Genomic DNA, 57671 nt, shown 5'->3' on the forward strand with positions numbered 1-57671 from the left:
TTACCATATTTTGGGTTATTTTTATCGGATTTTTCTTAACATTCAACACTTTTGGCGATTTACATAAATATAAGGTGTTGCTTTGTAAGCTTAGTTGCAATAGCTTTGTATTAGAATTTACCTATGGGCAGATTTTCGGGGATTAAGAATTCAGAGACATCACCAAATTGGAGAAGAAAGGAATAGATAAATTTGGCGTTGGCTTTGCCCATTGTAGAAATCGCACTTTGATGATTTGTTAGAAGTCCTTTAACAATCCGATGTAGCACAGGAATATTCCTAAGACATACCTATACGCTTTATACGCTTTTACGAATGGTTTGTAAGCTAAACGACATCTAATCCAAAATTTATATAACTCTTGTGGCATAGACCGAAAAGCCTATGCTAATTATGCAAGTTAAATGAGGAACAGCTTAATCGTGTCCGGTTAAAGACTTATGATTACAGCTATTTTCAGGTAAATAGCTGTAAGACCGGAGAGGGGAGGGATTTTTGGGCTTTCTGCATAGATTCGGGAATATAGCTAATTAGCCGGACATGATATATTTCCTACTTTCTGACTCAGATATCGCCCAGCTTAGTACAAATATACTATAATGGGTATAGCGTCCACAAAGCCTAGCCAAATGCATAATGGCTCTGTGGAAACCTTCTGGAAGATGGATTCAAGGGTTAGTTCGATGATGAAGCATTATATTCTCAACCTCAATCCGACTGCCAAGCATGAATGGGATCGTTGTATTTTACGCGATCCGCTGACTGCCAAACGCCCAGACATTGCTAAACTAATCGCTGAAGCAGTTGGTGCTGATACAGGTAGTTATTTGGTCAGCGTGAATATTGAAGTTCAAGTTTTGCAGCAAGCGGCAGTACCTCAAGCCGAACAACTCTCGCTTTCATTTCCAGAGGTGAGTATGCCCTCACAACCACAACTGCGGGAAGCAGCTTAATGCGATCGCCTGGAATATCTGCGTCATAAGTTTATTGTGGCTAAGTTGGAAGCCAGATTAGCGTAGCTTGCCGGCTGTAGGCATTGCTCAATAACTCTCTGATTTTGAATCTCGTGAATTAGTTGGTTTGTAATCACACGCATAAACCCCAGATTCACATCTGGGGTTATCTAAACAAAATCGGTGATTGTAGATTAGTCAATTAATGATAATCTGTGGGACAGTAATTGGGAAATTTGCTGATTAATAGTTGCAACATCAAAACGCTGACTAGCAGTAGCCCTGGCATTATTAGCTATAGTCGCAATTATTTCCGTCTCCTGTAAACAAGTGATAATTACTTGTGCAAGTTCCTGGGGTTTTCCTGGTGTCACTAAAAAACCATTAAGTCCATGTTCTACTAATTCCATTGCACCCCCAGCTTTGGCTGCAACTACAGTTTTTCCACATAGCATTGCCTCTACAATCACTCTCCCAAAGGGTTCTGGCGAAGTAGATGTATGTGCCACCAAGTCACAAGCTGCCATTAACTGAGGAATATCAGAACGAAATCCTAAGAATTTAACGCGGTTTTCTAATCCCAGTTCACTAACTTGTTGGTACAACTTTTGGACATAATCTTGTTCGCCAAACAATGCGTCACCCACTAAAATTGCTGTCACATCATGGGGACATTTAGCCAGGGCATCAATTAAAATATGCTGCCCTTTCCAAGGTGCAAGACGGCTGAAGTGTCCAACGACAAATTTTCCTTCTAGTCCTAACTGTTGCTGTAATTGCTTAATGTCAGACTCATCAGTTTGATAACTTTTTGGATTAAAACCGTTATAAACAACTTCGATGATATCTGGCCGGCCTCCTGCTTGTACAAAGGCAGTTTGACTAGCTTGAGAATTCGCAATTACTAATGATGCAAAACGATTAGCTAAGTTAACAGCAATGCGAAGATTAGTTTGGCTAAAATGTTCTTTGGAAAGAATATCATGTAAATGATAAACCAGACAACGACGACTGAAAAAACTTGCCAACGCTCCGACAACTAATGCTTTTTGGGTGTTGGCATAGATTAAATCGTATTCACGCGCTTTTTTAACTACCTTAATAATCAAAGGTGCAAGTTGTCCCAAACTCTTGAATCCTTGTAGCAAACTGCTTTCTTTGCGAACTTGGATTGCTTGAGTTGCGAGAACTTCTACAGGTATATGATTTTGTTGTAGTAAATCTTTAAATGAACCATCTGCAAATAAACCTACCAAAGCGCGATCGCCATAAGGTTTAGCAATATCTATTAAACATAATTCGGCACCGCCTGGTTTACCGCTTTGATCTAAGAAAAGAATTCTCATTAAACCTCTATGTTATCTAATTTGGCTCATGTAGTGCCCCTAGAATTTATTAAACTTACTTGTTTAAGCTAATAAAACATTCCGTACTTTTTGGGCAATTTGATTCCAGTCGTAGTGTGTGGTAGCGTACTGGCGACAGTCCGATTGTGAAGGTATGGGGATATTTCCCAAAAGTGCTTGTTCTAATTTTTCGGCAATGTCTGAAGCGTCTGTTGAAGTCGTAATTAAATCGGGTGAAAATTCTGATAAAATTTCTGGCATTCCCCCAACTGGAGTACACAAAACAGGAGTACCACAGGCTAGAGACTCAACTATTACTAATCCAAATCCTTCAAAAGATTGGCTAGGCATAATAGTCAATTCAGCCGCTTGATAAGCTATAGGTAATTGCTCATCAGGGAGAAAACCTAAAAATTTAACGTTGTCATCTAGTCCTAATTCTGTAGCCTGTTGTTGTAATGCGGCTTGGATGTGACCACGGCCTGCGATCGCTAGCCAAACATCTGGTATTCTGGGCTTAATTATAGCCAGAGCTTGCAATAATTTGTCAACTCCCGTTCGATGTACTAAACGGCGTGATGTAAATATAATCCGGCGATTAGTAGGCCAGCGTAGCTTTGCACAAGCCTCTTGGGGTGATAAATTTGGTTGAAACCAATTAATATCAACTCCACCGGGAATAACATTAATTTTGCTCCACGGTACTTGATATTTATCATGTAGAATTTTACCAAAAGCTTTGCTCAAAACAATGAAGCGATCGCAGCGATTATAAGTGTTTTGTTCTATTAGCCAGTGCTTGATTAAAAGACTGAGGTTTTTATTAACTACCTCTTGCTTACTCTCAAAAGCCCAAGGGCCATGAAAGTTAAAAGTAACTGGTACTCCCTTTGGCAAAATATCTAAAATCGGAAAGCTATATAATGCAAAGTGCAAATTAATAGCATCTGGTTTGCTGGTTCTTGTTTTCTGAAAATTCGTGCGAATCGACCATAATCTTTGCCAAATAGCACTATCGGGACTCGCCAAGTTAGTCAGCTTAATCGGCGAATTTAATTCAGTTTCTGGTAAACCGACTCCGCATAATTCAATCCGATCGTGATTTGCAGCTAATTTATGAGTTAGTTCATAAATATACCTTTCTAATCCTCCGGGACTTTTGGGAAACCAGCCTAATCCCAGGGTGAGAATAGATGCAGATGGGGAAGTAAAATTTTCTGGTTTATTTTCCACTAATTTATCTCCTATAAATATACTAAAACAGGCGCACATCTGTGCGCTTTTATATCTATATCCAAACCTGAATCAATAAAATTTATGAATACGCATTACCAATAAGAATTTTTGTATAGAAAATCAATTTATAAACTATTTATATATCAACGTCAATAAGGAATCAAACCTGTGTTTTTATTAACTAGAGCGCACCGAGATAGCTATATATGATACCTATCAATTCAGAAATGTGAATGCTATATAGAGAGAGAGAAAAGCTGCTATAAAGTAATAAATATAGAATGTTTTTGTATTAATGTTTACCATTCTGATTTAAAAATAAGTAAATATTAATACCTTAACTCGACTATATCCATTTTTGTCGCAACGCGATACTCCTGCGGAGTCGTTGCACGAACGCCTAAGCTGAAACTTTTGTGGGAAGAGAGGTTTACTTTTTTAAGTTTATCGATATCTGTGATGTAGAAAAAGTATTTACCAAAAATCTAGAATTTTTATCGGCTCAATAAAATCAAGTTCTTAATTTTGGATAAAGTCAAGCTTAAATAATTTTTTAAAGATATTACCTGAAAATTTCAAGAATAAGGGTAGCTATATAAAGCTTATGTAAAATAAAAAATAATTTGCTACTTATATATCACTCTTCAATCACTCTGTTCAACGAAAAATCTCAGCCAAATTTGAAAGCAAGAGTAATTGGGGTAATAAATAATGCTAACGCTTAGTACTTGTTTCGTGCGCTGATTGATAGAGAACTAAGGCGTTTTCACGTAAAACTGCTAAAGAAATAGCCTCAGCTTCAGCTACAGTAATATCAGAATCTGTAATTGCTTGCTCTAGCACTTCCCCTAAAACCTGGCGACCCCACTTTGCACCCAAGTAGTACAATTCTGGAATTGAGTGAGCATCAGAAGAATACATTAACTTAGTAGTGGGAGTTAATTCTAACATCTGCCTAATTGCTTCCCGCATTCCAGATACGCTTAAAAAGGGTATTGCCAAACCGAAATCTAGATAAACTTGGGGATATACAGAAGCTAAATAACCAGCCTGCTGCATATAAGGATATGAAGCGTGTAGCAATACTATTGGTACATAGCGGTACTGTGGTAACTCTAGTAAATATCGCAGATTTAGGGGATTAGCTAATCGTAAATCCAAGCTGGGATCGCCGTAGCCAGTATGAAATTGCACTGGTAAGCGGTATTTTGCTGCTACTAATAATGCCTGTTGTAACAGAAAATCAATCAGCGGTTTATCTGTCAGTCGCAGAGGTTGATTGTGCAGTTGTTGCTTGAGGTTGTCAAAGTGAGCCGCCGCCACCTCCTCAGTTACCGATTGAATATCCAAACCACTCCGGTAACAGGCAATACTTTTAAAAGCTACTACTCCCAGCGGTGGGGGATCGAGTTCACTGTTGAATTTGGCTAGGAAAGTAGCAAAATCAGGAGATTGCGGAATTAGCTGTTCTGCTAATAGTTCTAATCTCAGAATCTTTCGCACAGGAATAAACCTTTCATGCCACGACAGAGGTAGGATAGTTTCTGGCTGCAAACCATCATCTAAGTAAATTGCCTCTAGATTAGCAGCCCGAAAGTAAATCTGCGTTAGTTCTTCTAATCCTAGACTTTCTCGCCGTGCCAAAATTGCTGTTTCTTCAGCTTCGCAGTTCAATAAAGCAGCAATATCGCGCAAGCTACGCCGAAAAAAGAAGGTATGACGGGCATGGTAGTTAATTATTTCAGGTTCGTAGCCTTCAGTAAAGGCAGCCGCATAAGGAGACTGGGCAGCTACTTCTGGTTTTAATATGTTGTGGGCGTGTTGGTCAATTAAGGGAATATCAGCTAGATTCATTTTTAGTAGGGAGTAGAGAGTGGGGTGCTAGTATTTTTCTAATAATGCTTTCACTTCTGCCGTTAATTCCCAATCTTTCATTGCTTGCCACTCTGCTTGACGCACTGCTAAGAACGCTTTGGCTAACTGTGGATTTAAAGCTGTTAATAGGATATCGTCTTGCTGGAGGTGAGCGATCGCTTGCCCCAAATTATTTGGTAATGGGTCTATTTGATTAGCACTGCGTTCTTCAATTGATAAATATCCGGGGTCTTGATTGACTGGGTTTGGTGATGTGAGACTGTGCTGTACACCATCAAGTCCGGCTGCAATCACTGTTCCTAAAGCTAAGTAAGGATTCGCTGAGGCATCTACAGTTTTCAATTCAAAGTGGCTGGGACAGCCCAAAGCAGGGTTACTAGGGACTCTAACGGCTGCCTCCCGATTATCTAATCCCCAACAACGAAAAGCACCACTCCAACTATGAGGAAGAATGCGGCGATAAGAATTAGTACTTGGGGTAGTTAGTGCCATCAGTGCCGGCAGATGGTGTAGGATACCAGCGATGAATTGTAATGCCACTTCAGAAAGACCATAGATACTCTGAGGATCTGGTAATAGGTTTTTCTCCCTATGCCAAAGACTCAGATGGATATGACAACCACTACCAGCTGCATCCGGGAAAATTTTGGGTAAAAATGAAGCGATGAGGTTGTGGCGGTGGGCGATCGCTCTGACAGTTTCTCGAAAAGCAATTTGCCAGTCAGCTGCTTGTAAAGCATCCGTATAACGCATAGAAATTTCCTGCTGACCTGGGCCTGATTCAGGATAATACTGTTCGACAGGTATACCTTGGGCAATAAGTGCATCAGCGATTTCATCAATTACTTCGCGGTGGAGATCCATTGCCTGAGTTGAAGCAAAAACTGTGGAGTCAGCCGGAATGATGCCATCAGGTGTTTGCCGTAGTAAATAAAACTCATTTTCAAAGGCTGCTCGTACTTCCCAACCAGTTGATTTAGCTGCCGCAATCATCCGCTTCAAAAAATTTCGCGGGCATAACCCCCAAGCAGCACCATCTAGTATCATATTGCCCATGACACGAGCATGACCAGGACTATAAGGTAAAGGCTTAAGGCTAGACCAATCTGGGACTAAGCGAATTTCACCTACTGGTCCTAAATTTGTTTCTGGCACAACTGCATCATACATTACGGGAATTCCCTGTTGCCCTACAGAAATCCCTACTCCATGTTCAAAGTAGTGAGCTAACATTCCCAGATGCACAGCTTTGCCACGGATAATATTAGCATTATCGCACCAAAGAACTCGCACAAATTTAACATCAGCTTCTTGAAGATATTTTCGTATTTTTTTAAAGTTATTTTTTTCAGCCATTGTTAGTTATTTTTATTTTTACTCGATTATTTTCTCATGAAAGTTATGGCAGAGTGATATCAGATGCCGTGTCCATACATAGACCGTATCTTAACCACTTCAGAATAGTTATATTTTTTTACGGATTTCATAAACAATGATTGTATATAAATAATTAAAACCTGAAAATTATATGATAAATAAATTACTGACGCGGTTAAAAAAACTACGTCACAAGCTCAATCAGTATCTCAAAAAATTATCTAATACTAGATATTTACAAAGAAATAAAACTTTCAACTTTTTACTCAGTCTGACTATTGGAGTCATTGTTACTACCCTTGGAATTACAACAGACTGGGCGACAACTGGAACACGCACGCTTACACATAATACTATTGGCAGTGAAAATCTGCGGATACAAAACAATACTGAAATACCCACGCTTACACACAAAATATCGTCAATAAATAATACTATTGGCAGCGAACGTCTGTGGGGACAAAACAATACTGAAATACCCACACTTACACACAAAATATCACCAATAAGTAATACTATTGGCAGTGAAAATCTACGAGTACAAAACAATACTGAAACATCCGCGCTTAACTACAAAACATCGTGGATAGGTAATACTATTGGCAGTGGAAATCTGCGGGTACAAAATAATATTGAGGCTATGTATGTTGCTCCTGATGGCACGGTTTATACTAACAGCCATTGGGATGAGGCGGCAATGGAGGCAGGAATATATAAAGATGGTAAGGTTATTGCTGCCCTTGGGGATACTCATGGCTGGAGCCGTGGCGGTGGCAAAGCTGTAACCGCAAATAGTAAATATGTTTACATTGCCATGACTCAAGGTTCGAGGGGCGATACAAAAGAAGATTATCCACCAGAAGGAACAACTTGGTATAGCGTTAGACGCTATGACTTGTCAGGAAAACCTGCGCCGTTTCCGAATGGACGTGGTTGGGATAAAAGTATGTTGATTACCAGTACTAAAAGTGAAGTTACTGGATTAGCAACTGTGGGAAGCGAGTTGTATGTGAGTGATTTTGCTGCTAGCCGTATTCGTGTTTATGATCCTGAGACGATGAAGGAACTCCGCAGCTTTACCGTTGCTAATCCGGGAGCAATAACTATTGATCCACAAAAAAATCTGTGGATTATTCAAAGTAAAAATGGTAGTAAGCCTGCAAAAATTTTACATTATTCCCAAAGTGGAAAGCAATTGCCGCAACAGATTGCAGATATCGTCGAACCAACAGCGATCGCTATTAATCATCAAGGTAAGCTGTTAGTAGCAGAAAATGGCCCGCGTCAGCAAATGTTGACTTATGAGATCAAAGATCGGCCAGTGCAGGTGAGTAGTTTTGGTTCTAAAGGCGGTATCTATGCAGGAGTTCCTGGTGAAGTTCGAGATTTGAAACTTTACGGACTTACCGGAATCGGTACAGATGCTTCAGGGAATATATATATAAATAGTAATGGTTTCAACAAATCAGGAACAGATTTGCGGAAATTTTCGCCATCGGGAAAACTAATGTGGCGATCGCTGGGATTAATATTCGTCGATAATGCAGATGCCGATCCTAAAACTGATGGTGTAGATTTATTTACTAAACAAGAACACTATTTGATGGATTACAGTAAGCCTGCTGGTAAGCAATGGATTTACAAAGCCTACACCTTAAATGCTTTCAAATATCCTCAAGATCCACGTCTGCATACATCCCCAGATGGAACCTTTGTTCGCCGCATCCAAGGGAAGCCGTTTTTGTTCCTCACAGATATGTATAACAGCTTTCTGCAAATATATCGTTTTAATCCCGCTACAGATGGTAAAGTTGCCATCCCCGCCGGCATGTTTGTCGGTACTAATGGCGCAGATAAACCATTTATTACCGAAAATTGGCCACCGCATCAACCAAAACAAGGGGAATGGATCTGGCGCGATCGCAACGGTAATGGCAAATTTGAAAAGAACGAATACGATCGCAGCAAAGATTATCCTCATCTTGGCGGCTGGTGGGTAGACAGCAAAGGAGATGTTTGGAAAGCTTTGCGAACAGAAGATGGCATTCGACACTATCCTTTACAGGGAATAGATCCAAAAGGCAACCCCATCTACAGCTATAGTTCGATGGAAAAGCAAACTACTCCCAAAATATTTAACGACTTGCGGCGGATCGAATATTTCCCTGAAACAGATAGTATGTATTTGTCAGGTTTTACAGTAGATCACCCTGCATTTGGTGACGATGCTGGAGTTGCTGGATCTGAGATTGCCCGTTTTGACAATTGGAGTAAAGGAAATCGTACTCCCAAATGGCGGATTGTAATTCCCTACGACAGCACCGGTAAGCGTGAAGTGTCTACAGCAGCAATCAGTGTGGCGGGAGACTATGTATTTGCTGTGACCGTCAAAACCGCAGAGGTATATGTCTACAATGCCAAGACGGGAGCGCAAGTACAACAGTTAAAACCAGGCCCAGAAGTTGGCAGCGAAAGTGGCTGGATTGATATACCCTACGGTATTCGCGCTTTTCGGCGTTCCAATGGTGAGCATCTGGTATTTGTGGAAGAAAATTGGAAAGGAAAAGTGATTATGTATCGGCTGGCGGGGTGAGTACTTACAGCAATTACGACATAACACAGCTTTCAATACTGCTCGCTTAAGAATTTTAAACTGGAATTCGATATTATAAGTTATATCTAAAAAACAATTGTCGTTGTATATATTTGATAAGTTAATTTTATTACTCGTACAAAAATTAAATTAAAATAAGCATTATCCAGTATTTTTACCTTTCATTGCGGAAAGCAGACAGCGTAAACTGTAGCAGAAGTATTAGCCAAAACTATTGCAGCTAAGAGACAATGAGCGAAACTAGCCCCAGACGAATTGTAATTGGGGATGTGCATGGACACTATGAAGGTTTAATGACACTGTTGGAGGCGATCGCCCCCACGTCAGAAGATCGAGTCTATTTTCTGGGAGACTTAATCGATCGCGGCCCTCATAGTGCGCAAGTAGTTAATTTTGTCAAGCAAAATAACTACTCATGTTTGTTGGGAAATCATGAGCAGATGTTACTAAACATTCTGACAAATGAAAGGATTTCCTCCTCGACGATGCAAGCATGGCTGTTTGGTGGAGGGCAAGCTACCGTAGCTAGTTACCAAGAGGCTCCCATTCCTGATGACCATCTGGATTGGTTAAAAGCTTTGCCTACATACCTTGACTTAGGGGATATTTGGTTAACTCATGCTGGTGTTGACCCTTCCAAGTCGGTGACAGAACAAACTGCCGATGAACTGTGCTGGATACGAGAGGAATTTCACAGTATTGAAAAACCCTACTTTCCAGATAAACAAATTATCATCGGTCACACCATTACCTTTACCCTGCCGGGTGTTTCTCCTGGTAAACTGGCACAAGGAAAGGGATGGCTAGACATAGATACTGGCGCTTATCATCCCCGGAGTGGCTGGTTGACTGGACTAGATGTCACAAATCAGTTGGTTTATCAAGTTAATATCTTTAAAAACTATATCCGTACCCTGCCTTTAGAAGAGGTTGTAATTAACATTGATCCAGCCAAAATTAAAGTCGATCGCCGCAATAGGAATTGAAGAATATTTGAAATGAGGGGGAGAAATCAATTCAAAATTCAAAATTCAAAATTCAAAATTAAAGAACTTCTGCCCCCTACCTGGTTGTTGAGCGTAGTGGAAACACTGCCTCCTGCCTCCTCTTTCCCAATTTCTTCAAGACTTGGCTAATGGTCGAATATTTGCTTTATAACTAGCATTATCCAAGCCAGATTTTCCATTACTAGGTTGAGAGTTAATTGCACGTTTGAGGGCATCAATGCGATCGCTGGTTCCGGGGTGAGTACTTAAAAATGTTGGACTAGAACCACCCTTTTTCAGCAGCTTTTGCATAAAAGAGACCATTGCTGACTGGGCATAACCAGTACGTGTCAAAGTTCGTAGTCCTCTTTGATCGGCTTCCAATTCGTTTTTACGACTGCGTGGTAAGTCTCGCGCTAACTGTACACCAATTTGCACTGCGGAATTTCGATCTAAGCCAGCTGCTGTTAATAGACCACTTTCGAGGGCTTTTTGCTGCATCTGCTTGACTACGTGTTTCCCGCCAATGTGACCGATTTCATGGGCGAGTACACTTGCCAGTTCCGCTTCATTGTCTGCGGTTTTCAGCAAACCCGTGTGGACATATACATAACCGCCCAAGGTCGCAAAGGCGTTAATAGCGTTATCCTCAACTATCTGGAAAGTATAGGGGAGATCGGGGCGATCGCTATTCGCTGCTAAACGCCGACCAACTTGCTCTACATAACGATTAACTTCGGGATTGCGGTAAAGTCTGACTTGACTGCCGACCAATTCCTGATTAATCTGCTTACCAAGATCAACTTCTTGATTAGGGGATATATTAGAAAGCTGAAATGCCTGAACTCCTTGGAGTAAAAGAGGCAAGAAATCTAAAGTTCTTCCAGGCAAGGGTGTACTCAGGCACAGACTCAGGGCGACTACCACTGAAATTAGGGGATAAAACCAGCGACGCCGCCATACACGGTAATTTGCAGCAAAACCTTTCCAATTGAACATAATACGCTTTGAAGATTATTTAGGAAGAACATAAAATGAGGGGACAAATTATAAGACGGATTTAGAGTATTCTAAGTTGCATTCTTAACTCAAGACCAAAGGAGCTGTCATACAGATAATCTTGATGCAAATCTACCGAATTGCGGGAGGCTAGGGATTCTCTCTAGAGATAGGCTTAAACACTAGATTTTACTTTCTAGGTGCGTCAGTATTAACTAGTAAAAATTTGAGGGTTAGCTGCCGTGCCTCGGAAATTACGAACTTGTGATAAACTGTCGCATAACCGCAACCCCCGAATACTTTGAGTTATTACCAAATAGGGAAAATTACCTTTTCCATCGAAAACTTTCGGGCTACAATCCATTACTTCACGATTACATCGGAAAACTTTTTATGGCTATTTTAGATTCAAAAGGTCGCTTGTTTGGCAAAATTAATCTCCTCGATTTAGGTGCTGCGCTGGTAATTCTGCTAGTTATATTTGGCATCTTTGTTTTTCCTGGCACTTCTGGTTCTGTTGCCCAAGTTGGTGCGAAAACAGTACCCATAGAAGTAGACTTAGTAGTTCGTGGTTTGAATGTACGCGACCCGGAAAAATTAATTGACAATGGTTTAAAAAAAGGTGGAAAAACCAATGTGATTATCCGCAATCAGCCTTACGGACAGATTGAAATTAAATCTATTCAACAGCTACCTAGAACAGTCAATGTTTTCCAACCGGATGGCACTGTTAAAGAACTGCCAGATCCCAAGAGCAACAATTACAGTACAGATTTTCTTTTGACTTTAGATGGCAAAGCCCAAGTTACTGAAAGTGGGCCAGTTTTGGGTAACAGTAAAGTTAAAATTGGGATGCCATTTGAGCTAGAAGGCTTTAACTACAACTTCAATGCAACTGTCATTGATATCAGATTGAAAGATAAATAGTATTATCACTTTTGTGGATAATTTTCTCTAGCAATCTTATTAAACATTTGGTGAAAAAGAATGTAGAGACGCGTTAGCGCTGCGGGGCAAAGCCCAGTCCCATTTCGCGTCTCTACTACTCATGTTAATTAAGCAAAGGCAAAAATTTGCGAATTAACCCGATTGTCACTGCTGGCAATTCCAACTGTGGTGTTAATCCGACATCTTCCAACTGTTGAAAAAATCGGATTGCTTGAGGATTGATTTCGGCAAGGCGGCGACCAATTGAGGGCCCTGTAAATTCTGACTTTTGTCCCCAAATAATCGCGGTGGGAATGGTTAATTGTTGAATGTAAAGGGATAAATCAAAGCACAAATCGCCACGAACAAAGGATAGTGCTGCATACTCAGCATTAGGCTGTTGGGCGGATTCTAGATAAGCATCTACAATTTCTTGGTAGACTCGATTGGATTGAGCAAATTGCCGTTGTTCTAAAAAGCTGCGAATACCACCACTAGTAGCAATTCCAGTGCTGTAAAGTAAACGATCGACAACGGGAACGCTAACTAACTGGGCAAAAAAACTACGGGAGTAGTCTTCGCCAAAGTCAGAAAGTCCGGCGGGGGTAGTAAGAATTAAAGACTTGAATAAATCAGGACGATCTGCTGCTACCCGAATTGTAAATGCTGCGGTCAAAGAAGAAGCGATCGCTGTTACTGGCCCAGTACAAGTTTGCTCGAAAAATTCCCGAATCGTGGTCAAATAATCCTCAATAGTATAACTCCGTGCAGGATGTTCAGACCTACCCCAACCGAGCAAATCTGGCGCAATGACCCGGTATTCAGCCGCAAAAGCCGGATAAACTTTTGACCACTCATAAGCAGAAGACCCACCACCAAAGCCGTGCAGAAATACCAAAGTTTCGCGATCGTCTTTGGCAGTCAGATCATCCTCCCAAGGTGTTCCAGCAGCAGTATAATATACCATTCTACCTAGTGAGGTATCTATAGAGCGTTGTTCAAATCCTAGTGGTTGAAACATAAATCTTTTTTGTTGACTGTAGTGATTCGTTGGCACAAGTAATATAAAATACCTGGGAGGCAAGCACAGGAAGAGAAGATTTGATAATTTATCGTAAATTAAAGGGTTTAAGAACCTGCAATCTACATGCAGCACCCATTTCAGTCGGGGTTTAAATCCCCGTCTGAAATGTCTTTAATTTTGAATTTTGAATTTTGAATTGTTAATCGCCTCCCCTTTCGTCACCCTAAATGTTTACCGCATTCAGTGCTGAGTAAATTAAAAAGCACTTAATATTTGTGTACTTAGTAAGAGCAACGTCCCTTGTAGGCAATCTTTTAACTCAGCACTCTTCATGTGTCTAGTTCAAACTTCCCACTCATTGTTATTATCAGCGAACCAATCACTCTCAGACTTCTCACTAGCGTCAGATTAAGTAGATATAAAATTACTGGATTACTTGTAAAGATTTGGTGCTTTTTTTCATAAAAATAAAGTAACTGAACGTTGAAATTACTGTTCTATAAGGGTTTTTCATGGTAGCGAGGATCGCCCCAGCGTGAATCCAGCATAAGTTTTTATGGTAGTCTATCAAAAAACCGATAAATAATTTTGACCGTCAACACGTCAAAAATAGTTAAAACGCTTATTTTAATAAGCTGTTAATTCTACTTATATATGTAGAAACAATAGCTTTTGATGTATAACTAATCTGATTTTGGTCTAAGTAATAGTAAGGCGGGATGTCATGGTAAAGCAGGCTACTCTTCAATCAAATAAACTACCAACGATTGAAGACGCTAAATTTGCGCTTGACAACTTGAATATACAAAACGAAATTAAAGCTTCAGCTAGGCGGGGTCAGGTCGAGCCAGTTTTTGATGCTGCCAAACTTACTGTACCTACTTGTATTTGTTTAGACTTAGAAGACTTGAAGTGTTTTGAAACAGTAGAGCGTCAATATGAACGTTGGGGAGTCATTTTTCACAATTCTCTAGCAATACAGCCATCAAATCCAGCATTTCCAACCTATTCAGGGCTAATAGTCTTAATGGGAGCGCCCAAAAGCGGATTTTTAGAAGCTACTTTCTTGCGTCCAGTGAACTCGGTTAGCGCCTTTGTCACTAGTTCGCAACGGCTAGTGCTTTCCGCCTACGATCGCGATCGGCAACTACTCGCTCAAACTGCGCTACCAAGCTCTAATCTTGCCAATTCCGACTCGCCAATTTCCCCCAATACCTTATTATCTATAAATGTGAATAACATTCACAGCGTTACCTTTTGTACTTTTGATGGTCAATTCACCCTTGATAACTTTCGTTTTTGTCTTTAAGTAAGACTTACGTACAAAATGCCCTTGCTCTGAGCGATTGAAAATGGTATCTTAATTTGCGCTGTGCTGTATTAGTCTAGTATCCCTCTATAAAATCGGGCATTTTGTGATTTAAGCCTTCATCCTTCCTTCATCCATAGTAAAACTTATACAATAGGTAATTTCGTAATCAAGTAGGTAAACACTGTGGCACAGGCTTCGTCTTCTTGGCAGCAATTGATCAACCAAATCCCCAACTGGAACTGGTCGCTTCCAAAATTCAAGACAAAGGGAGCCATAAAGCAGCAAACATTTAAACGTTTCTCTGGCCCTGGGGGCTTTCTTGGGTTCCTGACAATCATTATTGCCATGTTGTTGTGGAACTGGAAACTGCTACTGGCTCTCTTAATCGGCATTGGAGTAATGGTATTGGTTTACTCAATGCAAGAGTGGGACTGGCAATTACGCTGGTCTAAAATACGTAACTTCTTAAATAATTCAAATCGTCGGTTAGCTTTAGCAGTCATCAGTGGTGGTATTGCCACTGTCAGCACTTACATGGCAGCGGCGATATGGGTTGACTCTCACAGTCACTGGATTGCTGCTGGTGCGATCGCCCAAGGTGTGGGAACCCTGTTAACTTTAATTTTATTGGTATGGCAAATTGTCAACTTCTATGAAAATCGAGAAGAAAACCACCTCGATCGGTTGTTGATGAATTTAACAGAAAAAGATCCATTGAAGCGGTTGATTGCTCTAGGTCAACTAAGTAAATTCATCAGTCGTAAGCGAGTTGATTCTTCAGTGCAGCAAGATATTGTCCAATGCTTGCAACTCCTACTCAGTCGAGAGGAAGAAGTTGTAGTACGAGAGGCAGCTTTTAAGAGTTTACAAGCCTGCGATCGCCTACAAGTGCTACCCCTCAAAACAGCAGTACCTTTCGTACCCGTATCAGCAAAAGTCAAACACCACGTTTATTAGTCATTTGTCATTTGTCTTTTGTCCTTTGTCCTTTGCAAATGACCAATGACTAATGACTAATGACTAATAATTATTTTCGAGACAACGTTCCATTACGAACTTGCACTATCGGATGATTGCACCTGCGTACCAATTGCTCATCGTGGGTGGTGACAATTACCGTAGCCCCAAAGGAATTTAACTTCTGGAGAATCTGGATTACTTGCCAGGAATTATCTGGATCGAGATTTCCAGTAGGCTCATCGGCCAACAGTAGGGGTGGTGTACCAACGATCGCACGGGCAATACTCACCCGCTGTTGCTCTCCTCCAGACAGTTGATCTGGAAAGCAGTCAGCTTTACTCAGCAAACCTACCAGCTTTAAGGTTGGTTCTAAACGTCGTTGAATTTCTTTACGGGTATACCCTTGAGCTTGCAGCACAAAAGTGACATTTTCTGCTACTGTCCGTTGGGTAATCAGTTTGTAGTCTTGAAACACAATACCAATTCGTCGCCGCAATAATGACAAGCGATCGCCCCGCAAATCCGCTACATTACATTCATCAACAATTACTTCTCCCTGTGTAGGCAACTCCTGGCCATACAGCAGTTTCAAGAGCGTTGATTTACCAGAACCACTTGGCCCCGTGATAAACAGAAATTCTCCCTTTTTTACCTCAAGGTTTGCATTCAATAAAGCGTGAGTGCCGTTAGCATAAGTCTTGGTTACAGATTGCAATTGTACTTTTGTAGTAGTATTACTACTGTACTGTTGAGTTTCACTATCCTCTCTACGAACGGAAAAGTCTTTCTTAACTTGAGTTGTTAATACTGGCATTGTTAAACTTTCCTCATACCCACAACCAAACAGTTTGCCTGCTTAGATGTGACATTCTCCCCAAAATAAGGATTCCCAGGTTTCGCCTGGGAATTTAAATTTCAACAAAGAAAATTTAAAATTTTTTCAAGACTTTAATACTAACTAAGTAAGAACACTCAGAATTGGGCATTGGGCATTGGGCATTGGGCATTGGGCATTGGGAATTGGACACGGGGACAGTCTTACACAGAGATAGTATTTGACTTTTTTTGCGTCGTCACGTCTCCTCATCCCCATGCCCTATGCCCCATGCCCCATGCCCCACTCTTAACTAATTGCACCCCTAGCTGTCAAACGATAAACAAACGCTTTCACAGCAAACGCTGGCAAAGCCAACATCCGCCGCCAGCGCCAAGGTTCTTGATAAAGTCGATACAACCATTCCAAATTATTATTTCCTAACCAGGCGGGAGCGCGAGTTTTAGTTCCCGACCAAATATCAAAACTGCCACCAACGCCAATCCAAATTGCTTGGGGACACAAATGGCGGTTTTCGGCAATCCATAACTCTTGACGTGGCACTCCCAAACCAACAAAAATCACTTGTGGCTGCAATTGAGCAAGAGTTTCTCGCAATTGTGCTTCTTCTTCTGGGGAATGGTAGCCTGAGTGAGTGCCGACTATATTCAAATCTGGAATTTGCTCCTGCCAAAAATCTGCCGCATTTGCTGCTACTCCAGGCGCTCCTCCATAGAAAAATATCTTTGTCCCTGTCTTCTGTTGCCCAAGCGCTTGCAAAAGTTTTTCTGCTAATTCAATCCCTGGAAACCGCTGCACTTTTTGCCATAACAGGCATCGTAAATACAGAACCACCCCAGCTCCATCTGGAATCACCAGTTCAGCATTTTTAATTACCTGAGCTAATAATTGATTTCGCTCTGCCTGCATAGTCATTTCTGCATTGAGCGTTACGACATGAGTTCCTCTGCCTGTGTGCAGGCATTCTAACAACCAGCCTGGATAGTCAGCCATCACATGAACTGGTATTCCCAACACTGAAAATGCTTGATTGCCGTTAGACATAGCCTATTCTTAAGTAATACTCATACCAGATTTTGCATGAATGTTAAGTTTATCAAATTTTTTTATATTAGAACTTAGGCAAAAGAGATTCCCCTTTGCCCTGCAACGAGAGAAAGCATAATTAAACTAAATAGACATAAGAGTGAACAAGAATGTATATACGTAGCAGTGCTACGTATATATAAGTGTTTTAGATAACACATAATTAATTTCACTCCTCTGTCTATTAATCTTGGGCGCTTGTACTTGGGCTGAACTAGTCCAACTTTTATTGTTACAGTGTAATATTCACTCAGTATAAAACGCTCAACTCGCAACTCTGGTTCCGGGAATAGAAACCCCCACTATACTGCTTGCAGCTAGTGTGGGAGTATGTCACGAAACTCGACTTTATGGTTATAGTGTAACGGGCTGAAGTTGGCTATGAGTAAAATTCGTATCGCTCTGATTGAAGACCATGACCTAACTCGTGTGGGTATTCGTACAGCACTACAGCAAAAGGATGAAATTGAAGTTGTAGGTGAAGCTGCTAATGCTGCTGATGGTCTAAAAATGTTAAAAATGCTACAACCAGATATTGCCATTGTCGATATTGGTTTACCAGATAAGGATGGCATTGAGTTAACACGGGAGGTAAAATCTACTACTAATGGCCAGCAGCTACTTACAAAAGTGTTAATTTTGACGCTGCGGGATAACAAAGAAGCGGTGTTGGCAGCTTTTGCCGCTGGTGCAGACTCTTACTGTATGAAAGATATCAAATTTGATAATTTGCTGGAAGCAGTACGAGTAACTTACAATGGCAACGCCTGGATCGATCCAGCGATCGCTCGGATTGTATTACAACAAGCGCAACAAAATCCTCAAAAGTTGGAATCGGCTTTGGTCGATTCCAAGACTATTGCTCCTAACCCAGATTCTTTTGAGAATCTGGAAGGAATTCAACCTTACACCCTGACAGAAAGGGAATTGGAAGTGTTACAGTTGATTGTCGAAGGTTGTAGTAATGCAGTCATTGCGGAAAGACTTTACATCACAGTTGGCACTGTTAAAACTCACGTTCGCAATATTTTGAATAAGCTATGTGCCGATGACCGTACCCAAGCAGCAGTCCGCGCCTTGCGTTCTGGGTTAGTTGGATAAATTTAATTTGGGTGTGGATCAATTGAGGATAATCAAGGGAAACTCATAACTTTGAAAATATAACTTTTCAAAGTGAATGGCTTTTCTGATTTTCTCTTATTTATTAGGTGGGATAAACATCATACTATCTCGCCATTCAAATATATGAAAACAAAAGTCAAATATGGCTGAGATTGGGACGGAAAAACTTAAGCTCATGGTGGTAGATGATGAGCCAGATAACCTAGATTTACTCTACCGCACTTTTAGGCGAGATTTTCAAGTATATAAAGCCAATCATGCCTTTGGTGCTTTGGAAATCTTGGATCAATTTGGCGAAATGGCGGTAATTATTTCTGACCAAAGAATGCCAGAAATGAATGGGACTGAATTTTTTAGTCGCACCGTAGAACGCTTTCCAGACACGATTCGGATTTTGTTAACTGGTTTTACTGATGTCGAAGATTTGGTAGATGCGATTAACTCCGGTCAGGTATTCAAGTACATTACCAAACCCTGGAATCCAGAACGGCTGAGAGGGTTAGTTGAGCAAGCCACTGATACGTATCGCTTAGTTAAAAAGCGCACCCAAGAGTTGCGTCGGGCCCTACGCCGAGAATCTTTGTTTAATGCGGTAACAACAGCAATTCGGGAATCTTTAGACTACGATAGTATGCTGCAAAAAATTGTCGCAACTATTGGAGAAACATTTGAAGCTAGCAGTTGCTTGCTCAAACCAGTAGAGGGCGATCGCCTCACACAAGACGAGTTTTTCTACCACGATCCGAAATCTGATGTATTAGATTCCGTCTTCGACTCCAGTGTTTTAATAGAAAAGGTGCTGGAAACCCGTCATTATCAACTCGCTCAAGATATATATGACGGTAATCCTAGTCACCACTTAGTTGTGCCACTTAGCTACCATCAGCATCTGTTGGCTGTGCTGACCCTCCACCAATGGGGACGCGATCGCCCTTGGGAAGACGAAGACATCCAACTAATTGCAGGTGTTGCCGAACAAGCAGCCTTAGCTCTCTCCCAAGCAAAACTCTACCAACGCCTCCAAGAAAAGCAACAGCAGATTCACACTGAGTTAGAGGTAGCTCGCCAAATTCAATACAACCTGTTACGCCAAAGTTTACCTGACATTAAAGGTGTAAAGGTACAAGCTTGCTGCTATCCAGCGCGTGAAGTAGGAGGCGATTTTTTTGAAGTTTTTGTCCATCCTAAAGGCGACTTGTGGTTAGCAGTGGGTGACGTTTCTGGTAAGGGCGTCCCAGCAGCTTTATTTATGGCTAGTATTATTTCAGTTTTGCGCCGAGAATTATCTCAAGAGACACCAGCAGAGCCGAATGTGGTTATGCAGAACCTCAACCACGCTCTCAGTGAAGATTTAATTAGCAACAATTATTTTGTCACTCTTGTATTAGCCTGTTATACCCCTAGTACTAAGGAACTGATCTACACTAATGCCGGTCATATTTACCCAATATTATGGTCACGGCAAGGTGCTTTAGCCGAAAATCCCAATTACCTGAAAGTTCGCAGCGTTCCTTTAGGGATTTTGCCTAAGTGGCAGGCGCAGTCTGGTCGCTTGGTTCTCGCTGCTGGAGACACATTGTTACTAGCCAGCGATGGAATTACAGAAGCAATGGTATCAAATAATCCTGATTCAACAGTAAAAACTGAGGCTGGGGTTGAGTCAGTGAACCGTTCGATGCTGAATCAAGATGGTCTTTGGCAACTCTTACAACAAGAGCAACAACCACTTTCTCTTAACCATTTACTAGCTCGCATTCAGGCAGATAATCACGTTCAAGAAGACGATCAAACTATACTTTCACTGGAGATTTTGTAAGTCATGAAAAGTGAGCTTCATGTACCAAGCGATTTGAATTTTCTGAATATTGTTGAAAACTGGTTGTTGGGATGTTTGAAAATTCAACTAGGGGAATCTGTGGATTGGTCGCGGCAATCAAGTCGTTTGAGACTGGCTTTAGTGGAAGCCTACTCTAATGCAGTCCGTCATGCCCACAAAGACCAACCAAATTTGCCCATCTTACTACGTTTAGAAGTGAAAGACCGAGATTTAGCCCTAGAAATTTGGGACTACGGCGAAGGCTTTGACATGTCTAACTACTACGCTCCAAATCCGATGGAAAAGCAAGAAGGTGGTTATGGTTGGCTGATTATGAATCGTCTCATGGATAAAGTAGATTACAAGTTGCAGGTTAATGGTGCTAACTGTCTGAAGTTAGAAGCTACTTTACCCGAATTAGTCCAATAGACAAAAGTTATACCAATTCAAAATTCAAAATGACGCTCTCTACGAGACGCTAAAAGCGTAGCTTGCTTCTTTGTAAGAGTACGCGGACTCGCTAACAAAACTCACGCATAAAGAAAGTCAGACAGAACAAAGGTTTGGGAGTATGTATCTGTCGCATTCTTTTTTCAAATTGGTATTACTATTTTTCAAGTCATGCTATTTATGAGGAAGAATTTAGAATTCAGGAGTCAGAATAAAGCCATGAATCCTATGTGAGTAGGTAATAAATATTGGTTTAAAACTTTGCCCTTTGTAGTTATTTGCTACTTACTTTTCGCGACGTAAATTAAGTAACTCTTTGGGGGAAGCTAAAAGTTTGATTCTAGTATAAGAAATTTGCCGTTGTTGGTTGAGAATAAATAGCCACAATACATTGACACTACACCACGAAGTTTGTGCTTTGCCTGTTACCTGGATTTGGATATCACCATTTTCTAAAGTCTCGGCGATTCCTGTGTTGGGGTAAGCTTTAATGTTTTGACCTTCTTGTTTTAAGTAGGCTGCGATCGCATCTGTTCCCACAATATCAGATTCAAATGGCGGACGCATCACACCATCTATCGCAAACAAGGCAGCAGTTGCCTCAAATTCTCCTGCATTTAAGGTTTCAAAATAACGCAGTACGCTTGATTCTGTAATTCCCTCAATCTGGAATTCTTCTTTAAACTGCGCTGGCGATATAAATTCAGCAGAGGTCATAAAATTACCTGTATTATGCTATCTGAATATTAATTTCAATACAAAAATAAATAAAAAAAAAGCTGCTGTTGAGATAGATTGCTACATATTAATAAATCTTCCTAACGATGGAAGTATTAATTTGCTATGCAGCTTAAGACAGGCTATATGTCAGGTAAGTAACAAATCTTAATTAAAGGTATTGGTTACGTAATGTATTATTATGACGCCTTTATTTGGGCAAAATCCAGATAAAAAAATGAATCAGTATTTTGTAACGAGCAGCAGTCTAGTGAAAGAAAAAGCCAGCGAGTTGGGCTTTCACAAAGTTGGAATTACTGCTGTAGATCGGGTAAATGCCACAGAAGCGCAGAGGTTGCAAGCATGGATTGAACTGGGTTATCACGCTGATATGAAATGGATGGCTAATCCAAAGCGTCAGGATATCCGCTTAGTGATGCCAGAGGTGCGATCGCTAGTGTGTGTGGCGCTGAATTACTACACACCACATCAACGTCCTGAAAGTGAGGAATACGCCAAAATTTCCCGTTATGGTTGGGGAAGGGATTATCACAAGGTAATGCATAGAAAACTTAAGCAGCTATCTATGTGGCTCAAATCACTTGATGCAAGCGTATTAGCTCTTTATTATGCAGATACTGGCCCGGTGCCAGATAAAGTGCTGGCTCAACAAGCTGGAATTGGTTGGATTGCCAAGAATGGTAATGTGATTACACGGGAATATGGCTCTTGGGTATTTTTGGGAGAAGTGTTGACCAATTTAGAATTAGAGAGCGATCGCCCACACACAGAACACTGCGGTAGCTGTACTCGTTGTCTTCAGGCTTGTCCCACAGGTGCAATTACTCAGCCTTTTGTTGTCGATGCTAATCGCTGCATTGCTTATCATACCATTGAAAATCGTGACAAGGAATTGCCAGAGGCGATCGCACCTCATTTGCAAGGCTGGGTTGCTGGTTGCGATATTTGCCAAGATGTTTGTCCTTGGAATCAACGTTTTGCCCAAACAACTGATATTGAAGAGTTTCAGCCTTATCCTGGGAATATTGCTCCCCACCTGCTAGAATTAGCCCAAATCTCAGATCGGGAGTGGGATAAACGATTTCCAGCATCTGCCTTGCGGCGGATTAAGCCAGAAATGTTACGACGCAACGCCCTAGCTAATCTTGACGCATCCAGGCAGAAGAATGACCCAGAAAGTAATTATTTTTGATTTTGATGGCACAATTGCTGATACAGTAGATGCCCTTGTAAGTATTGCTAATCGTTTAGCTGGAGACTTTGGTTATAGACAAATAAGCCCAGAACAATTAGCCTTCCTCAAGAACTTAACATCTAGGGAAATTATTAAGTACTCAGGAGTTTCTTTATTTAAGATCCCTTTTCTAGTTAAAAAAGTTAAAGGGGAATTAAAAAACAAAATTCCAGAATTAAAGCCAATTCTGGGTATTAAGGAAGCATTAACAGAACTCCAAAATCAAGGATATAAACTGGGTATCATCACTTCTAATTCTAAAGAAAATGTTACGCAATTTCTCACAATCAATGATTTAAATCACCTATTTGATTTTATCTACTCAGGAATTACAATTTTTGGTAAAACAACTATCATCAATAATGTCTTGAGGCAAAAGCAACTCAAACCTGAAGAGGTTATTTATGTTGGAGATGAAACAAGAGACATAGAAGCATCAAAAAAAGCAAATATCCAGGTGATTGCAGTGACTTGGGGGTTTAATTCATCGGAAGTACTAGCCAAGCAAAATCCAGATTATTTAATTCAGCAACCTAGCGAACTACTAGAAGTGATGAATAGTCGTTAATTAATAAATAGTCAAAAGTCGATAGTGAAAAACTTAACAATTGACTGACGATTGGTCAAAACAGTAGAGTGGGCAATGTCTACCAATGGTGATAACTTTGATTTTCATATTTTTGACATTGCCCATATTATACCAATTCCATTAATGATTGCAAGACACCATTGGCTAAAGACGCGATGAATCGCGTCTCTACAACCTCTGTACAAATAGTCTATTTGTCGCCTTCTTTTTTCAAATTGGTATTACAAAATAGCAAGATATCAGGAAAAATTAATTTTTCCGTTCACCCTTTTCTAAAGCTTGTTTTACTAAATCATCACTGACATTAGTTGCATCTCCAGTCTCAGAATTCCCAACTTCTTTTGCTGACTCTAGAAAATCATCAGGATTGCCCGTTGACTGTGTTTGAGGTTTTGTCTCTTGTGGCTTAGAAGTTTGATATTTAGGTGCAGTAGCTGATTCTGCTGCTGCTTCACCTTTACCTGTGCGATCGACTTCACTCACACTGAATTTTTGTGCCGCTGCATAATCAGCATCAAAATCCACCGTTGGTGCTTTTTCTTCACCACTAGCTATGCTTTCAGCAGCTAATTGTGCATCCTGGGTGGAAGCTTCATTTAAATTGGGCTTTACTTCTTGATCAGCCATAATTAAAACCTTAGCTAAATTTTTTATTGCTTACTTGAGCAATCATAGCAAAGCAATTGGTTGCTTTATTGCTTCCTATAGAGAGACTTTTGCCTCTATTAAAAGGTAGATTAAAGCTGCAATTTCCAATAAATTTAACTCTTTCTATCGATAGTAGAATCTGATTGTCGAACTCTGGTAACAATTAGTTTGCCTATTAAATTATTTTGGAAACAAACAATAATGACTGCAAGTTACGACAAAACTATTTCTCAAGCTCAGAGCAATGAAACTCAAGAATTGGTGGATAGGTTTAACGCCTTAGATACCGATGCCAAATTAGCCTGGTTCTATTTTGTTTATGAAAAAATGGGTGATTCGATCACGCCCGCTGCGCCCGCTGCCGCTGAACCAGAGTTAGCGCCACTTCTGCTAGGAGATTATTTTAAATTATCCGATGAGCAGCAGCTAGATATTATGCGGGATATTGTTAACCGCAAAGACACAGAATATTCCCGTGCTTATGGGGCGATAAAAGAAAACAACCAGCTGCTAGTTTGGTATGCTTGGGCGGTAGCTATGGGGGATACGGTGGTGGGAATGCCAGCTAGCTACCAGGCAAGTAAGGCAGTTAACGATCTGCTTTCCGAAATTGAAGGACTAGATTTTGAAGAGCAAATGTCAGTGTTTCGGACAATAGCTGGTGAAGTGGGTTACACCGATGTTAAGCCGATTGAAACGCAAGCAGAAACTGGAAAAACATCAAGTTTGTAATCAGCTTTGGCGATTAGAAATCGCGGCTACACAAACCAAAGTCCGCCCCCGCGGACTTTAAGAACCTACGAGACAGCTAACTGACTCAAGTCGGCTGGGGTGAGGTTGGAGTGTACTACTTGACCATCACGGAACCAAACGATGCGCTGGGTTTGACGGGCAACTTCTGGTTCATGTGTCACCATAACAACCGTGATTCCACTGGCATTGAGTTCGCCAAAAATATCTAAGACTTCTTGGGTTGTGTGCGAATCCAGTGCGCCTGTGGGTTCATCTGCGAGGAGTACCACGGGACGATTGACGATCGCACGCGCGATCGCTACTCTTTGTTGTTGTCCACCAGATAGTTGAGTTGGTTTGTTGTTAAGGCGATTTGCTAAACCTACTCGCGTCAAAGCTTCCGTGGCGCGATCGCTTCTTTCTTTCGGATTTACACTAGCATAGACCATTGGTAGCATCACATTTTCTAATGCTGTAAGTTGGGGTAATAAATGGAATTGCTGGAAGACAAAACCCAGCTTTTTATTACGGATATGTGCCAGAGATTTATCATCCATTTGCGCCACATCAATATTATCTAAGTAATAATGTCCGCCTGTGGGTCGGTCTAGACAGCCGATAATATTCATAGCTGTGGATTTACCTGAACCAGAAGGCCCCATAATTGAACAATATTCGCCCTCATGGATAGTCAAATTCACATCGTTAAGTGCTTTGACTTCAGTTTCACCACTACCATATATTTTAAAGATATTGTCCAAACGAATAATTGTTGATTTAGGAACGGGATTAGGAACTAGAGAATCGGTAATTGAAATAGTGTTTGCCATAAGGATTTAGTTATTATTTGGTAGAGATGCAATAATTATAAAAATTTGATTAATTCATAAGGCGGCGTAACTAAGGAATTATTGCCACCTTTATTACTTTACGCGCCTTCATATCAGAAAACACCTGTTCTAAATCTTTTAATGGTCGTTGTTCGCTAATAAGTAACTCAAAGGGAATTTTACGACTAGCTATGAGTGCAAGGGCCGATCGCACATATTCTGGTGTATTATGAAACACGCCTTTGATAGTAATTTCACTATAGTGTAGCTGTTCTGTACTGATGGTAATGCTAGTATCCCGTGGACATCCACCGAATAAGTTGACTGTTGCACCTGGACGGGCACAAGCGATCGCAGTTTCCCAAACACTTGGGACACCAGTGGCTTCAATTACTACATCTGCACCCCATCCTTGGGTAAGTTCTTTCACTACACTCGGAATCTCTGGAATTTGATGATAATTAAAGGTCTGGGTTGCACCCAATTTATGACCAATTTCTAGTCTGTGGTTATTACCTCCCCACAGCAAAACTTCAGCTTTCTCACTCAACGCCGCCACAAACATTAGCCCGATCGCCCCATCTCCCAAGACGACTACTTTATCTTTGGGCTTAATATTAGAACGCGCTACACCATGCAACACACAAGCTAAAGGTTCCGTCATGGCTGCCAATTCCCACGGCAACTCATCGGGAATCTGCAACATATTATGTTCTACTATCGGTGCGGGAATTTTCAAGTATTGGGCAAAAGTCCCATTATTCCAGGTCAAATTTGGACATAAGGAATATTCTTGACGTTGACAAAAAAAGCATTTCATGCATGGAGCAGAATTATTAGCGACGATGCGATCGTCTACTTGCCAATTTGTCACCCCTGTACCCACAGCAACAATTCGCCCAGCAGCTTCGTGACCAAACAGCGTTGGCGGTATCAGCATCCTGGCATGACCACCACGCCGCCAGACTTTCAAATCTGTACCACAAGTTGTTGCTGCCCCCACTTGGATTACAACTTCGCCAGCCGCCGGAATGGGGTCAGAAACTTCCTCTAGGCGTAAATCTTCTTGACCATGAAGTAACGCTGCTAACAAAACTTTAAACCTATCAATTAGCTTCATCTGATTTTACCAGTTGAAGTTGGTTGATAGGTTTAAACAAATTAGTCTTGATTTATAGTAAGCTTTTATGAATCGAAAATGGCGCAAATCAAGCTACCATTTGAAAACTTGCAAAAGCCTTGATATACAAAACTTTTGACTTTTGACTTCTGCCTTGCGGTACTAGGTATTCACCACTGGCTGAGGAACCACTCCAGTGTTCCGGGTTTCCACATTAGGCAGGCGAGTAGTATTTAATAGCGGTACAGTTAATAGTGGTACTTCTTGGCGGCACGACAGGCAAAACCAATATAGTTCACCATGACGAGCATGACGCAGGAGGGAACCACCGCAGCATGGGCAGGTGTTGGCTCTCGTACTCATACCAATGTCCTCCTTAAAAAAATTGTTGTTTTAAGCTCAGTAAAAAAAAAGCAGTTGATTAAAATTGAATGTTACCTGCATGAATGCGGCCATTCGATTCTATGCGGTCTTTAATAATTTGTCTGTAAACAGCTTCATATTCGTTAACCATTTGGCTAACACTAAAGTTGTTTTCTACATGTTTTCGAGAGGCTTGACGATTGAGTTCCAAAGCTAGTGGAATCATTGCCGCCATTTCTGCATAGCTATTGCAGATAAAACCTGTTTTAGTGTGGGCAATCACTTCAGGTACGGAGCCGAAATTCATGGCAATTACTGGCGTACCAGTTGCCATTGATTCAATCATTACTAAGCCAAAAGGTTCTTGCCAGTTAATGGGGAAAAGAGTTATCGCAGCATTACCCAGAAGTTCAGTTTTTTGGGCGTGGTTAATTTCACCGAGATATTCGATTTGCTGACCATCTATGTGGGGAGCAATCTCTTGTTGGAAAAACTCAGAGTGTACTGCATCAACCTTTCCTGCCATCTTCAAGCGCCAACCACTTTGTTTAGCAATGGCGATCGCATGGTGCGGGCCTTTCTCTGGCGAAAAACGACCTAAAAACGCTAAATATGGAGGTTCTAATGGTTGAGCTATGAATGGGTAATCTGCTAGCTCAATTCCGTTATAAACCGTGCCAACATAATTGAGATCGATTTGACGCTGAGAATTACTAATGCTGATGTATGGTTGCTTTTGGTAGTAGCTAAATGCGTGACGGTTATCAGTTGTAAAATTATTGTGCAGGGTGTGGACTGTAGGAGTTACTGTTATCAAACTCGCTAAAGGTAATGCCGAAATCCCTACATGAGAATGGATAATATCGAATTGGTCAGCATACTGGTAAACTTGGCTTAGTTCTAGCATTTCGTACACTGCATACTCTTTCACATTTGGGTCTAAGCGTAATGCACGTGGATAAACTGCTTCTAAATGAGCCAATGTTTGAGAATCACCAGAGGCAAATAAAGTTACCTCATGACCGCGACGAACAAGTTCATCAGTCAAGCGACTCACTACCAGTTCTATTCCTCCATAATTAGGAGGTGGAACCCTTTCCCATAAGGGGGCAACCTGAGCGATTTTCATAAGTTTTTCTGGTTCAGTCTATGAAATTGTCCTCAATAATCAGCTAGATCATTATTTTATGAGTAAAGAGCATTTGTACTTACTCTTTTGACATTTAAATTAACCTAACAGGCTATCAAAAGCGCAATAACGGTTAACCGTACCGTAAATTTTCTACCTACAAATCCAATTGACTATCGGGAAAAGTCAACTCTGAGCTACACTTTTAACCGTATCGCTAATCTATTAATTGTTGCATCTATCTTGGGGATCATAAAAAGGTAGAATATTTTGTAGCTGAAAATACTAAAATATTCAATAGGATCAAGTCATTCAAGCTTCATTTAAAGGTAATTGGGAAAGGGAAAATAAATTATAAATATTAAGTAATTGTACAATAATTACATAATTTGTAATTAGTAATTTACAAAAATTCTGATAATTAACTAATGAAAATCGCTACTTGGAACGTCAACTCAATTCGCACTCGCCTTGAACAGGTTATCGATTGGTTAACCCTAAATCCCGTTGATGTTCTCTGCTTGCAAGAAACCAAAGTTGTGGATGCTGAATTTCCGCGATCGCCTTTTGAGGAGTTAGGCTATAACATTTATATGTCAGGACAGAAATCTTATAACGGCGTAGCCCTGATTAGCCGCCAGCCACTTCTAGATGTCAGTAGCGGGTTTAGGGCAATTTTGCCAGATTTACACCACGAATGGGACGAGCAAAAGCGCGTGATTACAGGTGTAATTGATGGTATTCGGATTGTGAACTTATATGTTCCTAATGGCGCGGCGGTAGGAACGGAGAAATACGAATACAAACTGCGCTGGTTGACAGCGCTACACGAGTATTTGCGATTGCTAGTGTTGTCAGAATCTGCAATTTGTGTGTGCGGCGACTTCAACATTGCCCTAGAAGATAAGGATATTCATGAGCAAGTGAGTACAGAAAATCACATTATGGCAACAGAAGCAGAGCGCCAAGCCTTACGGGATATTCTGGCACTGGGATTTGCCGATGCTTTTCGTAAATTCACCACAGAAGGTGGAAATTATAGCTGGTGGGATTATCGCTCTGCCGCTTTTCGTCGTAACTTAGGTTGGCGAATTGACCATCAGTATCTCACGCCCATACTATATGAACGCGCTACAAGTTGTATTATTGATGTCGCACCCAGAAAGTTAACCCAACCTAGCGACCATGTGCCGGTAATTGTGGAATTTTGAATTGGGGTATTGGGCATTGGGCATTGGGCATTGGGCATTGGGCATTGGGGAAAAGGCAGAGTGTAAAAACTTGCTGCAACTTTTCCTATCCTCCTCTACTCCCTTATCCCCATGCCCAATAAGTAGTAAGACAAAATTAATTACACAAATTTCGACCTGAAACCCTTATGTAGCCTAAAATCTAATGTGTAAATATTTCTGTCAGATTACTTACTTCTCCACGAGAGGCTGCGCCAACGGCAACTTTTGGAGACGCACTCGCGTTCGCTCAGTACAAATGCCCCATACCCCATCAATCAATTTAACGGTTTATATATATCCTCAGAGCTGGGATTGAGATAAGGACGTTGTAAATCTATTAAGTGTCGCGCAAAGTGTTGGTCAATAACCCTCATTCGTTCCTCCATTGCATTTTTACCTTTTTGCCAAGCTTCTAACAAAGCATTAGCAACGATTTGGCAACGGTTCATCCCAAAACTTTCTTGTGCCGCAAATTTTTGGGTTGGTTCTTCGGCTAAACCTAACCCTGGAGCTAAAAATTTGGTGAACAAAGGAATTTCGGGCTGGAAATGGGATTGATTTTCGATATAAACAGTCTGAAGGATTGTGCGGATTGCTGGATAGTCGGGGAGTTCAAAGTAAAGTAGCCCCGAATCATAGCGTCCGTATGCAGAAGGGTTGTGGAGAACCTGAAAGCTAAAGGGAATCGAGGCTGCATTTAGTTGCAGTGTCAAGCTTTCCATGAGAGCGATCGCACCAGATGCCGTAAAGTTAAAGTAGATTCGCCCTGCTCCTAAATCGGCGTCTGGGTTGCTTTGGCGTTCCTGTCCAACATTGCTAACTGCTAAGTAACAGCCGTTTTGCAGTCGATTTTTGGGCATCCAGATTGCTACCATGTCACCCACTTTGGTAGATTTCTTACTAGATTCTAGATGGCAATCTGGCTCAACATAAAGTGTTAAACCGCCTTTAGTCACCGCCATAGTCCCATCAGGTTCTTTCCGCAACACCTGCCATCGAGGGTCAAAGTAACCGATGCCGTGATTACTGGCGTGCAGTTGCTCGTAAAAGTCCCAATCAATCTCCAAAATGGAATTATCTGCTAAATTATGTTTTTGCGGTTGATTAGTATTGTCAGTATTGACTGCCAAAGTACTTTGCAGGGAGCCATTGTAATAGATTCCATAGAGAAAATTTCGCAGTAGGAGAGTGAGATACTTTTGTTGTAAATCTACGGAATTTTGCTGAAATCTATCGGCTATTTTAGTCGGCAGAGCGAAGGGTTGATAATTGGGATGGTAAATACAAAAATTAGACTCAATCTGGATATTCTGAGCAATATCAAATAGAGAATTTAGCGATTGATTGATAGAGGAATTTAGCATTAATCGATTCAGAAATCAAACTTTAACAAAATAGAATTCAGGAGTCAGAATACAGAATGCAGAATTGTGTGTTCTTTTTAAATTTTTCTGCTACCTATTACTAACAACCACGCAGCCGAGTTTTCTCGTAATAAATCCGAAGTAACTGCTGCTCTTTTACAGGCTGAGGAAATTTATGAATGTTTGCCACAGGATTCAGGATTTCTGATTCTGATATCCCAAAAATGGTCAGTACAGCTTGCTCTGGCATTACAAGTAAACTTTTAGCTACTTGCAGCATACACAGTTCAACATTATTAAAGTGTTTACGGCACGTAATCATCTCCTGAATTTGATGAATTAGTGCCAGCCCCGCAAACTGAATAACCCGCGAAATAAAGTCACTGCGGTATTCCAGAATCATCGGGAAAGCATTTATATAAGCCCTAATTAAGGCAATAATTGAAGGTTGTAAAATCTCTAACGGTGTTAACGCCAAATTTAGAGATTCTTCTAACTCAATGGTGGGGTCTACTACCAGACTCTTGAGCCAAATTCCTAAATAGCTTGCCAGTAAAGTTCCTAAATCAAAGGCTGGGTCTCCCCAAGAACAAGCTTTCCAGTCAATTAGTCGTATAAGACAATTGTCTAATTGCTCCCACCTGGAATGAACCAAAATGTTGTTCAATTTCAGGTCGTTGTGAGTTAAGCAGCAAGGATTCCAGCTATATGCCAAATCTGCGATCGCAGATTCCAAACTCTCGTATTGTTGATAGAGAACATAGAATTTCAGTGCATCCGTGGGAACAGTCCCAAAAATCTCCGGCCCAATCGACCCTACCCCTTGCGCTGGATTGTAAAACCCGTAGCGAAACTCTCCTTGGGGAGCAGTTGCCATAAAATCCCGATATTCTCGGCGGTTGTAGGTGGCGCGATGCAGTCCCGCCAAAGTAGTGCCGATGGCAGTGGCAATTTCTTGTGGAAAAATCTCATTGTTGTGGTACAATTTCGCAAGTTCTAGATATTCGTTTAAGTAGCTACGGACAAGAATCGAATTTTCTTCGTCAAAATGTACTACCAATGGCGCGATCGCTGAAGTATTACCTAGAACTGGAAACTGTTGTAGCAACTGGTGAAACAGCCACTCCTGAAACAATTCATGAGGCGCACCGTCATTGTTGTTAACGTTACGTTCTTGTTTAATGAGCAGTTGGCGATTATCTGCTAAAGTCACTAGTAAATTGAAATTGTTCTGACTACTTCCTGGCAACTCAGATTTGTCTGATGGGCCATCTTCTGAGCTACACAGACCCGCGTCTTGCAGATACTGGATAACGTTATGAGAAGACAGTGATAATACCATGTATTATTTCCTACTTCATTAAATTACTTAAACTTATCGTATCAAATTTGCTTGGTCTTAAGAGTTTTCAGTAGATAGGAACTAATGCAAGAAGAGAGATGTGAATAACAATAAAGATTTCTACAATCTACTAATATCTCATATTTGGGAGAAAAACCTGCCAAAATGGCACCAAGTCCTTTGCAATTCCTTTAAAATTGGCTCCCAGATACCGTGACATCTTTACGCTTTATCAGCATAGTTACTTAGATACATCTACAGTAAGTTTTGTGGTAGAGCTTTTTGATGTGGCTCCATCTCCTTTTTTTGTGGCAAAGAAGCATCTCCAGCAAAAAAACTGATTGGCGGCAGATGTTGTTTGATGTTCATGTAGTCATCTAAAAACAGCGAAGAACTTCAGTAACCCTTCGCAGTAAGAAGCACGAGATTCAACACTATTACTTTTATTTATCATCACAAAGCCAAAAAAACCGGAATTTTTTAGCAATTAATAATTATTTTTTGATTTAATTTTCAGAATTTGTGTCTGGAAAGCTCGTTATCACGTTATTTTTGTCACCTACAAATTGTAGATGACTATGGGCGATCGCAAACAAAGCCTACATGAGCGCATCTTATGTAACTGCACTTTTGTCAAGGTTGATAATTTTAAGGGTTTTCTACGTATTCACTTAAAAGATGAACAAAGGGCGATGTCTACGACGGACTACGCCTACGCAGTATAATCAACCAATAAAACTTTACCCTGATCTGGAAGTTATTAGGCAGGGGTAACAAGTCATAGTAATATAAATGTACTAGTATAATTCAAGGCAAACAGAGTCATACTATACAAAAAACAGGAGGGTGGTTATTGCTAAAAGACCGATATTACCTTAAAGCCACCATTTGATTCACCATCACCGCCAATGCCAGCATACCTAAAATCGTCATTAATCCCGCAGGCATAAACTTGCGTGTTTTTGCCAGTCTAAATGCAAAGACAACTACTAAAACAGCAGTAACTAATACTGCTAAAATCGAACCCCAAGTTTGTCCTTGGAGTTGAAAGTAAGCGGCAAGTATTAGTAATAAACCGCTAATGCTACCACTTAGGAGTGAAACTTTACTTGTAGCCTGTATGTAGCCAATAACGCCACCAACAATCGCTAATATGCCGTAGGCAAAAGCAGCAACTATACCTAAATTCATTGTTAAAACCTATGTAGACTTTGACTTTACTGCCAGGGTCAGCAGACAATTTACCATAGCTATTTAGCTATACCACACAGTTGATTAATGGATAATAAAGCGATGCCAATGGCAAGTACTTCCTCATATACAAGGGTTCAATATCTCCAGCGCCAAGCAGCCTCACTTTTACTTTACCAATCTGTTCTACAAGGTGAAGTGGGGAGGGCATTTCTGGAACTGTTGCAAGCTATACGTTACACTGAAGCCGATGCACGAGGTTGTCTCCAAGCCTACGGCAGTTACTTTCACGCTTTGGCTGCTAGAAATCAAAACTGGGAAGACTATTTAATTACTCAAATTCTCTTCTCTGAGAATCCTTTTACAAGGCTGGCGGGAGTGCGAGAATTTGAAGATTTGCCCCCAGCTTTAGTAACAGCAGTTCAGCATGATTTACAAGTATTGCAAAGTCTATATGAGTGTAGCAGCGCTTCTTTGAGCGAGTGGGTACAAGGCGTAGCTCACATGCCGATTTCGCCAGTAGTGTGGTATAAAGAGCAAGAATTAGTAGGAGTAGAGACAAAATTTACTACATATCTACAAGAGTTAGATAATTGGGGTGATGCTGTAGAAGAGTTAGCAGCTTATTATCGGCAATGTGGCTCTGGTTTATTTGCAGAATATCGCGCTTTACGCTGGCAATCTGGGCAGTTTCTCGGTATCAGGTATTCTGACCCGGTTAAACTGAGTGCGCTTGTCGGTTACGAATCTCAAAAAGATGCTTTGCTGAAAAATACAGAGTTTTTATTATCAGGAGAGATGGCACTCCATGTATTACTTTACGGTAGTCGCGGTTCTGGCAAATCTTCTTTAGTGAAATCTTTGTTAAATGAATATAGCAATCGCAGCCTCCGCTTATTGGAAGTGGCAAAATCTGATTTAAAAGACTTACCAGAAATCGTGGAACATTTACGGGGTGTATCACAAAAATTTATTATCTTTGTCGATGACCTTTCATTTGAAGAAGATGATGATGCCTTTAAAGCCCTCAAGGTAGTTTTAGAAGGTAATTTAACGGCGCGACCTCAAAATGTAGTTGTGTACGCTACTTCCAATCGCCGCCACCTGATTCGGGAGTTTTTTGTAGATAGACCGACTCCCAAGGATAACGAGGAAATCCATGCCTGGGATACGATGCAGGAGAAGCTTTCGTTTAGCGATCGCTTTGGTTTAACCTTGACTTTTGAACCAGCCAATCAGAAAACTTATTTAAAAATTGTACAACATCTAGTGGCACAAGCTGAAATTAATATTACCCAAGAAGATTTGGAATTTCAGGCATTACAATGGGCAACTCGTCATAATGGTCGTTCTGGACGTACAGCACGGCAGTTTGTTGATTTTTTAAAAGCAGATTTAACGCTTTTTTATGCAAATAAAAACACATCCAACACTTAATATCAAAATTTTTTCATTGATAATTGCGCTTTTTTGTAAATTACAGAACAGTGTTATGCACCATTAACTAAAATTAGAGATTTCATAACCATTCTGATACCCAAATTGAGAAAAATATTTTGATTGACCAGATATAACCACTTAGATTAAGTATTTTATGTGTATTTGCTTTTTAATTACGAATTAAGAATTATAAATTAGTATGACTACTTATTCAGATAATTTTACTACGCTAAAAACCAGCAATATGCAATCAGTTACGATCAGCAATCGATTTATACTAGTGATAGTTGCCTTTAGTGTGAGTTTTGGTCTTAGCCTTGTCCCAAGCTGGGATTTTAATAAAGCCTTTCTCACAGGTGTAATTACTGCCGTTACTATCCATACAACAGCATTATTCATAGACAAGCGGCGCAGAAATTATGAAATGTTTGTTTTAGGTTCTCTCCGCAAGCGAATTAAAGAGATGGAGGGATTAAAGGCTCGCGTTGTCAGAGAAATAAATCAAATTAAAGAACATCATAATTTATTATATTCTGAATCACAACAGGTGCAAAATCAAGTCATAGAAAGCCGTAGCCAAAGAGATAGTCTACAGCGAGAATTAAGAACATTTGCCGGACAAAAGAAGCAATTAGAAACAGAAATTAGTAACCTGCAAACTGAAATTAATAATTTGCAGAACAATCAAACTGAATTGAACAATGCTTTTTCTATCCTCACAGCAGAAAAGCGCCGTTTAGAGTCAAATTGTAATGTATCTCGTGCTGAAATCACTCAATTGCAAAGTCAAATTTCCGAGCTACAACACGAAAAACAAGAAGTTGAAAGTAATTTAACTCTTTTAGGCAGACTCAAACCCCAATTAGAAGAAAAATTATACGAACTGCGAATTGCAATTCAAGAGCTAGAAGTTGAGACAACCCAAAACAATCAATTGCTGGTAGCAACGAAAACCGAAAGAGAAAATCTCCAAGCTATTCTTAATTCTTCACAAACTCAACTAGCAGAACACAAAGCTGAATTACAGCAATTACAAGGACAAGTTTCATTATTGCAAGAAGAACGAGACTCATTACAAAATCAAGTATGGGAATTACTACAACAAGTAGAAACATTGAATCCAGAGCCTTTGTCTGATAATTTCCAAGAAGATGATATTGAATTGTTTCCATTTTCGGAAATAATTGAATCTTCAGATGTTATTAAAAATTCGAAAGTTGAGACATCAGAAAATATCCCCGAAGAATGGACCAATTTTCTCGAAAATCTTCCAGGACATGAGTTACAAGTATTAAAAGCTATAGTTGAACAAGATAATCCCAATAGTGCTATCAAAAAAATTGCCGAAGCAAATATTACTATGCCAAATTTATTAATCGATTCTATAAATGAACGGGCAAATGATACTATTGGGGAATTAATAATTAATTTTGATTCGGAAAGTCCAAAAGTTTATCAGGAGTATATAACAGATGTCAAAAAAATGATTGCGATGTATGAAGGCCTCATGGCTAGACATACTTCGTCAAATTAAATTGTTATTGCCGTCGTCAGATTTAGTAGTAAGATGATATCCCTTACCTACTTACTGCGTGCTTCTGCGTTTAGAATAAAGTGAAGTGTAATACATGGCAAAGCTCAAAATCTCGAAGAAAATCTCCACTGCTTTAATCAATTCTCTTGGTGCAGGGGTAGTACCAAGATTGGGAGTTGAATATATCGCAGTAGGTCGAGAAAAAGAACTAAAAAGCGTATTACAAAATCTCGATGATATTACAGAAGGTGTCGCAGCATTTCGCTTCATAATTGGTAACTACGGTTCTGGGAAAAGTTTTTTATTACAACTAATTCGCAACCGCGCTATGGAGCAAGGTTTTGTAGTTGCTGATGCTGATTTATCGCCAGAACGTCGATTAGCTGGAAGCAACAATGAAGGCGTAGCGACTTATCGAGAATTAATGAGTCACCTAGCTACAAAAACTCGTCCTGATGGTGGTGCTTTAGTTTCGATTTTAGAAGGATGGATTAATAAAATTCAACAAGAAGTGGTTAAAGAAACTCAAATGCGTCCCAATGACGATGGTTTTGATGACCAAGTTGAATCGAAAATTAGGGAAGTAGTTCAGTATATTGAAGATTTAGTTCACGGTTTTGATTTTGGTAGTGTGATTATCGCTTATTGGCGTGGCTATCGAATGGATGATGATAATTTAAAAAATGCAGCAATGCGTTGGTTGCGGGGAGAATTTACTACTAAAGTTGAGGCGAAAGCAGCTTTAGGAGTGCGGGTAATTATTGATGATGATAGTTGGTATGATTATATAAAACTGTTTGCGAAGTTTGTCGCTGAGATTGGCTATAAAGGACTGTTAATTCTAGTTGATGAAGCCGTACATTTATATCAAATATCTACTACCGTTACGCGGGAAAAGAATTATAATCGACTCCTCGCAATGTTTAACGACACCATGCAATGTAAAGCAGAACATCTTGGCATTGTTGTTGGTGGAACAACTAAATTTTTAGAAGACCCCAAACGCGGACTTTTTGCAGACCAAGCTTGGCAAAGACGTACAAAAGAAAGTCGTTTTGTTGCCCAAGCTAATGTTCAGGAGCATTTAGGGCCAGTGATTCGGTTGAACCCGTTGAGTGAAGCAGAAATATTGATGCTTTTGCAACGTTTAGCTGAGATTCATGCACTTAATTTTGGGTATGAACAGACTTTGACAAATCGTGAATTGAAAGAGTTCGTGCAAGAAATTATTAATCGCTTGGGTGCAGAAGCATTACTGACACCAGGAGAAATTGTGCGGGATTTTATGAGTGTGCTGAATATTCTTCACCAAAATCCAGGAATTGCGTTTGGTGAATTAATTCATGGTTCTAAATTTAAACCTACTGGTGTGGGTAAGGATGCAGAAGTTGATGAGGACGGCGCAGCTGAATTTAGTTTGTAGTTTACTCTCTAGTAATTGGTAAGCCAAGCCAATCGCTAATTTCATGAGTTAGCCAGTCAAGTTCTGGCAGAGTCACAGGAAAACTATTAGCATAATTGGTATAAATTTCATACTTTCTGCTTCCTGCCCAGATTATTAGTTAAGGTCTATCGCAAAAATATAAATAGCTTAACTCACTTTAGGATACGAGCGAAAATCATTCATTAGCACTCTCTGGAAACAAGCGATTCAAGTCTAATAATGCATCTTCAAATCCAGGAATTGCTACTGACTGATTCGATAAAGAAATCTGCTTACTGAGATAACTAAACTTACTTTGAGCATTCTGATATGGCTGGTTATGACGCTCAAGTTGACGAGCGGGCAAATTTACAATCCAGTAATCAGAAATTCCGGCTTCTGCATACAATGACAACTTGATTGTTTGATCGTAATCTATAGTTTTATCCGAAATTTCAATCACTAACAAAATATCTTCAGGATAAGGATGATGAGCGAGATAATCTTCATCTCTTCCTCTTGCAATGACAACATCCGGCTCAGGCTCGCTTTGATTAGGAAGGGTGATAGGATCTTGTCCACGGATGACTGCTCGATCGCCTAAAAGCCGATCCAATTGACGGCACAGGATAGAACTACAAACTGTATGAGGTGTTCCCTTTGCTGTCATTTGAATCAGTTCCCCTCGAATTAATTCAATACGATCGCCCTTTGTCAGAAATCCGAGTTCAATCAATCGATGGTATTCAGCGATGGTAAATCGCTTAGGTGTCACAACATTCATGAGACATCTTTCCAATATTACTTGTACACTAACAAAGATTAAACTGACTGCGTTGTTTACCGCCGCAGGCATCGCAATAACTTAAGCCGTCGTTACTACAACAGAAGCATTCATAAGTAACCTTAAAGCTGTTGTTACTAAAACTGAAGCTGTAGTTATCAATGCTGAAGCCGTTATTACTACAGATGAAGCATTTATAAGTAACCTTAAAGCTGTTGTTACTAAAACTGAAGCTGTAGTTATCAACGCTGAAGCCGTTATTACTACAGTTGAAGCCATTCATAAGTAACCTTAAAGCTGTTGTTACTAAAACTGAAGCTGTCGTTACCACAACTTCAGTTGTGGTTATAACCATGAATTTTTGTAATAAGTCTATTGCAAAGTACTAGCGATCGCCTCAAATTGCTGCCAACAAAGGTACAATGCACGCGGTACGTGAAAACATCCTTTCCATTTGCCACCTTTGAGGTTCAACAATACTTCTCCACGCCGATTGAGATAACCGAACCACTCACCGTATTCTGAATCAGCAAAGTGTGACCAGGCGTAATCGTGCATCTTTTGATACCATTTCCAACACACCTCACGCCCTGTCAGGCGATAGCCCATCGCTAATGCAACCAAAGACTCTAGGTGAACCCACCACAGTTTTTGATCCCATTCCAATTGTTGTGGGGGATGACCATCTGCATCCATAAAGTAATACAATCCGCCGTACTCGTTATCCCAAGCAAAATTCAGGATGTTTAACACCACATCAACGGCTTGGTTAATAGTTTTGGTATCGTTTTTCCGACTCGCGATGTCCATAATGAACCACATAGCTTCGATACCGTGACCTGGGTTAATCAACCGTCCCTCAAAACAATCGACATGGGAACCATCAGGGGCAACGTTTTCGTACATTAGTCCCCGTTCTTGGTCAAGAAAATCGGTCATCACTTCGCGGACAGTCTCAGCCAGGACATTTTCTAGTGTTTCCTTTGGCAGCAACCATTCCATTTCTAAAGTCAGGTTGGCTAAAATCATCGGTACAGCCAATGATTTCATCGGGCGTGTGCCGGGATAGGTTTTATTATATTTGCCCTTGGGGTTATCTTTGCGGCGTAATACGTTGTTATAAGCTTGTATAGCCACATCCTTTGCCCATTCTTCGCCGCCAGCGAGTGCATATTTACTAAATGCCATCGCCGCAAAACAATCAGAAAAGATATTGTAAGGGTGAACCAATGGTTTCCCTTCACGGGTGAGGGCAAAGTACCAGTTCCCATCGCTATCTCTGCCATGTTGGGCGAGAAAATTAGCGCCGTTGCTGGCAATTTTTAGCCAATTTTCGCGCTTTTCCAGCTGGTTGTAAAGCATCGAAAAAGTCCACACTTGGCGGTTTTGCAGCCAGATGAATTTGTCTGTATCATAAATTTTGCCTTCGCGATCGAGGCAGGTGAAATAGCCGCCTTGCTGCCAATCGAGAGAATATTTTTCCCAAAAGGGGAGTACGTCGTTGAGGAGGGCGTTTTTGTAAAGTTCAGCGTAGGCGTAGCCCACCGCAGGCATTGTTTGAAAGTCCTTCTCCATAAATTTGCTCCCCTTTTATACTAAAACCAACAGCTTAACAGTTATCATATTTTGGCTTGAACATGGAGCGACGCCGATAGCGAAGCGGTAGCCAGTCATCGAGCGTCATAGCCCGTCGTAGACATCGCGTCAGTCTTTTACAAGATTTAGTCAGCAGCAGCTATACTTCTATCTTGTATCTTGCACCATTCTCAATAACCGTAGGGTAGTTTTTTAGATATGAGGTTGTTATGAGTCAGATTGAACGAGTTGCGATCGTTGGAGGAAACCACGGTAATGAGTTAACAGGAGTACATTTAGTCAAAAAGTTTCAGCAATATCCTAATTTAATTAACAGGGCAAGTTTTGAAACTCTGGCATTACTTGGTAATCTCAAAGCTATTGAAGAAGGCAAACGATACATTGAAAAAGATTTAAATCGTTGTTTCACTAATCAAGGCTTACAAAATCCTCAACTCTCAAGTTATGAAGATACGCGGGCAAAAGCAATTCAACAGATATTGCAACCACAAAATCAGCCCTTTATAGATGTAATTATTGATTTGCACAGCACAACTGCCAATATGGGGTTAACTCTGATTTTTTGTGATATGCATCCTTTCTTGCTTAGGTTAGGCGCTTATTTAAGTTCTATCAATCCTTTAGTGAAAGTCTGTATTAATCAGGAATCCAAAGAAAATGGTTTTCTCCGTTCTTTGTGCGAATTGGGTTTTGTTATAGAAGTTGGGGCTGTAGCTCAAAATGTTTTAAACGCCAAATTATTTCAGGAAACAGAACAGCTTATTTATGCAGTTTTAGATTATTTGGAAGGGTGCAATCAGGGGAACATTCCGCAGACAAGCAACCACCTTACACTTTATAAATATATTAAGACTATCGATTATCCTAGAAGCGATGCCTACGGCGGGCTACATCTACGCGGGGAAATTCAAGCCATGATTCACCCCCAGCTTCAATTTAGGGATTATGAACCTTTGCATCCAGGCGATCCAATGTTTCTGACTTTTGAAGGAAAAGATATTTTCTATGAGGGAGCGTCTACTGTTTATCCTATTTTTATTAATGAAGCAGCTTACTACGAGAAAGGAATTGCGATGTATTTAAGTCAAAAGCAGGAAGAAATAGTTTAATTTTTTCATCACCTTCGCCTCACTTTCGCTTCAATTTTATCTCTATCCACTGTTGGATCGAGATTCACCCAAGGTATTTCTCCTCGCCGATAATTTAAATTACTCCCTGGCATTTATGCCATCTCCTGCAACGCCGTCCCAAGCAGCAATTTCGGCTTGATACTCTGCATCTTTAACATCCTGCATTAGTGCTGTAATCATTTCTGCTGCTAAAATTCGGCGGCGGTGTTCTGCTAGCAGTGTATTGATGTATGCACTACGGTTTCCCTGTGCATACTGATCTACAAATTGCAGAATGTCTTTTTCTAAGCTAATTGTGACTTTGAGCATCTATAATTAATTTTTAGTATTACTATTTAGTATGACTTTATGATCATACTAATAATTTGCGAAACTTATATACCTGGCTTATATAGGCAAATTACAGTAAAGCGTAGACACATATTCCCTTGTAGTCAGACACCACTTTAGTCGATTTATTTAGCTATAAAAATTAAGCAAACAAATATTTTTGGAAATTAATACCAATCTTCTGTCTGCAATAACCAAAAGCCGCTATAAGTCATACCAGAATCATCGGGTTGAACTAACAAAAAATGCAATCCTCGGCAATGCTTTTTGCGTTGTTCAAATGCTTGGGCTGCTGTTGTAACTTCTGGATCTTCAAATGTGGCAACAATCCATCTATTTACCAAGCTAGCTTCTAATATTAAGCCATCTGGTGCGCCAGAAATGTAGTTCAAGCTGACGGCACGGGCTTGCTGCAACCACCGTGCTAGGCGCATTGATTGCCGTCCACCATAAATTACTACACCAGGAATAGGAACTGTTGATGCTAAACCCAAATTGATTGGTTTGAGATGTTCTGGGATGTGCAAAATGGGAATGGGGCGATCGCTAAATCTCGTTTCTACATCACTAGCAGCTAGAGTCGCAAAACGCCATTGTTCTCCCCAGAGGTTTTCTGGTAATGGTGCTGGGGGTGGTTTATCCAGCGTTGAGGGATATTGCTTTTCTTGTAACCACTGCTTTAACGCCAAGGTGTGGCGGGTAGGTTCGACATTAATACTTAAATTGCGTCCAGCTGCCTCAATTAAACTTAGAGACTGAGGACGAAACACCTGAATTACATCTGGCAATTTTTCACCAGCAGCTAGCTCAAGTTGAGTCGCAACCCAATTAGAATTTGCTGCTGACTGGAGACAGGTGGCTTCATACTTAAAGCTACGAGTTGCGTCACAAATCAACAACTCCCATAAAATTTGTCCAGACGCATCTTGTGAGGGACGACGATAAAAATCAACCTGCCAAATTTTCATAAGTGGGGAGTGGGGCATTCGTGAGAGTTTAAGATATTCTAAATCTTTTCCTGAAGGCGAATAACAGACCCACCACCCCGGAGCCGAGAACACCAAGTGATGAGTCAGGTTCTGGAATCACTGCTAGTTCTGGAACCACTGCTACTTTCTGTGGCTTTGTATCGCAGGCGCTGGAGACCCTGTTGGTATCCATCGTCACGATACCATTTTGCGCCAAGGCTCTACCGCACTTAATGTTTGCGCCAGTAGCCAGGGTGATGCTCGTGAGCGCTAGAATATTTCCCAAGAACTGAGTGCCAGTACCAAGAGTCGCGGAGCTGCCGACCTGAAAAAACACATTGGGAACGTCACCGTTGGTCGTGACAATAGACGAGTTGCTTGCGGTCGTGAGCGTACTCCCTATCTGGAAAACGAAGAGCGCATTGGGGTCTCCTTGATTGTTGAGTGTGAGTTTTCCGGTCAACTGAGCCGATGAGCTAAAAGAATAGACGCCAGGTGTGAGCGTGAGTCCACCCAGATCCTTACCTGTCAAGTCCACATTGCTACTCAAGCCTGCTAAAAAATTGTACGCAGTTGCGTTATCCGCCTGAGCCTGAACCGCAACTGTATCAGATGTGAATATCGTTCCGGTGACGCTCCCTGGAGAAAAGCCAATGGCTGAAGAACCTATGCTGACACCCAGAGATTCCGTGATCAGGGAAGGACCGGTATTAGTTACCGTCGAGGCAGCCAAGACCCCGAAGTTATTCGCCGTTCCCAGCATAGAAGTAGAAGCGGCTTTTGCTTCCGCTTGAAAACTGGAGAATACCACGATTCCCAAAACTATTGCGTACTTGTAATTCATTTTTAAGTATTATCACTAGTATTAGTATGCCTTAATGAATACAAGTTTAATTGATCTTAAAGGAAAAATTGTGCTTTCTTTAACCTTTACGTAATCTTTAGCATTGTATAAAAGCAGGATAAATTTGCACTTGACAAAGACCGAAGTAGTCAAGCATTGCTGGCAGAAGCTTTAAATGATTTATTTGAAAAATATGGGAGTCGCTGATGACAAAGGTTAAGCTGATTACCCGATTAAATACTTTGCCGCCCCGGAGAATCAAGACTTAGGCGCAATACGGTTCAGTTAAGCCTAAAACTCTTTGTAAAAGTCAATTTTTTTAACGTAGACGCAAAGCGGCTTGCCGCAGGCTACCGCCAAGGACACCTTCTCTGCGAGAGGCTCTGCCAACGCGCAGCGTCTCGAAGAGAAGGACGCAAAGAGAAGAAAGAAATGCTTAACTGAACTGTATTGGACTTAGGCGTGGTTAAATATCTGCGAAAGCCAGTCTCCAAACTAGATTTATCAAAACAGAATTCAGCATGAATTCTGTACGAGTAGCGGCTAGCGCAGCCTAAGAAGAGAAGAGGCTGCATCGTTCGCGCAGCGTCTCGTAGAGAAGGGCCGAAGTGTGGGTCTGAATCCTGATTTTGACGCCTCAGTGGAGCGTCTCTGGCTTTGCTCCTGAATTCTTCTTCAAAAAGCCTGAATCCATTCTTTAACAGAATATTCAGTCCAGATGCCATTTTTCCAGTAAGGATCGTTTTCAATTAACTGGCGCACAGTGGCTTCGTCTTCGGCTTCGTAAATCCCAAAAACTTTTGTAACATCCTTGGTGGGGCCGATGGTAATCAGCACACCGGATTCTTTCTGTTTTGCTAATCCGTCTAAATGAGCTTGACGATAGGGGGCGCGTTTTTCGATAACATCTTCGCAGTAAGTTCCCCAGAGTACATATTTAGGCATGGTTAATCAATTAAAAATTTAAAATCTCAGTTTATAGGTTACAGGGTACAGGTTACAGGGAATAGTTTTTCTTTGCTGTATCCTGTCACCTATAACCTCTAACCTTTTCCCGTATTTACTCCTAACTTCTCAAGTTGACGCCGAATTTTTCCACCAAGGCTTCGCGGACTTTATTATGTACTGGTTCAACTTCAGCCTCAGTCAGAGTGCGATCACTAGCCCGATAAATTAAGCGGAATGCTAAACTCCGCTGTCCTTCGGGGACATTTTCGCCACGATATTCATCAAACAATTCTACCGATTCGAGCAAATCTTTACCAGCTTTGGTAATTACTTTTTCAATTTCGACAACTGAGATTTTCACTGGTGCGAAAAAGGCAATGTCGCGATCGCTAGCCGGATAGGTAGAATAGGGCTGGAATGTGGGGACGAGAACTTCATCTTGTTCTAGCGAATCTAAAAGCACATCTAGATCCAACTGGAAAACGTAAACGGAATCTGGTAAACCTTTTTCTCGCCGCAATTGGGGATGAATTTGTCCAAAAATCCCCAGTCTGTTACCCCGAATCCACAGAGAAGCGGTGCGTCCTGGATGTAAGCGCTCGTCGCGGCGATCGGGTTGAAATTCGATTTGCAAGCTAAGTTGCCGAAATACACTTTCTAAAATGCCTTTGGCTTCAAACCAGGTGATGGGTTCTTCGCGTCCACTTTTTGACCATTTGCCAAGGGTGCGATCGCCTCCGATAATTCCCGCCAGGGCTTCTGTTTCTTGCAAACCGTCTTCTTCTTGCCAGAAAATCTGCCCGATTTCAAAACCGTTCAGCGCACCATTACCCTGCTCTAAATTGTATTGAAAGGCATCAATTAACCCCGATATCAAATCGGTTCGCAGCGCTGAATATTCAACAAATAATGGGTTTGACAGTACTATGTTTCTGTCTTCTCCTGGTTTGACTAAAGAATAGTGGATTAATTCTGTCAATCCTTCAGCCCGCAAGAAAGCTCGTAACTTGCGAATTAGTTCTTGATCTAAAGGCAGATAACCAGCTTCCGCTTTTTCTGGTAAGGTATCGCAGAATTTGTTGTAGCCATAGAGACGGGCGATTTCTTCAATTAAATCAATTTCTCGCTCTAAGTCGCGGTAACGATAAGGTGGGACGGAAACTGACCACGTAGGTTGATGGCTGCTATCTTCTCCTGAAGGAGTCAGCTGACATCCCAATGCAGTCAGGATGCGCTCAACATCTTGTCCTTGAAGTTCACCTGTGTCTTCTTCTAATTCGATTGGCCCCAATATCTGATTAACTCGGTCTAAACGCAGGGCGATAGAACGACTCCAGGTAGACGGATCGGGGCGGGTGTCGGCAATTTCTTGCTGGACTATAATTCCACTCGCTAATTCGCTAATTAAGGATAAAGCGCGGCGATTAGCTATTTCCAACTCAGCCCGGTTAACTCCCCGTTCGTATCTGCCAGAAGCCTCACTTCTTAACCCAACACTGCGCGAAGAACGGCGAATTGCCACGGAATCAAATAACGCCGCTTCTAAAACTAGGCTTTGAGTCCCTGCATGGACTTCCGTTTCTTCCCCACCCATGACTCCCGCCAGTGCAACGGGTTTTTCGTTAGCGGTAATTAACAAATTTTGGGTTGCTAGGGTGCGAGTTTGTCCATCCAGAGTTTTGAGGAATTCTCCATTATTGACAAAGCGAACGCCGATGCTTAAATTTTCGCTACTTGCAACAGATTTTAGGCGATCGCCATCAAAAGCGTGTAGTGGTTGTCCCCATTCCAACAAAACATAGTTAGTAATATCCACCACATTACTAATGGGACGTACACCAGCAGCCCTTAAGCGCTGTTGCAGCCATTCGGGAGATGGAGCAATTTTCACCTGTGCAATTACCGTACCGATGTATGCAGGACAAGCTTGGGTATCGGCTATTTTTAAAGCTAAATTTCCGGCATTTTTGGGAATAGAGACTTCACCAGGTTCAGGAATGCTCAACTTTCCACTAGTCAAAGCTGCTACTTCTCTAGCTACGCCTACCATACTTAGAGCATCAGCGCGATTGGCAGTTGCGGTCAGGTCTAAAATTACATCATCTAAACCCAACAATGGCCGGACATCACTACCCAATGGTAAATTGTCCTGGGTAAAAATATGAATTCCGTCTACATCGGTGGGCAAACCGAGTTCCTTTAAAGAACAAATCATGCCCTGAGATGGGACACCACGTAGTTTTGCGGGTTTGATTTTTAAATCAATTTTGGGTAAGTAAGTACCCGTAGTTGCCACAGGCACATAGATATCTGCCTTCACATTGGCAGCACCACAGACAATATTTAAAGTTTCACCTGTACCGATATCCACTTGGCAAACACTCAATTTATCGGCGTTGGGATGGGGTTGACGCTCAAGCACTTTCCCAATCACCACGCCATTTGCCCAAGTGCGGCGGTCTTCAATCTCTTCAACCTCAAACCCCGCCATTGTCAGGGTTTCGGCTAATTCTTCTGGACTAAGTTTTATCTCTACTAGTTCGCGCAGCCAATTTAGAGAAATACGCATGGAGTGTGCTTGTTTTAGGAATCGTCTTTTGCTCTTATTTTAGGGTGCCTGCTAGCGATCGATGGCTACTCATCGCGCAAGGCTTACCCTTTCACTTGAACAATCCTACTACGTTAGACTGGCAATGTAAAAATTAAGTAAATACTGAGAATGTATCTACGCAGGGAAGTAAGACATTATTTTTATTTGGTTGATTTTGACCTTAAACTACATACGCCCGGATTTCTCGCTTGTGAAAAATCCGGGTGTTTTGTTTCAGAAAAAAGCGTGTCGAAGGTTAGTCATCTAATTTCTACTAACAACAATTTTAGCAATGTAGTCTTTGAGTGCGATCGCCTTTTTGCTATTTGGGTACGGGGAAACCTCTATCAATCTCACCGAATATTTATCTAAAAATTGAATTGGTAAAGCATCACGACCTGGGACAAGGGTTAGCGTTAATGTTGAAACTTGCTGACCATTTTTTATGATGTCTAAGCCAATAATAACTTGCCCTTGCCAAATACAAGTTACATCAGAAGGACACCGAGAATCCTGGATAACTTTTGAAAATTTGATTTCAATATTTTCAGTGGGGAGGTAAGCTGTCCTTCCGTATCTAAGATAAAATGGAGTATTTAAAGTAGTTCCAACTCTAGCCATCAATTGTTGATGCTTACCTTGAGCAATTGATTTAACTTCTATGCTTGAAGGCTTGATATTTGATAATATTCCATAGCTAGGAAGACAATTTGCTCCACTAATCAATGTTAATATAACTGCTGCGCTTACTACACTTTTCATTTTTTATACTCCATAGTCAGAAATTTTATTATTAGTTGAGCCAGAAAGCAGACTTATAAATTATTCTGTTTTCTGCTAGAGTGAAGCTTTAAAATACAAAACGCGATTAGCTAACTTTTGCGCGTAGGTGCAGCGCGTCGTAGAAATTGCTTCTTGCATAACCATGACGAGAGCCGTTTGGTTTCTCGCGCTTGAGCTAAAATCCCATAAAACCAGCAATCTAGATACACAAGCTTTTTTTTGATTTCAAAAACTTCAACAGCGCTTTTCCAAGAATTCGTTGCTTAATTTATCTTCAAGATTCACTCTAGTTTTACTTTCTAACATTATTAGTCCATATTTTAGCAATTATTACATTATGTAAAAGGGACATTATTTTTTCTCTTTTTTCAATAAGCCCAGCTTTTTGCGATGAGCAATTACCAAGATTTTACAAGACTTTGGGCAAATTATTATCTGTTAACTAATTAATTCTTGCAACACTGCAACATAGGGTGATTCATCAACTTTATAATTGCGTCTGAGAGCTAAAGACCAGACTGAAGTATCAACAATGACTTTCATCGACTCCGGCGCTGTAGCTTGTAGTCATAATCATCGTCGTATTCAATCGTGCCAAATAGCTCCAGAATTTTCAGTTGTTTTCGACGTTGCACATACTCTCGTAATGCCTCTTCTACAACGGCATCCTTAGTTGGATGACCACCAAGTTCGAGAGCTTCCTTAATTAAGTTTTCGTCAATTTCGAGATTAGTAATCATGTGTAGATGATCGCACAAAGTAATGTGCAGTAAAAACTCATTAGAGTAGTTAATTTAAGTCAAATGCATAAAGACTATTTTCAGTAATTCGGCGCGAGTAAACGGTTTAGTCAGATATCCAGATGCCCCGACTAATTTGGCTTTTACTTTGTCTACAATTCCTTTATTCCCAGTGACAAAGATAATAGGAGTATTTTGAAATAGGGAATTATTTCGTATAATCCGGCACAACTCATAGCCATCAATTCCTAGCATGTTTAAATCCAACAAAATTAAATCCGGTTTGTGCCTTATAATTGACAAAACGGCTTTCACTGGATCGTTAATAGTCACTACAGAAAAATTTTCATTTTCTAAGAAATAACTAATTTCTTTAAGAATTGTAGGGCTATCATCTACAGAAACGATTTTGTGGACTTTTTGTACCGTTACCGTAGCAGCCGTTACTCTTTGGGAAGCAGAATTTATGCTATTTGATATTGTTGGTTCCTGAAAGTTTTCTTTTGAAGGAGTAGAAATCTGTGGTAATCGCTGAACAGGAACTATTTTCTCTTCACGAATATTTGGGTAAGAATTGACAGTGCTATTTAGTTCTTGTTTGGTGTCAACTAACCCTGAAATCAATTTTGAGAAAAGCGATTGCTCCTCAAAAATCTTTGGTAATTTATCAAATGGTGGATCGGGTTCATGGAGGATAATCGCACCCTTAAGGATGTAAGGGTATAAATTGCGAGCTAGTTGAATTTCATCTTGATTCAAAATTACAGCCAGATGACACAGGCTAAAACCCTTCATCCAGTTAATTAAATCTGGCTGTAGATTTGGTAAATCTTGGTTATCAAACTTACTGTTAATCAACAGATATGGCCGTTGATATTGAGAAGAAATTTTTGGTGTAAAAGCCTGCCAAGTCTGTAATCTTACTTGGCAATACTCTAGAATTTTTTCTACACCTAGCCTACAAATTTTTGGCATTCCCTCAATTGGTTCTGTTAATTCATAAGTACCTTCTTTGATGAGCAAAAATGATTCAATGACCTCTTTAACTAATTCTTGAACCAGCACTGCTGCTTGCGTAGAATGTAGATGGTGTTGACTAACAAGCCAGGATATAGCCTGATACTCAGCAGGGTGGCTTCTCGAATTACTGTCATCTTGGATTAATTGACTGTGTGAGTCAGGTTCAAACATCAGCCGTACTTGAATGCGAACCTCATTAGTAAGGAGTGGAATTTGCTGGCTGAGGCGGCGCAAATGTCGTTCTAATCGATCAAATGGTTCCACGGAATGGGTAGCGTAAGTTATTTTGCCCTGTTCTAAGTAAATCGACCAAGAAACGGAGTTACTCAATACTTGTAAACAAGTACTGTCGGAACAATTGGATAATTGTCTTAACAAACTTAGAGGACGTAGTTTGGTGAATGTACCTGACTTATTCATATTTTTCAAGTTTTTTGCGGAATCAACAACCGAACATTTGTAGATTAAAAATATGATCTATAAAGTATTCTCTTCTTTGTAATATTTTTCTACCCACAAATTATTTATTTGAAAATATGTACATATATTAAAAATTGTAAGGTTTATATGTTATTTGTTACATTTAGCACATTTTACTTAATCTGACTCAAAAAGCAAGTAGGTATGAATAAAGGTAAGCATCTATCATAGCTAGATTATCAGTAGATGTTGGTTAATTCTGGATTTTACTAACTACTAACAACTTTTGAGTGAAGACCTTAATAATGACGTTTATTTATGCCCACTCACTTCAAGATGCAAATTTGATTCCAACTTCGCGTAGTTACACTGATATACTTCTAGAGTTAACGAGCTTAATTATGGTTAATTACTTTTCCTTAAAGAAACGATTCTTCTACATAAAATCTTTAAAAACTTATCTAGGAAAGTTTACGTATTTATTGTACTGTAGGTTTAATGGATATAACTTTTTGGTAGATACATTACAACAGGTAATGCTGGGTTTTGATAAACTCTTTTTTGCTAAACTAAGCTGTGCTCAAGTTCATCTTAAATATATAGAGAACTTTATGAAAATAATTTGTTTAATAAAGATTAGAGCATCTACCAATAGATACTATATTCTGTAGTCGCCTCGGCGATTGGAACTATATACTCTGAGCAAAGGGAAATAAAGCTTTGGACTTTAACATAACACAAAAAGTTATGCATGATACATTAAGACTTGATGAAGTAGTAGAATTTGCTGAGAACCCAGAACCACGTTGTCCTTGTGTACTTTTATTAGACACATCTGGGTCGATGCAAGGAGAGGCGATTGAGGCTTTAAATCAGGGTTTACTGAGTTTGAAGGATGAATTAGTCAAAAATTCCTTAGCCGCGAGACGGGTGGAAGTGGCGATCGTCACCTTTGATAGTAATATCAATGTAGTACAAGACTTTGTGACTGCCGATCAATTCAATCCGCCGATTTTGACAGCCCAAGGCTTAACTACAATGGGTGCGGGAATTCATAAAGCTTTGGACATAATTCAAGAGCGGAAATCTCAGTATCGTGCCAACGGGATTGCTTACTATCGTCCTTGGGTATTTATGATTACCGATGGAGAACCGCAAGGTGAGTTAGAGCATGTGGTAGAGCAAGCATCCCAGCGTCTACAGGGAGACGAGGCTAACAAGCGGGTAGCATTCTTTACAGTTGGTGTAGAAAATGCGAATATGACGCGTTTAAATCAAATAACTGTACGTACTCCCTTAAAGCTTAAAGGATTAAATTTTATCGAGATGTTTGTCTGGCTGTCAACTAGTATGTCGGCTGTTTCTCATTCCCAAGTAGACGAACAGGTAGCACTACCGCCGATTGGTTGGGGGACTGTTTAATTAAAAATTGCAGCTAGCTGTGTAAACATCAAGCTGCTTGAAAAAAATTTATGAACATATCAAAACAGATTGCTCAATGGCGGATTGTGGCTGCATCTGTATGTGGTACAAGTCACTTAAAAAACAATCAATTATGTCAGGATGCTCATCACTGGCAGATATTGTCAGATAATGTTTTAGTGGCGGCCGCAGCAGATGGCGCGGGTTCTGCTAGTCTTGGGAAAGTGGGAGCGATGGTTGCTGTGGAGACAGCAATAGAAAACATTTCTACCAAAGGGCTGACCCGAAAAAGTTTGACTGATGATACATTGGTGCGATCGCTCTTAAATGATGCCATATTAGCTGCCAAAAAAGCTGTAGAGGATGAGGCGGCTACTTGTGACAAACAGCCTCAAGATTTAGCAACTACCTTAATTATGCTGGTTGCCACACCAGAAGTTGTAGCTGTAGTTCAGATAGGTGACGGTTTGGCAGTGGCAAAAGATCGTCTGGGCAACCTGCTGGCACTGACTATGCCTGACAGTGGTGAATACATCAACGAAACTACTTTTTTAACTTCGCCTCATGCCTTAGATACAGCACAGATGAGATTATGGCGCACAGACATAGTAAACGTTGGTATTATCACCGACGGATTACAAATGCTGGCTTTGAATATGGTTGTTGGCGAACCTCACAAACCGTTCTTTTTTCCGCTGTTTGAATTTGTCGCCAATACCGAGGATAAGACAGAAGCGAAGGAGCAATTGGTAAAATTTTTACGCTCAGAGCGGATTACGCAACGCACTGATGATGATTTAACACTCATTATAGCCGCATTCAACGACTCATGAGCAATCGATTTACAGGTTTCACATCTTACAATAACTTCCGTTAGCGGTAATTTCATTATGCAGGTACTACGTTGTTCCCCCAGAAAAGAAATCCTCAGTCTCAATGTCAGTTTGGGACGTGGCGGTGAAGCTTGTGTTTATGCTGTGCCATCCGATAACGAATTGGTGGCGAAGATTTACCACAAGCCAACCACTGCCCATGCTGAAAAACTCCAGGCAATGCTTGCTAACCCGCCAGAAAACCCTACGGCGAGTTTAGGGCATATCTCTATCGCTTGGCCAGAGGATTTATTACGGGCGGCAGATGGCAAAAATAGCATCCTGGGCTTTTTGATGCCACGGATTCAGGGGATGCGTCCAATCATCGACTTTTACAACCCCAGAACCCGTCGGCAACATTGCCCCCTATTCAACTATCAGTACCTGCTCCGCACGGCTCGTAACTTGGCGGCAGCTTTTGCCGCTTTGCACGCTAGTGGATATTGCATTGGTGATGTGAACGAGTCTAATATCCTCGTCAGTGATACAGCACTGGTGACTTTGATAGACACAGACTCTTTCCAAGTAACCGACCCAAACAGCAATGTTGTTTATCGCTGTCCAGTAGGTAAACCAGAGTTTACTCCACCAGAACTACAAAATAAAACTTTTGCCCAGCACGATCGCGAAATCTCTCACGATTTATTTGGGTTAGGGGTGCTAGTATTCCAACTCTTAATGGAAGGCACCCACCCATTTTCGGGGATTTTTCAAGGTGCGATTGAGCCACCACCTTACGAAGCCCGCATTGCGTCGGGTCATTTCACGTACAGCGAAAAGCGTTACGTACCCTACCTGCCAACACCCATCGCCCCCCCTTGGGAAATTCTCCATCCCAGCTTACAGGAATTATTTGTCCGTTGTTTTGAAGAGGGTCATAACAACCCACAACTACGCCCCAGTGCCCAGACTTGGCTCTCAGCCATCGCTGAAGCCGAAGAGTCCCTGATTACCTGCACCACAAATCCCCAGCATCGCTACAACAACCACATGCGTAGCTGTCCGTGGTGCGAACGTACCGTGCGACTAGGTGGACGCGACCCCTTCCCATCACATCGGGCTATAGAAGCTAGAGAACATCTCCAACCGCGAATCAAAGCGAGAAAACGCTACAATCAGACACCGCATTTTCCTCAGCGAGCCATGTCACCGCAGCTAGCTAATTACTGGCAGCCAATAATGACTCCCAGCGGTTCATATAAACCTTCCAAAAAGTCAAAGTTGTACCCGATTATTTGTTGTTTGCTGGGTTTTGGTTTATTGGGATATGCAGACGTAATGATTAAATTTACTCAGCCGTTGGTTTCCCAAAATGCTTACACCCAACAAACAATCAAGTCTTCCCAGCCAAATAATAAACTCAGCTTCGCTGATTCTTATCAGCAAGGTTATATTGCTTACAAAGAGCGGGACTATGAAAAAGCAATTGTCAATTTCAGCCAAGCAATTGAACAAGAACCTACACACGCTAGAGCAATTGTAAATCGTGGCAATGCCCGCTATAACCTGAAAGACTATGAAGGCGCAGTTACAGATTATAGCCAAGCTCTGAAAATCAATCCCAATCAAACCAAAGCTCTGGTAAATCGGGGCAATGCTCGCTATATGCTCGCCGAATATAGCAACGATCCCGATCGAGAATATAATCTAGCGATCGCAGACTATAATCGAGCCATCGGTTTGGATAATAATGAAATTGAAGCTTATGTCAGACGGGGGATTGTCCGCGCCCAAATGGCTAAATATAGCGGTGAATCTCAACAAGCTTACAAAAAAGCGATCGCAGATTTTACTCAAGCCATACAACTTAATGTCTCCAAAGCCGAAGCTTACTTCCAGCGGGGTGTTGTTTATTATCAAATCGCTCAATATAGCAGCAATTATCAGCAAGAATATAATCAAGCGATCGCTGACTTTAACCAAGCATTAACTCTAAGCCCTAAACTAGCAAAAGCATATCTCAAACGAGGCATGGTTCGCTATGAACTGGCACAATATGGTGGTAGTGAAGCTAACAAAAACCAGACAAAAGCTGTCGAAGATATACAGGCATCTGCCAAAATATTTCTTGAGCAAGATGACATGGATAATTATCAACAAGCACTCAGTAATATGTGTGTAGTCATCGAAAACAAATGTGACCCTTTATTCCAAGGCTCAAGTAACATGGAAAAAACTAACTAGAAACAAGTAAGTTTTGTTACTAGCATATTGTTGGTTTTGATTGAAAAAATCAAGCCTGACTAGGGTTAGCGCCAGCTAACCCTAGTTATTTTATAGGTGATATTTTTATTTGCTTGAGTAATTTATTTCTATATTTATAGATATTCATAGAGCTTTTATATAGAAAAGATTTTAATTTATCTTTCCTTTATAATTTCATCGGAAATTACAGTTAGATTATTGACGGAGAAACAGAAATCAGAAATACATTTCTCTCCCTTTAAGTGCATCCTCTTCATCTCGAAAAGTCAAATAATCATATCCCTACAAATCTCCGAGGTAATTGCATGAAAGCGGTGATTTTGGCTGGAGGTCTTGGTACACGCCTCAGTGAAGAAACCAGTGTTAGACCCAAGCCGATGGTTGAGATTGGTGGTAAGCCAATTCTCTGGCACATAATGAAAACATATTCTGCCCACGGCATTAATGATTTCATTATTTGTTGCGGTTATAAAGGTTACATCATTAAAGAGTATTTTGCTAATTACTTTTTACACATGTCAGATGTTACCTTTGATATGCGCTTTAACCAGATGAACGTGCATTCTGGTTATGCAGAACCCTGGCGCGTCACCTTAGTAAACACGGGTGATAATACAATGACAGGCGGACGCTTAAAGCGAATCAGCGAACATCTTGGTAACGAGACTTTTTGCTTTACTTATGGCGATGGTGTCAGTAATATTAATATCACCGAGCTAGTTAAATTTCACAAAGAACAAAATAGCTTAGGAACACTCACAGCCGTTCAACCAGCAGGGCGTTTTGGTGCTATTTCTTTAGGACATGAGCAAACCAAAATCACCAGCTTTCGGGAAAAACCCGAAGGTGATGGAGCTTGGATTAATGGCGGTTATTTTGTGTTAGAACCAGAAGTAATCAACTTAATTGCTGATGACTCTACAGTATGGGAACAAGAGCCATTAGAAAAGCTAGCTGATATGGAACAGCTATCTGCTTTCAGACATGATGGGTTTTGGCAACCAATGGATACTTTACGCGATAAAAACTATCTCGAAGGGCTGTGGAAAAACAACCAAGCTCCTTGGAAGGTATGGTAAGGAGAGTTGGGGGAGCAGGGGGAGCAGAGGAGAATAATTAATAACCAATGCCCAATGCCCAATGCCCCATGCCCAATGACTTTATAGATTTACTGTAATTTGAAGTGCGATAATACTAATGTATGATTTTGCGATTATAGGTGGGGGAATAGTTGGACTCTCGACAGCGTTGGCTTTAGGAAAACGCTATCCTAATGCCCGGATTTTAGTACTAGAAAAAGAGAGTCAATGGGCATTTCACCAAACTGGCAATAATAGCGGGGTAATTCATTCTGGTATTTACTACAAGCCAGGGAGTTTCAAAGCTAAATTTTGTCGTGATGGTTCTCGTTCAATGGTAGAATTCTGCCAAGAGCATGGAATTGACCATGAAGTTTGTGGTAAGGTAATTGTTGCAACTGAAGAACAAGAGCTACCACGCTTAGAAAATCTCTACCAACGCGGCTTAGACAATGGCATAGAAGTCCAGAGAATCAGCCCCGAAGAAATTAAGGAAATTGAACCTCACGTAAGATGTGTAGGTGGAATTCGGGTATCTTCAACTGGTATTGTTAATTACAAGCAAGTTTGTTTGAAATATGCCCAGCTAATTCAACAGCAGGGTGGAGATTTACACCTCAATACAAAAGTCCTGAAAATCTCTCCAAGTGGTAAAAATCAGGTACTGCAAACAAACAAAGGTAACTTTGAAACCCGCTTTGTAATTAATTGTACTGGATTGCATAGCGATCGCACCGCCAAACTAGGGCAAGTTGAACCCCAAGCCAAAATTGTCCCATTCCGGGGAGAATACTACGAACTCACAAGAGAAAAACGCTATCTGGTCAAGACACTAATCTACCCAGTTCCCAATCCAGATTTCCCCTTCCTGGGTGTCCACTTTACCCGGATGATTGATGGTAGCGTCCATGCAGGGCCAAACGCGGTTCTATCGCTCAAACGCGAAGGTTACAAAAAAACCGACTTTGACTTACGGGATTTTTTGGAAGTCATCACCTATCCTGGTTTTTGGAAGTTAGCAGCTAAACACGCTGATGAAGGCATCCAAGAAATCATTCGTTCCTTTAGCAAAGCAGCCTTCACCAGAAGTTTGCAAAAACTAATTCCTGAAGTCCAAGCAGAAGACTTAGTTCCCACTCATGCAGGAGTTCGCGCTCAAGCCTTAATGAACGATGGCAAGCTTGTAGACGACTTTTTGATTGTTTCCGGTCACAACTCCATTCATGTTTGCAATGCTCCTTCTCCTGCTGCTACATCTTCTCTAGAAATCGGCAAAGCGCTTGTGGCAGAAATTCCCCAACTTTCGCATCTAGAGAGTGTAGTCACTGCATAGATATCATAGTTGTTATTTCCGGGACTGCTGACGTAAGGGATGAATCTTGTATAGTGGGCATCTTTCTCTGCCTGCCTCGAAATATAAGGGACGAGTAAGATACCCATCCTACAACAAACAAAAAAGTGTCGTGCATCAATTCAGAACCGCTATAGAGTGCTTCTACCCAATGGGTTAGTCGGCAAACTATGTAATGACTTTATATATAGCGATATAGCGCTTCTAGGTTGAGTCCAATGACCTCCAACCTCAAGAAAAGGGGTAAGATTCAAAGCCTCTCTCCTTTTAGGAGAGAGGTTTGGAGAGGTCAAGTTATTGCATACAAACGAAAAATATAGCGGTTCCCTTCTAGATGCAACACACTCTAGGGCGTACATCTGTGCGTCCATGCTAAACGAAGAATTTAACTCATCAACACAATACAAAGGAATTAACCACAATGAAAATATTAGTAACTGGAACAGAAGGCTATCTAGGTTCGTTATTACCGCCTCTGTTAATCGAACGAGGACATGAAGTTATTGGTCTAGATACCGGCTTCTATAAAGTTGGTTGGCTGTACAACCCTAGTGGAGTCACACCCAAAACTCTGAATAAAGATATCCGCAACATCACCCCTGATGATTTGGAAGGTATTGAAGCCATAGTTCACATGGCGGAACTCTCCAACGACCCAGCCGGACAATTGGCACCAAATATTACCTACGAAATTAATCATGTAGGTTCAGTTCGTCTAGCTAGTCTGGCTAAGGCTATGGGTGTGCGTCGCTTCGTATATAT

51 protein-coding genes and 1 pseudogene (1 of these 52 running past the window's edge) are annotated in these 57671 nt (G+C 40.8%); 24 read left to right on the forward strand and 28 right to left on the reverse strand.

What is annotated here, in order from left to right; all coding sequences use genetic code 11:
* Positions 1 to 683: 683 nt before the first annotated feature.
* Positions 684 to 953, forward strand: coding sequence for a hypothetical protein (locus HWQ42_RS15825; protein ID WP_292813976.1), 270 nt, complete (start codon positions 684 to 686; stop codon positions 951 to 953).
* Positions 954 to 1147: 194 nt separating this feature from the next.
* Here HWQ42_RS15825 and HWQ42_RS15830 read toward each other — a convergent pair whose 3' ends face one another.
* The 4 genes from HWQ42_RS15830 to HWQ42_RS15845 all read right to left on the reverse strand — a co-directional run bounded on the left by HWQ42_RS15830 (position 1148) and on the right by HWQ42_RS15845 (position 6766).
* Positions 1148 to 2299: a glycosyltransferase family 4 protein gene (locus HWQ42_RS15830; protein WP_292813632.1), complete on the reverse strand. Its 1152-nt coding sequence runs from the start codon at positions 2297 to 2299 to the stop codon at positions 1148 to 1150.
* A gap of 63 nt (positions 2300 to 2362) precedes the next feature.
* A complete protein-coding gene (locus HWQ42_RS15835; protein WP_292813635.1) occupies positions 2363 to 3532 on the reverse strand; it encodes a glycosyltransferase family 4 protein in 1170 nt (389 codons plus the stop codon).
* Between the two features lie 717 nt (positions 3533 to 4249).
* Positions 4250 to 5389 (reverse strand): amidohydrolase family protein, encoded by a 1140-nt coding sequence (locus tag HWQ42_RS15840; protein WP_292813637.1) that lies wholly within the window; start codon positions 5387 to 5389, stop codon positions 4250 to 4252.
* Between the two features lie 27 nt (positions 5390 to 5416).
* Entirely contained in the window at positions 5417 to 6766 is a 1350-nt protein-coding gene (locus tag HWQ42_RS15845) for a glutamine synthetase family protein (RefSeq protein ID WP_292813640.1), read from the reverse strand.
* Positions 6767 to 6938: 172 nt separating this feature from the next.
* Between HWQ42_RS15845 and HWQ42_RS15850 the strand changes: the two genes are divergently transcribed.
* Together HWQ42_RS15850 and HWQ42_RS15855 are read left to right on the forward strand one after the other, a co-directional pair.
* A complete protein-coding gene (locus HWQ42_RS15850; RefSeq protein ID WP_292813642.1) occupies positions 6939 to 9380 on the forward strand; it encodes a hypothetical protein in 2442 nt (813 codons plus the stop codon).
* 251 nt (positions 9381 to 9631) lie between these two features.
* Positions 9632 to 10387, forward strand: a complete 756-nt coding sequence (locus HWQ42_RS15855) for a metallophosphoesterase family protein (protein WP_292738846.1) — start codon at positions 9632 to 9634, stop codon at positions 10385 to 10387.
* A gap of 135 nt (positions 10388 to 10522) precedes the next feature.
* On the opposite strand, the gene HWQ42_RS15860 is transcribed toward HWQ42_RS15855, so the two are convergent.
* Positions 10523 to 11386 carry a M48 family metallopeptidase gene (locus HWQ42_RS15860; protein WP_292738840.1) on the reverse strand — a complete coding sequence of 288 codons (864 nt, stop codon included), beginning with the start codon at positions 11384 to 11386 and terminating at the stop codon, positions 10523 to 10525.
* A 393-nt stretch (positions 11387 to 11779) separates the two neighbouring features.
* Here HWQ42_RS15860 and HWQ42_RS15865 point away from each other — a divergent pair, with 393 nt between their 5' ends.
* On the forward strand, positions 11780 to 12313 hold the full coding sequence (locus HWQ42_RS15865) for a DUF4330 domain-containing protein (RefSeq protein ID WP_292738838.1): 534 nt from the start codon (positions 11780 to 11782) through the stop codon (positions 12311 to 12313).
* A 124-nt stretch (positions 12314 to 12437) separates the two neighbouring features.
* Here the strand turns inward: HWQ42_RS15865 and HWQ42_RS15870 are convergent, their stop codons facing one another.
* Entirely contained in the window at positions 12438 to 13334 is an 897-nt protein-coding gene (locus HWQ42_RS15870; protein WP_292813645.1) for an alpha/beta hydrolase, read from the reverse strand.
* Between the two features lie 727 nt (positions 13335 to 14061).
* Between HWQ42_RS15870 and HWQ42_RS15875 the strand changes: the two genes are divergently transcribed.
* Both HWQ42_RS15875 and HWQ42_RS15880 read left to right on the forward strand, forming a co-directional pair.
* Positions 14062 to 14646, forward strand: coding sequence for a hypothetical protein (locus tag HWQ42_RS15875; protein ID WP_292813648.1), 585 nt, complete (start codon positions 14062 to 14064; stop codon positions 14644 to 14646).
* A gap of 186 nt (positions 14647 to 14832) precedes the next feature.
* Positions 14833 to 15606 carry an armadillo-type fold-containing protein gene (locus HWQ42_RS15880; RefSeq protein WP_292738832.1) on the forward strand — a complete coding sequence of 258 codons (774 nt, stop codon included), beginning with the start codon at positions 14833 to 14835 and terminating at the stop codon, positions 15604 to 15606.
* Between the two features lie 70 nt (positions 15607 to 15676).
* On the opposite strand, the gene ftsE is transcribed toward HWQ42_RS15880, so the two are convergent.
* Positions 15677 to 16423 (reverse strand): cell division ATP-binding protein FtsE, encoded by a 747-nt coding sequence (gene ftsE, locus HWQ42_RS15885; protein ID WP_292813651.1) that lies wholly within the window; start codon positions 16421 to 16423, stop codon positions 15677 to 15679.
* A gap of 309 nt (positions 16424 to 16732) precedes the next feature.
* Entirely contained in the window at positions 16733 to 17488 is a 756-nt protein-coding gene (locus HWQ42_RS15890) for a WecB/TagA/CpsF family glycosyltransferase (protein WP_292813653.1), read from the reverse strand.
* 423 nt (positions 17489 to 17911) lie between these two features.
* Between HWQ42_RS15890 and HWQ42_RS15895 the strand changes: the two genes are divergently transcribed.
* The 3 genes from HWQ42_RS15895 (at position 17912) to HWQ42_RS15905 (ending at position 20897) form a co-directional block, all read left to right on the forward strand.
* Positions 17912 to 18631, forward strand: coding sequence for a response regulator transcription factor (locus tag HWQ42_RS15895; RefSeq protein WP_292738826.1), 720 nt, complete (start codon positions 17912 to 17914; stop codon positions 18629 to 18631).
* 163 nt (positions 18632 to 18794) lie between these two features.
* A complete protein-coding gene (locus HWQ42_RS15900; RefSeq protein WP_292813656.1) occupies positions 18795 to 20468 on the forward strand; it encodes a SpoIIE family protein phosphatase in 1674 nt (557 codons plus the stop codon).
* A 3-nt stretch (positions 20469 to 20471) separates the two neighbouring features.
* Positions 20472 to 20897: an anti-sigma regulatory factor gene (locus tag HWQ42_RS15905; RefSeq protein ID WP_292738822.1), complete on the forward strand. Its 426-nt coding sequence runs from the start codon at positions 20472 to 20474 to the stop codon at positions 20895 to 20897.
* A gap of 306 nt (positions 20898 to 21203) precedes the next feature.
* On the opposite strand, the gene HWQ42_RS15910 is transcribed toward HWQ42_RS15905, so the two are convergent.
* Entirely contained in the window at positions 21204 to 21635 is a 432-nt protein-coding gene (locus HWQ42_RS15910) for a ketosteroid isomerase family protein (RefSeq protein WP_292813659.1), read from the reverse strand.
* 238 nt (positions 21636 to 21873) lie between these two features.
* Between HWQ42_RS15910 and queG the strand changes: the two genes are divergently transcribed.
* Positions 21874 to 22848, forward strand: coding sequence for a tRNA epoxyqueuosine(34) reductase QueG (gene queG / locus HWQ42_RS15915; RefSeq protein ID WP_292738818.1), 975 nt, complete (start codon positions 21874 to 21876; stop codon positions 22846 to 22848).
* Positions 22823 to 23458: an HAD-IA family hydrolase gene (locus HWQ42_RS15920; protein WP_292738815.1), complete on the forward strand. Its 636-nt coding sequence runs from the start codon at positions 22823 to 22825 to the stop codon at positions 23456 to 23458. The genes queG and HWQ42_RS15920 overlap by 26 nt, the downstream gene beginning before the upstream one ends.
* A 270-nt stretch (positions 23459 to 23728) precedes the next feature.
* Here the strand turns inward: HWQ42_RS15920 and HWQ42_RS15925 are convergent, their stop codons facing one another.
* Positions 23729 to 24106, reverse strand: coding sequence for a hypothetical protein (locus HWQ42_RS15925; RefSeq protein WP_292813662.1), 378 nt, complete (start codon positions 24104 to 24106; stop codon positions 23729 to 23731).
* Between the two features lie 222 nt (positions 24107 to 24328).
* Here HWQ42_RS15925 and HWQ42_RS15930 point away from each other — a divergent pair, with 222 nt between their 5' ends.
* Positions 24329 to 24859 (forward strand): orange carotenoid protein N-terminal domain-containing protein, encoded by a 531-nt coding sequence (locus HWQ42_RS15930; RefSeq protein WP_292813665.1) that lies wholly within the window; start codon positions 24329 to 24331, stop codon positions 24857 to 24859.
* 65 nt (positions 24860 to 24924) lie between these two features.
* On the opposite strand, the gene HWQ42_RS15935 is transcribed toward HWQ42_RS15930, so the two are convergent.
* The 4 genes from HWQ42_RS15935 to HWQ42_RS15950 all read right to left on the reverse strand — a co-directional run bounded on the left by HWQ42_RS15935 (position 24925) and on the right by HWQ42_RS15950 (position 28301).
* Positions 24925 to 25689, reverse strand: coding sequence for an ABC transporter ATP-binding protein (locus tag HWQ42_RS15935; protein ID WP_292813667.1), 765 nt, complete (start codon positions 25687 to 25689; stop codon positions 24925 to 24927).
* Positions 25690 to 25759: 70 nt separating this feature from the next.
* On the reverse strand, positions 25760 to 26782 hold the full coding sequence (locus HWQ42_RS15940; protein WP_292813979.1) for a zinc-binding dehydrogenase: 1023 nt from the start codon (positions 26780 to 26782) through the stop codon (positions 25760 to 25762).
* 189 nt (positions 26783 to 26971) lie between these two features.
* Entirely contained in the window at positions 26972 to 27172 is a 201-nt protein-coding gene (locus HWQ42_RS15945) for a hypothetical protein (protein WP_292738807.1), read from the reverse strand.
* A 58-nt stretch (positions 27173 to 27230) separates the two neighbouring features.
* Positions 27231 to 28301, reverse strand: coding sequence for a glycosyltransferase family 4 protein (locus HWQ42_RS15950; RefSeq protein ID WP_292813670.1), 1071 nt, complete (start codon positions 28299 to 28301; stop codon positions 27231 to 27233).
* A gap of 428 nt (positions 28302 to 28729) precedes the next feature.
* Here HWQ42_RS15950 and xth point away from each other — a divergent pair, with 428 nt between their 5' ends.
* Positions 28730 to 29512 (forward strand): exodeoxyribonuclease III, encoded by a 783-nt coding sequence (gene xth, locus HWQ42_RS15955; protein ID WP_292813672.1) that lies wholly within the window; start codon positions 28730 to 28732, stop codon positions 29510 to 29512.
* 296 nt (positions 29513 to 29808) lie between these two features.
* Here xth and HWQ42_RS15960 read toward each other — a convergent pair whose 3' ends face one another.
* From HWQ42_RS15960 to HWQ42_RS15970, 3 genes are all read right to left on the reverse strand, one after another.
* Positions 29809 to 30897: a T3SS effector HopA1 family protein gene (locus HWQ42_RS15960; protein WP_292813675.1), complete on the reverse strand. Its 1089-nt coding sequence runs from the start codon at positions 30895 to 30897 to the stop codon at positions 29809 to 29811.
* A 100-nt stretch (positions 30898 to 30997) separates the two neighbouring features.
* Positions 30998 to 32239 (reverse strand): aminoglycoside phosphotransferase family protein, encoded by a 1242-nt coding sequence (locus HWQ42_RS15965; protein ID WP_292813678.1) that lies wholly within the window; start codon positions 32237 to 32239, stop codon positions 30998 to 31000.
* Between the two features lie 870 nt (positions 32240 to 33109).
* Positions 33110 to 33430, reverse strand: a complete 321-nt coding sequence (locus HWQ42_RS15970; protein WP_292813680.1) for a TMEM14 family protein — start codon at positions 33428 to 33430, stop codon at positions 33110 to 33112.
* A gap of 87 nt (positions 33431 to 33517) precedes the next feature.
* Between HWQ42_RS15970 and HWQ42_RS15975 the strand changes: the two genes are divergently transcribed.
* The 3 genes from HWQ42_RS15975 (at position 33518) to HWQ42_RS15985 (ending at position 37827) form a co-directional block, all read left to right on the forward strand.
* On the forward strand, positions 33518 to 34867 hold the full coding sequence (locus tag HWQ42_RS15975; RefSeq protein WP_292813683.1) for an ATP-binding protein: 1350 nt from the start codon (positions 33518 to 33520) through the stop codon (positions 34865 to 34867).
* 247 nt (positions 34868 to 35114) lie between these two features.
* Positions 35115 to 36404 carry a tellurite resistance TerB C-terminal domain-containing protein gene (locus tag HWQ42_RS15980; protein WP_292813686.1) on the forward strand — a complete coding sequence of 430 codons (1290 nt, stop codon included), beginning with the start codon at positions 35115 to 35117 and terminating at the stop codon, positions 36402 to 36404.
* A gap of 94 nt (positions 36405 to 36498) precedes the next feature.
* Positions 36499 to 37827 carry an ATP-binding protein gene (locus HWQ42_RS15985; RefSeq protein ID WP_292813688.1) on the forward strand — a complete coding sequence of 443 codons (1329 nt, stop codon included), beginning with the start codon at positions 36499 to 36501 and terminating at the stop codon, positions 37825 to 37827.
* Between the two features lie 196 nt (positions 37828 to 38023).
* On the opposite strand, the gene HWQ42_RS15990 is transcribed toward HWQ42_RS15985, so the two are convergent.
* Genes HWQ42_RS15990 through HWQ42_RS16000 form a run of 3 tightly spaced genes read right to left on the reverse strand, consistent with a single transcriptional unit; the run spans position 38024 to position 40186 of the window.
* Positions 38024 to 38611: a Uma2 family endonuclease gene (locus HWQ42_RS15990; protein WP_292813691.1), complete on the reverse strand. Its 588-nt coding sequence runs from the start codon at positions 38609 to 38611 to the stop codon at positions 38024 to 38026.
* 28 nt (positions 38612 to 38639) lie between these two features.
* Positions 38640 to 38966, reverse strand: a complete 327-nt coding sequence (locus tag HWQ42_RS15995; protein WP_292813693.1) for a hypothetical protein — start codon at positions 38964 to 38966, stop codon at positions 38640 to 38642.
* A 17-nt stretch (positions 38967 to 38983) separates the two neighbouring features.
* The gene (locus HWQ42_RS16000; RefSeq protein WP_292813696.1) at positions 38984 to 40186 is read right to left on the reverse strand and encodes an AGE family epimerase/isomerase; all 1203 of its coding nucleotides are present in this window, start codon (positions 40184 to 40186) and stop codon (positions 38984 to 38986) included.
* A gap of 230 nt (positions 40187 to 40416) precedes the next feature.
* Between HWQ42_RS16000 and HWQ42_RS16005 the strand changes: the two genes are divergently transcribed.
* On the forward strand, positions 40417 to 41316 hold the full coding sequence (locus tag HWQ42_RS16005; protein WP_292813699.1) for an aspartoacylase: 900 nt from the start codon (positions 40417 to 40419) through the stop codon (positions 41314 to 41316).
* 99 nt (positions 41317 to 41415) lie between these two features.
* On the opposite strand, the gene HWQ42_RS16010 is transcribed toward HWQ42_RS16005, so the two are convergent.
* The 3 genes from HWQ42_RS16010 to HWQ42_RS16020 form a co-directional block, all read right to left on the reverse strand.
* A complete protein-coding gene (locus tag HWQ42_RS16010; RefSeq protein WP_292813702.1) occupies positions 41416 to 41646 on the reverse strand; it encodes a CopG family transcriptional regulator in 231 nt (76 codons plus the stop codon).
* A gap of 188 nt (positions 41647 to 41834) precedes the next feature.
* Positions 41835 to 42635: a Tab2/Atab2 family RNA-binding protein gene (locus tag HWQ42_RS16015; RefSeq protein WP_292813704.1), complete on the reverse strand. Its 801-nt coding sequence runs from the start codon at positions 42633 to 42635 to the stop codon at positions 41835 to 41837.
* A gap of 28 nt (positions 42636 to 42663) precedes the next feature.
* A complete protein-coding gene (locus HWQ42_RS16020; protein ID WP_292813707.1) occupies positions 42664 to 43479 on the reverse strand; it encodes an ice-binding family protein in 816 nt (271 codons plus the stop codon).
* A 135-nt stretch (positions 43480 to 43614) separates the two neighbouring features.
* On the opposite strand from HWQ42_RS16020, the pseudogene HWQ42_RS35565 reads away from it, so the two are divergent.
* Positions 43615 to 43686, forward strand: a pseudogene (locus tag HWQ42_RS35565) (ribbon-helix-helix domain-containing protein); the annotation flags it as partial.
* Positions 43687 to 44154: 468 nt separating this feature from the next.
* On the opposite strand, the gene HWQ42_RS16025 reads toward HWQ42_RS35565, so the two are convergent.
* The 5 genes from HWQ42_RS16025 to HWQ42_RS16045 all read right to left on the reverse strand — a co-directional run bounded on the left by HWQ42_RS16025 (position 44155) and on the right by HWQ42_RS16045 (position 49980).
* Entirely contained in the window at positions 44155 to 44424 is a 270-nt protein-coding gene (locus HWQ42_RS16025) for a YciI family protein (protein WP_292813710.1), read from the reverse strand.
* Between the two features lie 121 nt (positions 44425 to 44545).
* A complete protein-coding gene (pheT, locus tag HWQ42_RS16030) occupies positions 44546 to 46996 on the reverse strand; it encodes a phenylalanine--tRNA ligase subunit beta (RefSeq protein WP_292813713.1) in 2451 nt (816 codons plus the stop codon).
* Between the two features lie 285 nt (positions 46997 to 47281).
* Positions 47282 to 47779 carry a hypothetical protein gene (locus HWQ42_RS16035; RefSeq protein ID WP_292813716.1) on the reverse strand — a complete coding sequence of 166 codons (498 nt, stop codon included), beginning with the start codon at positions 47777 to 47779 and terminating at the stop codon, positions 47282 to 47284.
* A 560-nt stretch (positions 47780 to 48339) separates the two neighbouring features.
* A complete protein-coding gene (locus tag HWQ42_RS16040) occupies positions 48340 to 48540 on the reverse strand; it encodes a type II toxin-antitoxin system VapB family antitoxin (protein WP_292813718.1) in 201 nt (66 codons plus the stop codon).
* A 54-nt stretch (positions 48541 to 48594) separates the two neighbouring features.
* Entirely contained in the window at positions 48595 to 49980 is a 1386-nt protein-coding gene (locus tag HWQ42_RS16045; protein ID WP_292813721.1) for a response regulator, read from the reverse strand.
* A gap of 747 nt (positions 49981 to 50727) precedes the next feature.
* Here HWQ42_RS16045 and HWQ42_RS16050 point away from each other — a divergent pair.
* The 6 genes from HWQ42_RS16050 to HWQ42_RS16075 all read left to right on the forward strand — a co-directional run.
* Complete coding sequence (locus HWQ42_RS16050) at positions 50728 to 51402, forward strand: VWA domain-containing protein (RefSeq protein ID WP_292813723.1); 675 nt, start codon at positions 50728 to 50730, stop codon at positions 51400 to 51402.
* Between the two features lie 50 nt (positions 51403 to 51452).
* Positions 51453 to 52235, forward strand: coding sequence for a PP2C family serine/threonine-protein phosphatase (locus HWQ42_RS16055; protein WP_292813726.1), 783 nt, complete (start codon positions 51453 to 51455; stop codon positions 52233 to 52235).
* 57 nt (positions 52236 to 52292) lie between these two features.
* Entirely contained in the window at positions 52293 to 54458 is a 2166-nt protein-coding gene (locus HWQ42_RS16060; protein ID WP_292813728.1) for a tetratricopeptide repeat protein, read from the forward strand.
* 326 nt (positions 54459 to 54784) lie between these two features.
* Positions 54785 to 55558 carry a glucose-1-phosphate cytidylyltransferase gene (gene rfbF, locus HWQ42_RS16065; protein ID WP_292813731.1) on the forward strand — a complete coding sequence of 258 codons (774 nt, stop codon included), beginning with the start codon at positions 54785 to 54787 and terminating at the stop codon, positions 55556 to 55558.
* A 118-nt stretch (positions 55559 to 55676) separates the two neighbouring features.
* Positions 55677 to 56891, forward strand: coding sequence for an L-2-hydroxyglutarate oxidase (gene lhgO / locus HWQ42_RS16070; RefSeq protein WP_292813734.1), 1215 nt, complete (start codon positions 55677 to 55679; stop codon positions 56889 to 56891).
* A gap of 439 nt (positions 56892 to 57330) precedes the next feature.
* On the forward strand, positions 57331 to 57671 hold the beginning of the coding sequence (locus tag HWQ42_RS16075; protein ID WP_094351585.1) for an NAD(P)-dependent oxidoreductase. Its footprint extends 688 nt past the window's final position; only the first 341 of its 1029 coding nucleotides appear in the window; its start codon is at positions 57331 to 57333; its stop codon lies off the right edge, out of view.

Source organism: Nostoc sp. JL23 (assembly GCF_017115065.1).
Taxonomy (GTDB): domain Bacteria; phylum Cyanobacteriota; class Cyanobacteriia; order Cyanobacteriales; family Nostocaceae; genus Nostoc; species Nostoc punctiforme_A.

What these genes read in the sequence shown, in the direction of transcription:
- HWQ42_RS15965 (WP_292813678.1), bottom strand. Translation starts at nt 32,239, where the DNA reads ATGGTATTATCACTGTCTTCTCATAACGTTATCCAGTATCTGCAAGAC.
- lhgO (WP_292813734.1), top strand. Translation starts at nt 55,677, where the DNA reads ATGTATGATTTTGCGATTATAGGTGGGGGAATAGTTGGACTCTCGACA.
- xth (WP_292813672.1), top strand. Translation starts at nt 28,730, where the DNA reads ATGAAAATCGCTACTTGGAACGTCAACTCAATTCGCACTCGCCTTGAA.
- HWQ42_RS15980 (WP_292813686.1), top strand. Translation starts at nt 35,115, where the DNA reads ATGCAATCAGTTACGATCAGCAATCGATTTATACTAGTGATAGTTGCC.
- queG (WP_292738818.1), top strand. Translation starts at nt 21,874, where the DNA reads ATGAATCAGTATTTTGTAACGAGCAGCAGTCTAGTGAAAGAAAAAGCC.
- HWQ42_RS16015 (WP_292813704.1), bottom strand. Translation starts at nt 42,635, where the DNA reads ATGAAAATTTGGCAGGTTGATTTTTATCGTCGTCCCTCACAAGATGCG.
- HWQ42_RS16060 (WP_292813728.1), top strand. Translation starts at nt 52,293, where the DNA reads ATGCAGGTACTACGTTGTTCCCCCAGAAAAGAAATCCTCAGTCTCAAT.
- HWQ42_RS15875 (WP_292813648.1), top strand. Translation starts at nt 14,062, where the DNA reads ATGGTAAAGCAGGCTACTCTTCAATCAAATAAACTACCAACGATTGAA.
- HWQ42_RS15855 (WP_292738846.1), top strand. Translation starts at nt 9,632, where the DNA reads ATGAGCGAAACTAGCCCCAGACGAATTGTAATTGGGGATGTGCATGGA.
- HWQ42_RS15935 (WP_292813667.1), bottom strand. Translation starts at nt 25,689, where the DNA reads ATGGCAAACACTATTTCAATTACCGATTCTCTAGTTCCTAATCCCGTT.
- HWQ42_RS15930 (WP_292813665.1), top strand. Translation starts at nt 24,329, where the DNA reads ATGACTGCAAGTTACGACAAAACTATTTCTCAAGCTCAGAGCAATGAA.
- HWQ42_RS15945 (WP_292738807.1), bottom strand. Translation starts at nt 27,172, where the DNA reads ATGAGTACGAGAGCCAACACCTGCCCATGCTGCGGTGGTTCCCTCCTG.
- HWQ42_RS16025 (WP_292813710.1), bottom strand. Translation starts at nt 44,424, where the DNA reads ATGCCTAAATATGTACTCTGGGGAACTTACTGCGAAGATGTTATCGAA.
- HWQ42_RS15840 (WP_292813637.1), bottom strand. Translation starts at nt 5,389, where the DNA reads ATGAATCTAGCTGATATTCCCTTAATTGACCAACACGCCCACAACATA.
- HWQ42_RS15825 (WP_292813976.1), top strand. Translation starts at nt 684, where the DNA reads ATGATGAAGCATTATATTCTCAACCTCAATCCGACTGCCAAGCATGAA.
- HWQ42_RS15995 (WP_292813693.1), bottom strand. Translation starts at nt 38,966, where the DNA reads ATGGTTATAACCACAACTGAAGTTGTGGTAACGACAGCTTCAGTTTTA.
- HWQ42_RS15975 (WP_292813683.1), top strand. Translation starts at nt 33,518, where the DNA reads ATGGATAATAAAGCGATGCCAATGGCAAGTACTTCCTCATATACAAGG.
- HWQ42_RS15985 (WP_292813688.1), top strand. Translation starts at nt 36,499, where the DNA reads ATGGCAAAGCTCAAAATCTCGAAGAAAATCTCCACTGCTTTAATCAAT.
- HWQ42_RS16035 (WP_292813716.1), bottom strand. Translation starts at nt 47,779, where the DNA reads ATGAAAAGTGTAGTAAGCGCAGCAGTTATATTAACATTGATTAGTGGA.
- HWQ42_RS15895 (WP_292738826.1), top strand. Translation starts at nt 17,912, where the DNA reads ATGAGTAAAATTCGTATCGCTCTGATTGAAGACCATGACCTAACTCGT.
- HWQ42_RS15970 (WP_292813680.1), bottom strand. Translation starts at nt 33,430, where the DNA reads ATGAATTTAGGTATAGTTGCTGCTTTTGCCTACGGCATATTAGCGATT.
- HWQ42_RS16020 (WP_292813707.1), bottom strand. Translation starts at nt 43,479, where the DNA reads ATGAATTACAAGTACGCAATAGTTTTGGGAATCGTGGTATTCTCCAGT.
- HWQ42_RS15865 (WP_292738838.1), top strand. Translation starts at nt 11,780, where the DNA reads ATGGCTATTTTAGATTCAAAAGGTCGCTTGTTTGGCAAAATTAATCTC.
- HWQ42_RS15845 (WP_292813640.1), bottom strand. Translation starts at nt 6,766, where the DNA reads ATGGCTGAAAAAAATAACTTTAAAAAAATACGAAAATATCTTCAAGAA.
- ftsE (WP_292813651.1), bottom strand. Translation starts at nt 16,423, where the DNA reads ATGCCAGTATTAACAACTCAAGTTAAGAAAGACTTTTCCGTTCGTAGA.
- HWQ42_RS16000 (WP_292813696.1), bottom strand. Translation starts at nt 40,186, where the DNA reads ATGGAGAAGGACTTTCAAACAATGCCTGCGGTGGGCTACGCCTACGCT.
- HWQ42_RS15960 (WP_292813675.1), bottom strand. Translation starts at nt 30,897, where the DNA reads ATGCTAAATTCCTCTATCAATCAATCGCTAAATTCTCTATTTGATATT.
- HWQ42_RS15890 (WP_292813653.1), bottom strand. Translation starts at nt 17,488, where the DNA reads ATGTCTAACGGCAATCAAGCATTTTCAGTGTTGGGAATACCAGTTCAT.
- HWQ42_RS16045 (WP_292813721.1), bottom strand. Translation starts at nt 49,980, where the DNA reads ATGAATAAGTCAGGTACATTCACCAAACTACGTCCTCTAAGTTTGTTA.
- rfbF (WP_292813731.1), top strand. Translation starts at nt 54,785, where the DNA reads ATGAAAGCGGTGATTTTGGCTGGAGGTCTTGGTACACGCCTCAGTGAA.
- HWQ42_RS15950 (WP_292813670.1), bottom strand. Translation starts at nt 28,301, where the DNA reads ATGAAAATCGCTCAGGTTGCCCCCTTATGGGAAAGGGTTCCACCTCCT.
- HWQ42_RS16005 (WP_292813699.1), top strand. Translation starts at nt 40,417, where the DNA reads ATGAGTCAGATTGAACGAGTTGCGATCGTTGGAGGAAACCACGGTAAT.
- HWQ42_RS15910 (WP_292813659.1), bottom strand. Translation starts at nt 21,635, where the DNA reads ATGACCTCTGCTGAATTTATATCGCCAGCGCAGTTTAAAGAAGAATTC.
- HWQ42_RS16055 (WP_292813726.1), top strand. Translation starts at nt 51,453, where the DNA reads ATGAACATATCAAAACAGATTGCTCAATGGCGGATTGTGGCTGCATCT.
- pheT (WP_292813713.1), bottom strand. Translation starts at nt 46,996, where the DNA reads ATGCGTATTTCTCTAAATTGGCTGCGCGAACTAGTAGAGATAAAACTT.
- HWQ42_RS15920 (WP_292738815.1), top strand. Translation starts at nt 22,823, where the DNA reads ATGACCCAGAAAGTAATTATTTTTGATTTTGATGGCACAATTGCTGAT.
- HWQ42_RS15850 (WP_292813642.1), top strand. Translation starts at nt 6,939, where the DNA reads ATGATAAATAAATTACTGACGCGGTTAAAAAAACTACGTCACAAGCTC.
- HWQ42_RS16050 (WP_292813723.1), top strand. Translation starts at nt 50,728, where the DNA reads ATGCATGATACATTAAGACTTGATGAAGTAGTAGAATTTGCTGAGAAC.
- HWQ42_RS15830 (WP_292813632.1), bottom strand. Translation starts at nt 2,299, where the DNA reads ATGAGAATTCTTTTCTTAGATCAAAGCGGTAAACCAGGCGGTGCCGAA.
- HWQ42_RS15870 (WP_292813645.1), bottom strand. Translation starts at nt 13,334, where the DNA reads ATGTTTCAACCACTAGGATTTGAACAACGCTCTATAGATACCTCACTA.
- HWQ42_RS16040 (WP_292813718.1), bottom strand. Translation starts at nt 48,540, where the DNA reads ATGATTACTAATCTCGAAATTGACGAAAACTTAATTAAGGAAGCTCTC.
- HWQ42_RS15925 (WP_292813662.1), bottom strand. Translation starts at nt 24,106, where the DNA reads ATGGCTGATCAAGAAGTAAAGCCCAATTTAAATGAAGCTTCCACCCAG.
- HWQ42_RS15990 (WP_292813691.1), bottom strand. Translation starts at nt 38,611, where the DNA reads ATGAATGTTGTGACACCTAAGCGATTTACCATCGCTGAATACCATCGA.
- HWQ42_RS16010 (WP_292813702.1), bottom strand. Translation starts at nt 41,646, where the DNA reads ATGCTCAAAGTCACAATTAGCTTAGAAAAAGACATTCTGCAATTTGTA.
- HWQ42_RS15900 (WP_292813656.1), top strand. Translation starts at nt 18,795, where the DNA reads ATGGCTGAGATTGGGACGGAAAAACTTAAGCTCATGGTGGTAGATGAT.
- HWQ42_RS15905 (WP_292738822.1), top strand. Translation starts at nt 20,472, where the DNA reads ATGAAAAGTGAGCTTCATGTACCAAGCGATTTGAATTTTCTGAATATT.
- HWQ42_RS15860 (WP_292738840.1), bottom strand. Translation starts at nt 11,386, where the DNA reads ATGTTCAATTGGAAAGGTTTTGCTGCAAATTACCGTGTATGGCGGCGT.